Origin of the sequence: Leisingera sp. ANG1 (assembly GCF_000203975.2) — a bacterium.
GTDB lineage: Bacteria > Pseudomonadota > Alphaproteobacteria > Rhodobacterales > Rhodobacteraceae > Leisingera.
Genome location: NZ_AFCF02000005.1, coordinates 1 through 54,380 on the forward strand (window position 1 = coordinate 1; position 54,380 = coordinate 54,380).

58 protein-coding genes (1 of these 58 running past the window's edge) are annotated in these 54,380 nt (G+C 65.0%); 27 read left to right on the forward strand and 31 right to left on the reverse strand.

Annotated features, from left to right (window positions below; all coding sequences use genetic code 11):
• Positions 1 to 1,560: hypothetical protein (locus GC1_RS22610; RefSeq protein WP_052265109.1), on the forward strand; the 1,560-nt coding region annotated here is incomplete at its 5' end.
• 136 nt (positions 1,561 to 1,696) lie between these two features.
• On the opposite strand, the gene GC1_RS08445 is transcribed toward GC1_RS22610, so the two are convergent.
• From GC1_RS08445 to nthA, 5 genes are all read right to left on the reverse strand, one after another.
• Positions 1,697 to 1,945: a DUF2842 domain-containing protein gene (locus GC1_RS08445; RefSeq protein WP_019296880.1), complete on the reverse strand. Its 249-nt coding sequence runs from the start codon at positions 1,943 to 1,945 to the stop codon at positions 1,697 to 1,699.
• Positions 1,945 to 3,258, reverse strand: coding sequence for an adenylosuccinate synthase (locus GC1_RS08450; protein ID WP_019296879.1), 1,314 nt, complete (start codon positions 3,256 to 3,258; stop codon positions 1,945 to 1,947). The genes GC1_RS08445 and GC1_RS08450 overlap by 1 nt, the downstream gene beginning before the upstream one ends.
• Positions 3,259 to 3,923: 665 nt before the next feature.
• Positions 3,924 to 4,256 carry a nitrile hydratase accessory protein gene (locus GC1_RS08455; RefSeq protein WP_019296144.1) on the reverse strand — a complete coding sequence of 111 codons (333 nt, stop codon included), beginning with the start codon at positions 4,254 to 4,256 and terminating at the stop codon, positions 3,924 to 3,926.
• Positions 4,253 to 4,930: a nitrile hydratase subunit beta gene (gene nthB, locus GC1_RS08460; protein WP_019296143.1), complete on the reverse strand. Its 678-nt coding sequence runs from the start codon at positions 4,928 to 4,930 to the stop codon at positions 4,253 to 4,255. The genes GC1_RS08455 and nthB overlap by 4 nt, the downstream gene beginning before the upstream one ends.
• Complete coding sequence (nthA, locus tag GC1_RS08465) at positions 4,927 to 5,553, reverse strand: nitrile hydratase subunit alpha (RefSeq protein ID WP_019296142.1); 627 nt, start codon at positions 5,551 to 5,553, stop codon at positions 4,927 to 4,929. The genes nthB and nthA overlap by 4 nt, the downstream gene beginning before the upstream one ends.
• 375 nt (positions 5,554 to 5,928) lie before the next feature.
• Here nthA and secG point away from each other — a divergent pair, with 375 nt between their 5' ends.
• Positions 5,929 to 6,294: a preprotein translocase subunit SecG gene (gene secG / locus GC1_RS08470; RefSeq protein WP_019296141.1), complete on the forward strand. Its 366-nt coding sequence runs from the start codon at positions 5,929 to 5,931 to the stop codon at positions 6,292 to 6,294.
• Between the two features lie 172 nt (positions 6,295 to 6,466).
• A complete protein-coding gene (locus GC1_RS08475) occupies positions 6,467 to 8,110 on the forward strand; it encodes a CTP synthase (protein ID WP_019296140.1) in 1,644 nt (547 codons plus the stop codon).
• A gap of 156 nt (positions 8,111 to 8,266) precedes the next feature.
• Here the strand turns inward: GC1_RS08475 and GC1_RS08480 are convergent, their stop codons facing one another.
• A complete protein-coding gene (locus tag GC1_RS08480) occupies positions 8,267 to 8,647 on the reverse strand; it encodes a DUF983 domain-containing protein (protein WP_019296139.1) in 381 nt (126 codons plus the stop codon).
• A 145-nt stretch (positions 8,648 to 8,792) separates the two neighbouring features.
• On the opposite strand from GC1_RS08480, the gene GC1_RS08485 reads away from it, so the two are divergent.
• The 3 genes from GC1_RS08485 to GC1_RS08495 all read left to right on the forward strand — a co-directional run bounded on the left by GC1_RS08485 (position 8,793) and on the right by GC1_RS08495 (position 11,520).
• The gene (locus GC1_RS08485) at positions 8,793 to 10,163 is read left to right on the forward strand and encodes an aminotransferase-like domain-containing protein (RefSeq protein WP_019296138.1); all 1,371 of its coding nucleotides are present in this window, start codon (positions 8,793 to 8,795) and stop codon (positions 10,161 to 10,163) included.
• Between the two features lie 41 nt (positions 10,164 to 10,204).
• Positions 10,205 to 10,537: a J-domain-containing protein gene (locus GC1_RS08490; protein WP_019296137.1), complete on the forward strand. Its 333-nt coding sequence runs from the start codon at positions 10,205 to 10,207 to the stop codon at positions 10,535 to 10,537.
• A gap of 80 nt (positions 10,538 to 10,617) precedes the next feature.
• A complete protein-coding gene (locus GC1_RS08495) occupies positions 10,618 to 11,520 on the forward strand; it encodes a fructose bisphosphate aldolase (RefSeq protein ID WP_019296136.1) in 903 nt (300 codons plus the stop codon).
• A gap of 82 nt (positions 11,521 to 11,602) precedes the next feature.
• Here the strand turns inward: GC1_RS08495 and GC1_RS08500 are convergent, their stop codons facing one another.
• From GC1_RS08500 to GC1_RS08515, 4 genes are all read right to left on the reverse strand, one after another.
• Complete coding sequence (locus tag GC1_RS08500) at positions 11,603 to 11,821, reverse strand: hypothetical protein (RefSeq protein WP_019296135.1); 219 nt, start codon at positions 11,819 to 11,821, stop codon at positions 11,603 to 11,605.
• 56 nt (positions 11,822 to 11,877) lie between these two features.
• Entirely contained in the window at positions 11,878 to 12,075 is a 198-nt protein-coding gene (locus GC1_RS08505) for a hypothetical protein (RefSeq protein ID WP_019296134.1), read from the reverse strand.
• A gap of 424 nt (positions 12,076 to 12,499) precedes the next feature.
• Positions 12,500 to 13,285 (reverse strand): crotonase/enoyl-CoA hydratase family protein, encoded by a 786-nt coding sequence (locus tag GC1_RS08510; RefSeq protein ID WP_019296133.1) that lies wholly within the window; start codon positions 13,283 to 13,285, stop codon positions 12,500 to 12,502.
• 73 nt (positions 13,286 to 13,358) lie between these two features.
• The gene (locus GC1_RS08515; protein ID WP_019296132.1) at positions 13,359 to 14,423 is read right to left on the reverse strand and encodes an SMP-30/gluconolactonase/LRE family protein; all 1,065 of its coding nucleotides are present in this window, start codon (positions 14,421 to 14,423) and stop codon (positions 13,359 to 13,361) included.
• A gap of 94 nt (positions 14,424 to 14,517) precedes the next feature.
• On the opposite strand from GC1_RS08515, the gene GC1_RS08520 reads away from it, so the two are divergent.
• Both GC1_RS08520 and GC1_RS08525 read left to right on the forward strand, forming a co-directional pair.
• Positions 14,518 to 15,627, forward strand: a complete 1,110-nt coding sequence (locus GC1_RS08520) for a pyridoxal phosphate-dependent aminotransferase (RefSeq protein WP_019296131.1) — start codon at positions 14,518 to 14,520, stop codon at positions 15,625 to 15,627.
• Between the two features lie 90 nt (positions 15,628 to 15,717).
• Positions 15,718 to 15,912: a hypothetical protein gene (locus GC1_RS08525; protein WP_019296130.1), complete on the forward strand. Its 195-nt coding sequence runs from the start codon at positions 15,718 to 15,720 to the stop codon at positions 15,910 to 15,912.
• 32 nt (positions 15,913 to 15,944) lie between these two features.
• Here the strand turns inward: GC1_RS08525 and GC1_RS08530 are convergent, their stop codons facing one another.
• Entirely contained in the window at positions 15,945 to 17,153 is a 1,209-nt protein-coding gene (locus GC1_RS08530; protein ID WP_019296129.1) for a pyridoxal-phosphate-dependent aminotransferase family protein, read from the reverse strand.
• Positions 17,154 to 17,359: 206 nt separating this feature from the next.
• Here GC1_RS08530 and GC1_RS08535 point away from each other — a divergent pair, with 206 nt between their 5' ends.
• The gene (locus GC1_RS08535; protein WP_019296128.1) at positions 17,360 to 19,222 is read left to right on the forward strand and encodes an ABC transporter ATP-binding protein; all 1,863 of its coding nucleotides are present in this window, start codon (positions 17,360 to 17,362) and stop codon (positions 19,220 to 19,222) included.
• 69 nt (positions 19,223 to 19,291) lie between these two features.
• On the opposite strand, the gene GC1_RS08540 is transcribed toward GC1_RS08535, so the two are convergent.
• Entirely contained in the window at positions 19,292 to 19,972 is a 681-nt protein-coding gene (locus GC1_RS08540) for a TIGR04283 family arsenosugar biosynthesis glycosyltransferase (RefSeq protein ID WP_019296127.1), read from the reverse strand.
• Positions 19,973 to 20,071: 99 nt separating this feature from the next.
• On the opposite strand from GC1_RS08540, the gene ygfZ reads away from it, so the two are divergent.
• The 3 genes from ygfZ to GC1_RS08555 are packed head-to-tail and all read left to right on the forward strand — an operon-like array spanning position 20,072 to position 22,212.
• A complete protein-coding gene (gene ygfZ, locus GC1_RS08545; RefSeq protein ID WP_019296126.1) occupies positions 20,072 to 20,806 on the forward strand; it encodes a CAF17-like 4Fe-4S cluster assembly/insertion protein YgfZ in 735 nt (244 codons plus the stop codon).
• Positions 20,803 to 21,606, forward strand: a complete 804-nt coding sequence (locus GC1_RS08550; protein WP_019296125.1) for a fructosamine kinase family protein — start codon at positions 20,803 to 20,805, stop codon at positions 21,604 to 21,606. The genes ygfZ and GC1_RS08550 overlap by 4 nt, the downstream gene beginning before the upstream one ends.
• 60 nt (positions 21,607 to 21,666) lie before the next feature.
• Positions 21,667 to 22,212 carry a hypothetical protein gene (locus GC1_RS08555; protein WP_019296124.1) on the forward strand — a complete coding sequence of 182 codons (546 nt, stop codon included), beginning with the start codon at positions 21,667 to 21,669 and terminating at the stop codon, positions 22,210 to 22,212.
• A 137-nt stretch (positions 22,213 to 22,349) separates the two neighbouring features.
• Here GC1_RS08555 and efp read toward each other — a convergent pair whose 3' ends face one another.
• Positions 22,350 to 22,913 carry an elongation factor P gene (gene efp / locus GC1_RS08560; RefSeq protein WP_019296123.1) on the reverse strand — a complete coding sequence of 188 codons (564 nt, stop codon included), beginning with the start codon at positions 22,911 to 22,913 and terminating at the stop codon, positions 22,350 to 22,352.
• A 219-nt stretch (positions 22,914 to 23,132) separates the two neighbouring features.
• Here efp and GC1_RS08565 point away from each other — a divergent pair, with 219 nt between their 5' ends.
• On the forward strand, positions 23,133 to 23,450 hold the full coding sequence (locus GC1_RS08565) for a DUF6280 family protein (RefSeq protein ID WP_008556013.1): 318 nt from the start codon (positions 23,133 to 23,135) through the stop codon (positions 23,448 to 23,450).
• Between the two features lie 192 nt (positions 23,451 to 23,642).
• A complete protein-coding gene (locus tag GC1_RS08570; protein ID WP_019296122.1) occupies positions 23,643 to 25,097 on the forward strand; it encodes a cobyric acid synthase in 1,455 nt (484 codons plus the stop codon).
• Between the two features lie 254 nt (positions 25,098 to 25,351).
• Here GC1_RS08570 and GC1_RS21900 read toward each other — a convergent pair whose 3' ends face one another.
• The 5 genes from GC1_RS21900 to GC1_RS08600 all read right to left on the reverse strand — a co-directional run bounded on the left by GC1_RS21900 (position 25,352) and on the right by GC1_RS08600 (position 29,862).
• A complete protein-coding gene (locus GC1_RS21900; RefSeq protein ID WP_019296121.1) occupies positions 25,352 to 26,515 on the reverse strand; it encodes a hypothetical protein in 1,164 nt (387 codons plus the stop codon).
• 76 nt (positions 26,516 to 26,591) lie between these two features.
• A complete protein-coding gene (locus GC1_RS08585) occupies positions 26,592 to 28,016 on the reverse strand; it encodes a TolC family outer membrane protein (protein WP_019296120.1) in 1,425 nt (474 codons plus the stop codon).
• A 129-nt stretch (positions 28,017 to 28,145) separates the two neighbouring features.
• A complete protein-coding gene (locus tag GC1_RS08590; protein WP_019296119.1) occupies positions 28,146 to 28,799 on the reverse strand; it encodes a protein-L-isoaspartate O-methyltransferase family protein in 654 nt (217 codons plus the stop codon).
• Between the two features lie 268 nt (positions 28,800 to 29,067).
• The gene (locus tag GC1_RS08595) at positions 29,068 to 29,382 is read right to left on the reverse strand and encodes a TraR/DksA family transcriptional regulator (RefSeq protein WP_019296118.1); all 315 of its coding nucleotides are present in this window, start codon (positions 29,380 to 29,382) and stop codon (positions 29,068 to 29,070) included.
• Between the two features lie 153 nt (positions 29,383 to 29,535).
• Positions 29,536 to 29,862, reverse strand: a complete 327-nt coding sequence (locus GC1_RS08600; RefSeq protein ID WP_019296117.1) for a TraR/DksA family transcriptional regulator — start codon at positions 29,860 to 29,862, stop codon at positions 29,536 to 29,538.
• 155 nt (positions 29,863 to 30,017) lie between these two features.
• Here GC1_RS08600 and GC1_RS22170 point away from each other — a divergent pair, with 155 nt between their 5' ends.
• On the forward strand, positions 30,018 to 30,155 hold the full coding sequence (locus tag GC1_RS22170; RefSeq protein WP_019296116.1) for an entericidin A/B family lipoprotein: 138 nt from the start codon (positions 30,018 to 30,020) through the stop codon (positions 30,153 to 30,155).
• Between the two features lie 75 nt (positions 30,156 to 30,230).
• Here GC1_RS22170 and GC1_RS08605 read toward each other — a convergent pair whose 3' ends face one another.
• Positions 30,231 to 30,470, reverse strand: a complete 240-nt coding sequence (locus tag GC1_RS08605; RefSeq protein WP_019296115.1) for a hypothetical protein — start codon at positions 30,468 to 30,470, stop codon at positions 30,231 to 30,233.
• A gap of 625 nt (positions 30,471 to 31,095) precedes the next feature.
• Between GC1_RS08605 and GC1_RS22175 the strand changes: the two genes are divergently transcribed.
• Positions 31,096 to 31,626 (forward strand): DUF4145 domain-containing protein, encoded by a 531-nt coding sequence (locus GC1_RS22175; RefSeq protein WP_162183411.1) that lies wholly within the window; start codon positions 31,096 to 31,098, stop codon positions 31,624 to 31,626.
• Positions 31,627 to 31,989: 363 nt separating this feature from the next.
• On the opposite strand, the gene lepA is transcribed toward GC1_RS22175, so the two are convergent.
• Entirely contained in the window at positions 31,990 to 33,804 is a 1,815-nt protein-coding gene (gene lepA, locus GC1_RS08615; RefSeq protein ID WP_019296113.1) for a translation elongation factor 4, read from the reverse strand.
• Positions 33,805 to 33,870: 66 nt separating this feature from the next.
• Between lepA and GC1_RS08620 the strand changes: the two genes are divergently transcribed.
• The 4 genes from GC1_RS08620 to GC1_RS08635 all read left to right on the forward strand — a co-directional run bounded on the left by GC1_RS08620 (position 33,871) and on the right by GC1_RS08635 (position 37,212).
• On the forward strand, positions 33,871 to 35,208 hold the full coding sequence (locus GC1_RS08620; RefSeq protein ID WP_152612470.1) for a hypothetical protein: 1,338 nt from the start codon (positions 33,871 to 33,873) through the stop codon (positions 35,206 to 35,208).
• A 228-nt stretch (positions 35,209 to 35,436) separates the two neighbouring features.
• A complete protein-coding gene (locus tag GC1_RS08625; RefSeq protein WP_019296111.1) occupies positions 35,437 to 35,619 on the forward strand; it encodes a hypothetical protein in 183 nt (60 codons plus the stop codon).
• 149 nt (positions 35,620 to 35,768) lie between these two features.
• Positions 35,769 to 36,080, forward strand: a complete 312-nt coding sequence (locus GC1_RS08630; protein ID WP_019296110.1) for a hypothetical protein — start codon at positions 35,769 to 35,771, stop codon at positions 36,078 to 36,080.
• Positions 36,081 to 36,246: 166 nt separating this feature from the next.
• The gene (locus GC1_RS08635; RefSeq protein ID WP_019296109.1) at positions 36,247 to 37,212 is read left to right on the forward strand and encodes a LysR family transcriptional regulator; all 966 of its coding nucleotides are present in this window, start codon (positions 36,247 to 36,249) and stop codon (positions 37,210 to 37,212) included.
• Between the two features lies 1 nt (position 37,213).
• Here GC1_RS08635 and GC1_RS08640 read toward each other — a convergent pair whose 3' ends face one another.
• Complete coding sequence (locus GC1_RS08640) at positions 37,214 to 37,651, reverse strand: low molecular weight protein-tyrosine-phosphatase (protein WP_019296108.1); 438 nt, start codon at positions 37,649 to 37,651, stop codon at positions 37,214 to 37,216.
• A gap of 49 nt (positions 37,652 to 37,700) precedes the next feature.
• Between GC1_RS08640 and GC1_RS08645 the strand changes: the two genes are divergently transcribed.
• On the forward strand, positions 37,701 to 38,399 hold the full coding sequence (locus tag GC1_RS08645) for an NAD-dependent deacylase (RefSeq protein WP_019296107.1): 699 nt from the start codon (positions 37,701 to 37,703) through the stop codon (positions 38,397 to 38,399).
• A gap of 95 nt (positions 38,400 to 38,494) precedes the next feature.
• Here the strand turns inward: GC1_RS08645 and GC1_RS08650 are convergent, their stop codons facing one another.
• The 5 genes from GC1_RS08650 to meaB form a co-directional block, all read right to left on the reverse strand.
• Positions 38,495 to 38,983 (reverse strand): copper chaperone PCu(A)C, encoded by a 489-nt coding sequence (locus GC1_RS08650; RefSeq protein ID WP_019296106.1) that lies wholly within the window; start codon positions 38,981 to 38,983, stop codon positions 38,495 to 38,497.
• 54 nt (positions 38,984 to 39,037) lie between these two features.
• Entirely contained in the window at positions 39,038 to 39,373 is a 336-nt protein-coding gene (locus GC1_RS08655) for a DUF2946 family protein (RefSeq protein WP_237754577.1), read from the reverse strand.
• A gap of 151 nt (positions 39,374 to 39,524) precedes the next feature.
• Positions 39,525 to 39,815: a 50S ribosomal protein L28 gene (gene rpmB, locus GC1_RS08660; RefSeq protein WP_019296104.1), complete on the reverse strand. Its 291-nt coding sequence runs from the start codon at positions 39,813 to 39,815 to the stop codon at positions 39,525 to 39,527.
• Between the two features lie 149 nt (positions 39,816 to 39,964).
• Positions 39,965 to 40,768 carry a hypothetical protein gene (locus GC1_RS08665; RefSeq protein WP_019296103.1) on the reverse strand — a complete coding sequence of 268 codons (804 nt, stop codon included), beginning with the start codon at positions 40,766 to 40,768 and terminating at the stop codon, positions 39,965 to 39,967.
• Between the two features lie 9 nt (positions 40,769 to 40,777).
• Positions 40,778 to 41,755, reverse strand: a complete 978-nt coding sequence (gene meaB / locus GC1_RS08670; RefSeq protein WP_019296102.1) for a methylmalonyl Co-A mutase-associated GTPase MeaB — start codon at positions 41,753 to 41,755, stop codon at positions 40,778 to 40,780.
• A gap of 196 nt (positions 41,756 to 41,951) precedes the next feature.
• On the opposite strand from meaB, the gene hrpB reads away from it, so the two are divergent.
• From hrpB to GC1_RS08685, 3 genes are all read left to right on the forward strand, one after another.
• Positions 41,952 to 44,399, forward strand: a complete 2,448-nt coding sequence (hrpB, locus tag GC1_RS08675) for an ATP-dependent helicase HrpB (protein WP_019296101.1) — start codon at positions 41,952 to 41,954, stop codon at positions 44,397 to 44,399.
• Positions 44,400 to 44,613: 214 nt separating this feature from the next.
• On the forward strand, positions 44,614 to 45,072 hold the full coding sequence (locus GC1_RS08680; RefSeq protein ID WP_019296100.1) for an NUDIX hydrolase: 459 nt from the start codon (positions 44,614 to 44,616) through the stop codon (positions 45,070 to 45,072).
• A gap of 90 nt (positions 45,073 to 45,162) precedes the next feature.
• Complete coding sequence (locus tag GC1_RS08685) at positions 45,163 to 46,644, forward strand: inorganic phosphate transporter (protein ID WP_019296099.1); 1,482 nt, start codon at positions 45,163 to 45,165, stop codon at positions 46,642 to 46,644.
• Between the two features lie 73 nt (positions 46,645 to 46,717).
• Here GC1_RS08685 and GC1_RS08690 read toward each other — a convergent pair whose 3' ends face one another.
• The 4 genes from GC1_RS08690 to GC1_RS08705 all read right to left on the reverse strand — a co-directional run bounded on the left by GC1_RS08690 (position 46,718) and on the right by GC1_RS08705 (position 50,449).
• Positions 46,718 to 47,437: an SDR family NAD(P)-dependent oxidoreductase gene (locus tag GC1_RS08690; protein ID WP_019296098.1), complete on the reverse strand. Its 720-nt coding sequence runs from the start codon at positions 47,435 to 47,437 to the stop codon at positions 46,718 to 46,720.
• A gap of 91 nt (positions 47,438 to 47,528) precedes the next feature.
• Positions 47,529 to 48,104, reverse strand: coding sequence for an isochorismatase family protein (locus GC1_RS08695; protein WP_019296097.1), 576 nt, complete (start codon positions 48,102 to 48,104; stop codon positions 47,529 to 47,531).
• 163 nt (positions 48,105 to 48,267) lie between these two features.
• The gene (gene argF / locus GC1_RS08700) at positions 48,268 to 49,194 is read right to left on the reverse strand and encodes an ornithine carbamoyltransferase (protein WP_019296096.1); all 927 of its coding nucleotides are present in this window, start codon (positions 49,192 to 49,194) and stop codon (positions 48,268 to 48,270) included.
• A gap of 79 nt (positions 49,195 to 49,273) precedes the next feature.
• Entirely contained in the window at positions 49,274 to 50,449 is a 1,176-nt protein-coding gene (locus GC1_RS08705; RefSeq protein WP_029204808.1) for an aspartate aminotransferase family protein, read from the reverse strand.
• A 430-nt stretch (positions 50,450 to 50,879) separates the two neighbouring features.
• Here GC1_RS08705 and GC1_RS08710 point away from each other — a divergent pair, with 430 nt between their 5' ends.
• Positions 50,880 to 51,791 (forward strand): DMT family transporter, encoded by a 912-nt coding sequence (locus tag GC1_RS08710; RefSeq protein ID WP_019296094.1) that lies wholly within the window; start codon positions 50,880 to 50,882, stop codon positions 51,789 to 51,791.
• A 128-nt stretch (positions 51,792 to 51,919) separates the two neighbouring features.
• Complete coding sequence (locus tag GC1_RS08715; RefSeq protein ID WP_019296093.1) at positions 51,920 to 53,158, forward strand: MFS transporter; 1,239 nt, start codon at positions 51,920 to 51,922, stop codon at positions 53,156 to 53,158.
• 5 nt (positions 53,159 to 53,163) lie between these two features.
• Here the strand turns inward: GC1_RS08715 and GC1_RS08720 are convergent, their stop codons facing one another.
• Entirely contained in the window at positions 53,164 to 53,976 is an 813-nt protein-coding gene (locus GC1_RS08720) for an ABC transporter permease (RefSeq protein WP_019296092.1), read from the reverse strand.
• Between the two features lie 160 nt (positions 53,977 to 54,136).
• Here GC1_RS08720 and GC1_RS08725 point away from each other — a divergent pair, with 160 nt between their 5' ends.
• Positions 54,137 to 54,380 carry the 5' portion of a GcrA family cell cycle regulator gene (locus GC1_RS08725; protein WP_019296091.1) on the forward strand. Its footprint extends 353 nt past the window's final position, so the window shows 244 of its 597 coding nt (coding positions 1-244); its start codon is at positions 54,137 to 54,139; its stop codon lies beyond the right edge, outside the window.

Below are 54,380 nucleotides of genomic sequence, written 5' to 3' on the forward strand. Positions count from 1 at the left end.
GAAGCCGAAGCCGAAGCCGAAGAAGCAATCGCCGCTGTGCTCGGCACCGCAAGCGAAGAAGAGCCTGCCCCCGCCGTCGAACTGCTGGAAGTGACCGAAGCCGAGGCAGATTTCACCGAAGCGGCAGCAGAGGCGGAAGAGCCGCAGGCAGAGGCCGAAGAGGTCGAGACTGCGGCCCCTGCAGCCGCCTCCGCCGCCGACAGCATCGCCGCCAAGCTGCAGCGCATCCGCGCCGTGGTCGCGCAGACCCCCGAAGAGGATTTCAGCGAAGACGAGCACGCCGATGACGTGCTGGATGGCGCCGCTGAGGACATCTCCGCGGCCCTGCTGGAAGATGACGGCGCACCGGATTTCGATGACGAGGCCGACGACGAGATCGCCCGCGCCCTGGACCGCCTGGACCTGAACAGCGCCGCTGCCGAAGCAGCCCAAGCAGAAGACGCGGACACCGAGGAAGCCTCCGCAGGCGATGACAGCGGCGAAGACGAAGCCGAAGCCGAAGACGGTCTCTTCGCAGGCCTTGATGAGGACAGCGCAGAGGACAGCTCCAGCCAGCCGGCCGGGGAAGAAGAAGCCCCGGCACCGAAGCCGGCCCGCGTCCGCATCACCAAGATCAAGCGCGCGGTCCTCGACCAGGCCGTTGCCTCCGGCCAACTGCAAGAGACAGAGGACACCCCGGCTCCGGCAGACGCAGAGCCCGAACAGCCCATCCTCTCCGACGAGGACGAGGCCGACCTGATGCGGGAACTGGCCGAGGTGGAGGCTGAGATCCTGGCCGCGTCCGAACAGCCTGCTGCCGAAGACTCCGCTGAAGCTTCCCTTGAGGATGATGCCGATGCGGCAGAGGCGGCGGATCCGGTGGCTGCGCCCGGCCTGGCCGACAGCGACGTCTCCCGGCTGATGGCCGCCGCCGACGAAAAGCTGGAAGACCCGGAAACCGCCTCCTCGCTTGAGGCCTACAGCCAGCTGCGCGGCGCCGTCGCCGCCACCAAGGCTGACGGCCCGGACGCCGGCAGCGCCAGCGACGAGGCCAAGCCTTACCGCGACGACCTCGCCAGCGTGGTGCGCCCGCGCCGCCCCGAAGCCCGGCCCGAAGCCCGCCAGGGCGTCTCGGCGCGTCCGGCCAGCCCGGCCGCGCGCCCGGCGCCGCTGAAACTGGTGGCCGAGCAGCGCATCGACGAAGGTGCAGCCGCGGCCCCTGCCGCTGCGGCCCCCCAGCCGGTGCGCCCGCGCCGGGTGTCAGCCGCGGTTCTGGGCAATGACGCAGAGGCAGGCGGCAGCGGTTTTGCCGCCTATGCCGAAGAACGCGGCGCGGCTGAGCTGCATGAACTGCTGGAGGCCGCCGCCGCCTACATGAGCTTTGTCGAAGGCCGCGACCACTTCTCGCGCCCGCAACTGATGAACAAGGTGCGCAGCGCCGGCAGCAGCGACTTCAACCGCGAGGACGGGCTGCGCTCCTTCGGCCAGCTCCTGCGCGACGGCAAGATCGAACGCTCCGGCAACGGCCAGTTCACCGCCTCCGGCGACATCGGCTTCAAGCCCAAGCGTGCCGCGGGCTGATCCCCGGACAGCAGAAACAGAAAAGGCGGCCCCGCGGGCCGCCTTTTTCAGTTTCAGACCAAGGGCCTGTTTCTTCTTTGCAGAAATACTCCGGGGTGAATTGACCTTCAGGTCAAGAGGGGCAGCGCCCCTCCCCTTATTTCTCCGGGTCAGTCTTCCCGGCGTCCGGGTCTTCCTTGCCGACGCCGCGGAACACGAACTTGAACGGCAGCACCCAGACAATGCCCAGCGCCACATAGACGATCAGCTCCAGCCACAGGGGCGGCCGGTCGAGCCAGTTCATCACCGTGACCGCAGCCACGATGTAAACCGGCATCCCCACCAGCAGGATGACCAGGGCCCAGCGCCGCCGGGCCTTGTAGCTCAGGCCTTGCTTGTCAGCCATCAGTCGGCAAACGGGTCGGTAACCAGGATGGTGTCGTCCCGCTCCGGGCTGGTGGACAAGAGTGCGACCGGGCAGTCGATCAGCTCTTCCACGCGCTTCACGTATTTGATCGCATTGGCGGGCAGGTCGTTCCAGCTGCGCGCGCCCTCGGTGGACTCGCTCCAGCCCGGCATTTCCTCATAGATGGGTGTGCAGCGGGCCTGCTGATCAGCCGCGGTCGGCAGGTAATCCAGACGCTCGCCGTCCAGATCATAGCCCACGCAGATCTTCAGCGTCTCGAACCCGTCCAGCACGTCCAGCTTGGTCAGCGAAATGCCGTTGATGCCGGAGGTGGCGCAGGTCTGACGCACCAGGCAGGCGTCGAACCAGCCGCAGCGGCGCTGGCGGCCGGTGGTGGTGCCGAACTCATGGCCGCGGGTGCCCAGGCGCTCGCCATCAGCATCCGGCTTGCCTTCCGCGTTCAGCAGCTCGGTCGGGAACGGGCCTTCGCCGACGCGGGTGGTATAGGCCTTCACAATGCCCAGCACGTAATCGATCGAGCCCGGGCCGATGCCCACGCCGGTCGCCGCCTGGCCTGCAATCACGTTCGAGGAGGTCACAAACGGGTAAGTGCCGAAATCAATGTCCAGCAGTGCGCCCTGCGCGCCTTCGAACAGGATCCGCTTGCCGGATTTGCGCTTCTCGTTCAGCACCTTCCAGACCGGGGCCGCAAAGGGCAGGATCTGCGGCGCGATTTCCTTCAGTTGGGCAATCAGCGCGTCGCGGTCGACCGGGTCTACACCCAGGCCCTTGCGCAGCGGATCATGGTGCTGCAGCGCCCGGTCAACGCGGGCGATCAGGGTCGCCTCGTCGGCCAGGTCGGCAACGCGGATCGCACGGCGGCCCACCTTGTCCTCATAGGCCGGGCCGATGCCGCGGCCGGTGGTGCCGATCTTGGTGCCCTTGGAGGCCGCTTCCTCGCGCGCCCGGTCCAGCTCGCCGTGCAGCGGCAGGATCAGCGGCGTATTCTCGGCGATCATCAGGGTTTCCGGGGTGATTTCCACGCCCTGCTCCTGAACCGTCGCGATTTCCTTCATCAGGTGCCAGGGGTCCAGCACCACGCCATTGCCGATAACCGACAGCTTGCCGCCGCGCACCACGCCCGAAGGCAGCGCGTGCAGCTTGTAGACCTTGCCGTCAATGACCAGCGTGTGGCCGGCGTTATGGCCGCCCTGGAAGCGGGCGATCACGTCAGCGCGCTCGCTCAGCCAGTCCACGATCTTGCCTTTCCCTTCGTCGCCCCACTGGGCGCCGACTACGACGACATTGGCCATATCCGGTCCTTTACAGTCTGGTTCAAACCCACGCTCATATAGCGATGCTGCGCAGGCAGTGGAACCGCAAATTCGCCGCAGTTGGCGCTAATTCATGGGGCACAGCACCTTCCCCGCACGGAATCAAGCCGCAGGCGCCGGGCCAGCGCCTGCCCGCCCGCACGGGCTGGCGCTTTCGCAGGTGCAGTACTCCATTGCAAACTCGTACGGGCGCAGCAGGAATAAACTGCCATACACAGCCGTTGCAGCGCCACCCCGCAGGCAGGCGCCCGCCCTCAGCGTCACGAAAAAATCGCGGCAAACAGCGGGGTGTTGCATACCCAGCGTACGGTGCCTTCACGCGATCCTCATTTCCCTATGCCACACTGCAATCAGATCGCGATCCCCCAGCCATGGTTCCCGCGCGCGGGGCCATGATACGAGGCCCAGGCATCTGTGCGGCTGAATGGGCAACACCCGGAGACCGGCCCTGATAAAAAGGGGGTCGTCCAGGATATCCTGTCCGAGCAGGCCCCCGGCGGGGTCTGTCCACCTCCACCCCGGCGGCGCCGCCCCCTTAATCGGGACACAGCGCAACACCCGAGCGGAACGAACGAAACAACAGTACCGGCAAGAAGAAACCGCCCCGGCCCGCAAGCGGCCCCGGCGGCCAAAGCTGCGCGCCTTCAGCCCTGCAGCCGTACCGGCGCGCCATGCGGCGTGCTCAGATACGCCTCCTCCCAGCGGCTGCGCATCACCTCCGCCTCTGCGCGCGACGCCGCGCCGTCCTCGGCCAGAAACACCTCCAGCGTTTCCAGCCAGGCGCGGAAGTAATCCTCGCCGCCATCCAATTCACGGCTCAACCCATGGCGCTTGAGCGTCGCGGAAAACCGCTCCACCCAGTCGGCCCAGCTGAACCGCCCGGCCTCATTCAGATGCACCGTCAGCGCAAAGACCTGCGCATGCCAGGGTTCGGCAAAGACAGGCTCCGGTGCTGCAACCTCAGGACAGGTACTCATAGCGGCTCCAGATAGCTCTGCCACAGATCCAGCACCACTTCGTCCTCGGGGTGTTCTGCATGCGCCCACAAGGAACTGGCATGAAAGCGCACCGCATAGAGCGGCTCCGGCGCCTCGCCCAGCCCATGGGCGCTGCTGTCGGGCAAGACATGGGTGCCATGCAGCCGCAGGATATAGCCCTGCGCCCCGGCAGCGTATTGCGGCAGCCGGGTGTGGCCGCCATCGACCAGCGCGTTATCCGCAGGGATTCGCGCCCGTACCGCCTGGCCGGGGGTGAACAGCGGCGCCGGCCCGCCCTCCCGGTCCGCAGGCCCGCCCTTGGCCAGCGCTGCGGCGACGTTCTCCGCCTTAAGCGCCCGCTCCGCCAGCGCGTGCAGCCCGGCAGCCCCCTTGCCCTGCAGGTCGTCCCGCGTCAGCACACCCTTCTCGACCAGGAGGTCCGCCAACGCCGAAATCCATTTCTCGTAATAGGAAAAGCGCGTGTAGTCCTTGGGCGACAGCCGCTCCCGCGCGTGGCGCGAGGTGTCGATGTTCCACTGCCCCAGCGCCCCGCAAGCCAGCGTCACCGCCAGCGCACGGGCATGCCAGTCCTCGGCAAAGACCGGTGCGCCTTCGGCCTCAGACTTAACCGGCCCGTCACCGAATCGCCCGCCCATGTCATGCACCCGGGTCATGACGGCAACTCCCCCGGCATTTTTGCCAATCCAGTGCCGATCATGCTGTCACGGGTGACCAGCGCAGCCAATTCGTCCTCGCTCAGCCCCTCAGTGCCGCCGGGCCGCATCGGCAGCACCAGATAGCGGACCTCCGCCGTCGAATCCCAGACCCTTACCGCAGCCCCGTCAGGCAGCGTCACCCCGAACTCCGCCAGCACCTTGCGCGGCTCGCGCACTGCGCGGGCGCGGTAGGCATCGGATTTATACCAGCCCGGCGGAATGCCCAGCAAAGGCCACGGGTAGCAGCTGCATAAGGTACACACGACCATATTGTGCTGCTGGGGCGTGTTCTCCACCACCACCATATGCTCACCCTGGCGGCCGTAGTATCCGAGGTCTGCCAGCACCGGATCGGCATCCGCCAGCAGCGCCGCCTTGAACTCCGGCTCACTCCAGGCGCGGGCCACCACCCTGGCACCGTTCTGCGGGCCGATCCTGTTCTGATAGGTGTCGATGATCTCCTCCAGCGCGGCGGGGTCGATCAGGCCCTTTTCGGTGAGAATCGTCTCCAGCGCCTTCACCCGCAGGGCAGGATCAGGCGGCAAAAGGGCGTGCGGGTGGTCGGAATGGTCATGAGGCATACCCCATGCTGCGCCCGCGCGGGGGCTGCTGTCCAGTCACGTTTCCTGATGCAAACAATCACGTTGCGTGACGTCGCATTCCATCCGGGACAACAGGTTCGCGCCCGGCACCGGGGGTGGGCGCAGTGCTGCATGGCGGAACGTCCGGACACCCAGCAAGCCTCGCATCTCTCTGAAACGGTACAGTATTTCGCGCCCGTCCTGGGGGGCGGGGCCGGCCGCGAACCGGATCGCAAGGCGATCCGGAGTTTCAAAGCTCCATGCAAGCAACGGCTCCGGCCGCAAACTCTCCGAAACCGGCAAACTCCGCCCTTGCCCCCCCGGGCAATCTTGCCTATTTACCGCCCGGTACTTAGCCAACCGCCGCAGGGACCCATGGAAAACGTTGTTCTGATCATCCATCTTCTTCTGGCTCTCGGCCTGATCGCCGTGGTTCTGCTGCAGCGCTCCGAAGGCGGCGGCCTTGGCATGGGCGGCGGCGGCGGCGGCGCGATCTCCGGCCGCGCGGCGGCAACCGCGCTCAGCAAGCTGACCTGGCTGCTGGCAATTGCCTTCATCTGCACCTCGATCACCCTGACCATCATGGCCGCGCAAAAGTCCGCGGGCTCCTCTGTTGCGGACCGCATCGGTGTGCCGCAAACCGAAGAAGGCGGCGAGGCGCCTGCAGTTCCGGCGCTCGGCAGCGATCTCCTGCCGCCTTCCGAAGGCGACAACGCTCCGCTGGTTCCCAGCGCAGACTGATCCACTACACCTTGAGAGGGTTTTAGGAACCGCAACAGCATCTTGCGGTTCCCTTGCGCATTTCGTGCGAATCCTTTATATATGAAGTCCCGTGATGCAGCGGTTTTTGGACTGATTCCAATCACCGCCGGGCAGCTGAAATCTGACTTCTCACGGGGGCAGCCGAACACATATGGCGCGTTTTATCTTCATCACCGGCGGTGTTGTTTCATCCCTGGGCAAAGGCCTGGCTTCGGCGGCGCTCGGCGCCCTTCTGCAGGCGCGGGGCTACTCGGTCCGCCTGCGCAAGCTGGATCCCTATCTGAACGTCGATCCGGGCACCATGAGCCCGTTTGAGCACGGCGAGGTGTTCGTGACCGATGACGGCGCCGAGACCGACCTGGACCTCGGCCATTACGAACGCTTCACCGGGGTTCCGGCGCGCAAGACCGACTCGATCTCGTCGGGCCGCATCTACACCAACGTGCTGGAGAAGGAGCGCCGCGGCGACTACCTCGGCAAAACCATCCAGGTCATTCCGCACGTCACCAACGAAATCAAGGACTTCATCTCCATCGGCGAGGATGAGGTCGACTTCATGCTCTGCGAGATCGGCGGCACCGTCGGCGACATCGAGGGCCTGCCCTTCTTCGAGGCGATCCGCCAGTTCGCCCAGGACAAGCCGCGCGGCGAATGCATCTTCATGCACCTGACCCTGCTGCCCTATATCAAGGCCTCCGGCGAGCTGAAGACCAAGCCGACCCAGCACTCGGTGAAGGAGCTGCGCTCCATCGGCCTGGCGCCCGACATCCTGGTCTGCCGCTCCGAAGGCCCGATTCCCGTGAAGGAACGCGAGAAGCTGGCGCTGTTCTGCAACGTGCGCGCTGACTCTGTGATTGCCGCACAGGACCTGAAATCCATCTACGAGGCACCGCTGGCCTATCACCGCGAGGGGCTGGACCAGGCGGTGCTGGATGCCTTCGGCATCGCCCCTGCCCCGAAACCGAACCTGGAGCGCTGGGAAGATGTGGCCGACCGCATCTACAACCCCGAGGGCGAAGTGAAGGTAGCCATTGTCGGCAAATACACCCAGCTGGAAGACGCCTATAAATCCATCGCCGAGGCGCTGACCCATGGCGGCATGTCGAACCGGGTCAAGGTCTCGATCGAATGGGTCGATGCGGAACTCTTTGACAAGGAAGACGCGGCTCCGTTCCTGCAGGGCTACCACGCGATCCTTGTGCCCGGCGGCTTTGGCGAACGCGGCACCGAGGGCAAGATCAAGGCGGCGCAATACGCGCGCGAGAACAAGGTGCCCTACCTCGGCATCTGCCTCGGCATGCAGATGGCGGTGATCGAAGCCGCGCGCAACGTGGCGGGCATTTCCGAGGCGGGCTCAGAAGAGTTCGACCACGAGGCCGGCAAGAAACGCTTTGAACCGGTTGTCTACCACCTGAAGGAATGGGTGCAGGGCAACATGACTGTCGAGCGTAAAGTGGGCGACGACAAGGGCGGCACCATGCGCCTTGGCGCCTATGACGCGGCGCTGGAGGAAGGCTCCAAAGTGGCGGAAGTTTATGGCAGCACCCATATCGAGGAGCGCCACCGCCACCGCTATGAGGTCGACACCAAGTATCAGGAACAGCTGGAAAAATGCGGCCTCAGCTTCTCCGGCATGTCGCCGGACGGCCGCCTGCCAGAGATCGTGGAGTGGAAAGACCACCCGTGGTTTATCGGCGTGCAGTTCCACCCGGAGCTGAAATCCAAACCCTTTGCGCCGCACCCGCTGTTCGACGATTTCGTCCGCGCGGCCAAGGAAGCCTCGCGGCTGGTGTAATGCCCGGCAGGCGGGGTTCTCCCGCCCGCTGCTTTGCTCATGACACATGAGCAGCACCCGTTGGGCCCGGCGCCGCCAAGGCGGCGCAGGGAAAATACAGAAAAAGGCGGGCCGCTGGCCCGCCTTTTTCATTTTAGTTGAATGGTTTTGCCCGGCTCAGAAGCCGTGCATCCGCTTGGCCCACTGATAGGCCACCACCAGCCCCTTCATCCGCGGCAGCAGGTACAGCGAGGCCCCCACCGTGATCACCGACATGATGATCGCCAGCGTCCAGGGGTCCGGGCGCAGCTGGGTGTAGACGATGTGCAGCGCAAAGCCGAGGATGTGGCCCACCACCAGGATGGTCAGATAGGCCGGCCCGTCATCAGCGCGCTGGTGATGCAGCTCCTGGCCGCACTCGGTGCAGCTGTCGTTCACCTTGAGATAGCTGTGCAGCAGCTTGCCGCCGCCGCAGTTCGGGCAGCGCAGCCGCAGCCCCTTCAGCAAAGCTGGTTTCAGCTCCCGCTGGTTCTCTTCCAGAACGTCCGCTTGGGTCATCGCGCGTCTCCTTGGGTTCCGCCGCCTGATAGCGTGATTCCCGAAATGAATGCAATCAATATGCAAACATTGATATTGCATTTATTGCCGCACTCCTGCATTGAACCAATCAATCACGAAACAAAGCCTTCGCGGAGACCCGGCGATGAAACAATGGACCCCTGCCCGTCTGGACGGCGCCCGGCCCCGCTATATCGAGCTGGCGGAGGCGATCGGCGCCGACATCGACGCCGGCGTGCTGGCGCCCGGCGACCGGCTGCCGCCGCAGCGGCGGGTGGCGCAGGAGCTGGGGGTGGATTTCTCCACCGTGTCGCGGGGCTACGCCGAAGCGGTGCGGCGTGGCTATATCGAGAGCTTTGTCGGCCGCGGCACCTTTGTGCGCAGCCGGGAGGCGCTGCCGGAACGCCCCGACCCGCGCCGGGCGCTGGAAGAAGACCCGATGATGAACATGCCGCCGGAACCGGATGACCCAGGCTTGCTGGCACGGATGCAAAAGGGGCTGGAGCATGTCTCGGCCAACCTGCAGCCGCTGTTGCGCTACCAGTCGGTGACCGGCAGCCCGCAGGACCGGGCGCTGGCGGCAGAGTGGATGCAGGCCAACGGCTTGCCCTGCGCGCCGGACCGGCTGGTGATCACGCCGGGGGCGCACGCCAGCCTCTATGCGATCCTGACGGTGCTGTGCGAGCCGGGGTCCACCATCCTGTGCGAGGAGGTGACGTATCCCGGGCTGCGCTCCATCGCGGCGCGGCTGGGGATCCGGCTGATCGGGCTGCCGGGGGACAAGGACGGCATTCAGCCGGACGCGCTGGAAAAGGCCATCACCAGCGACTGGCCCGCGGCGCTGTATCTGAACCCGACGCTGCAGAACCCCTCCACACGCACCATCACCGCTAAACGGCGGCGGGAGATTGCCGCAGTGCTGCAAAAGCATGACCTGCCGCTGATCGAAGATGATGCCTATTGCTTTGTCGACAATGGTGCGCCGGCTCCCATCAGCAGCCTGATCCCCGATCTGGGCTGGCATATTGCGGGGCTTTCCAAATGCTTCGGCGCCGGGCTGCGGCTGTCCTATACTTTGGTGCCGAAACGCGCCGTTCTGGGGCAGTTCAGCCAAGCGCTCCGGTCGATGCATGTGATGGTGTCGCCCCTCAATCTGGCGCTGCTGGGGCGCTGGATCGAGGACGGAACCGCGGCGGAGATCCAGCGTTTCATCCGCAAGGCTGCGGCAGAGCGGCAGGCGCTGGCAACGGAGGTGCTGCAGGCCTGTTTCATCGAAAGCGATCCGCTGGCCTTTAACCTGTGGCTGACCTTGCCGCGGGGCACCAGCCGGGCCGAGATGATGGGCCGCATGGCGGGTCGCCAGATCGGCATCATGCCCAGCGATGCCTTCACCGTCTCCGGCCTGCCGCAGGAAGCGGTGCGGGTCTGCCTGGGCGGGCCGATCACACTGGAGGACCTGCGCGAGGACCTGCTGGCGCTGAACGATGCCGTCACCCGCAAGGACTGGCTGGGCTGAGCGGCGGCTGATATGGTTTCCCCGCAACCACAGGAGCCCGCATGATCCGTGCCTTCCGCAACCTGATTGAACGGCAGCTGACCAAGGCGCAGGCCGAGGGCCAGCTGCGGGGGCTGGAGGGCGAAGGAAAGCCCCTGCCCGACCGCAGCAGCGAGGCGCACGTGGACGCTGGCCTGGCGGCGGGCATGCGGATCATGGCGCAGGCGGGCGTGGTGCCGGAGGAGTTCGGGCTGAAGGAACAGCTGGCTGAGGCGCGCCGGGAATATGCCGGATTGACGGATCCGGAAGAGCGCAAGGCGGCGATGGCGCGGATCTCCGATCTGGAGATGCGCTACAACATGGCGCGGGATGCGCGGAAATCCTTCTTCCGTTAGCGCAACACCCCGTTGTTTCCCGGCAGATTCGCGCTATAGACAGCGCCAAGACCGACCATTCCAAAGAAGAGTGACGCATTATGGCCAATGACGCTTCCACACGGCAGGAACAACTCGACCGTATCGCAACCGGCAAGGGCTTTATTGCCGCGCTGGACCAGTCCGGCGGCTCGACCCCGAAGGCGCTGGCGCTTTACGGCGTGAACGAGGACGCCTATTCGAACGACGACGAGATGTTCGCCGAGATCCACAAGATGCGCACCCGCATCATCACCTCGCCGAGCTTCGGCAAGGAGCGCATCTTGGGCGCGATCCTGTTCGAGAAGACCATGGACGGCGAGATTGACGGCAAGCCGACCGCGGACTTCCTGTGGGGCAACTGCGGCGTGGTGCCGTTCCTGAAAGTGGACAAGGGCCTGGCCGATGAGGCCAACGGCGTGCAGATGATGAAGCCGATGCCGGAGCTGGACGCGCTGCTGGCGCGGGCGGGCGCCAAGGGCATCTTTGGCACCAAAATGCGCTCTGTCGTCAAGGAAGCAAATGCGACAGGCATCAAGGCGGTTGTTGCGCAGCAGTTCGAAGTGGGCCAGCTGATTGTTGCGGCCGGCCTGGTGCCGATCATCGAGCCGGAAGTGGACATCAACTCTGCCACCAAGGCTGAGGCCGAAGAGCTGCTGAAGGCGGAGATCAAGGCGCAGCTGGATGCCCTGCCCGCGGACAGCAAAGTGGCGCTGAAGCTGACCATCCCGTCCAAGGCGGGCCTCTATGATGATCTGGCCGATCACGCCAATGTGGTGCGGGTTGTGGCGCTGTCGGGCGGCTACACCACCGACGACGCCTGCGCGCGCCTGTCGCAGAACACCAAGATGATCGCCTCCTTCAGCCGCGCGCTGACCGAGGGGCTGAACGTTTCGATGTCCGACGCGGAATACGATGCGGCGCTGGGTGCCAACATTGGCAAGATCTACGACGCCTCGCTGTAAGAGCTGTCAGAGCTGACATTGAGAAGGCCGCGCCTGCACCCGGGCGCGGCCTTTTCTGTTGGGCTTATTGTGCTGGGCCGTGTCAGTAGCCGTTGTTGCGCCCGGCGCAGCAGACCGCCAGCACCAGCCCCGCACCGCTGAGAAAAGGCAGCCAGAAGAAGCGCAGCGCGGTGAGGGTGAACCATCCCGGCTGGTCCTCCGGCGCCTGGCCCGCACCGCCGAGCCAGGCCCAGAAGATCAGCGCCGAGGCCGAGATCAGCACGCCGGACAGCGCCAGCAGCCAGCGCGCCGACCTAGGCATCCTCCCCTCGCTTGCGGCAAGCCGTTCCGCCGTGCGGCTGGCGGCAAGCCACCCGCTCACGCCGCTTGGGTCAGCGAGGGGCGCAGCCCCGTATAGCTGACCTTGTTCTCGTTCACTGCCAGGTAGCGCTGCGCCTCCTCGCGGTCTCCGAAGCTCAGCGCTTCGTCGTAGAAATAGGTAATCCGGTCCCCGGTCCGGGACAGCAGGCCGCCGCTTTCAAACAGAATAAACCATTTCTTCTGAACCAGTTGCATCAGCCTCACTCCTTTCTGAAGTCCGGCTGCGGGCCCTGACCGCCGCCGGTTCTATTGCAGTTTCCCAGGGTGCAAGCGGCCACCCGGCACCCCCGCCGGGCTGCCGGTCAGCAGATCTCCAGATGCTGGATTGGCCGTCTTCGCGCCCTGCTGAAGGCAGAATTCGCCCCCAGGTGTTGCCAAAACGTTAACGGGAATTGGCGCTGGTTTTACGCGGCATTTTCCCGCCGGCGGGCGGCGGTTTCCCGCCTGTCCGGACGCGGTTCCGTACAATTTGGCGAAATTCCGCTGTTGCAGAATCCAAAGAGGTTACCGGAGCGTAAACACCTTTTCCCGCGGCAAGCCCGCCCCCCGGCGGCGGCACCGCTTGGCGGGGGCCGGGGTATGGGTATTTGTGACCAGAAAGAAGCCGGGCTGGAGCGGTTCAGCTGAACTCCGGCGGGCGTTTTTGCAGCTGGGCGGCGACCGCCTCGATCTGGTTGGGCTTGCCGATAAGATCCAGCTGTTCGGCACTTTCGCGCAGCAGCACTTCGGCCTGGGAGGCGCCGGATTCAGCATAGGCAATAAGGCGTTTGGCGGCGCGCACGGCGGAGGGGCTTTTGCCGGCGATTTCCTTGGCCAGTTCATTGGCGCGGCTGAGCGGGTTGCCGGCCAGTTCGGTGACCAGCCCCCAGTCCAGCGCCTGCGGGCCCTCCACCTTTTCCGCCGTCCAGGTGAGGCGGCGCAGCACGTCGGAGCGCAGCAGCCGCGGCAAGAGCGCCATACCGCCCATGTCGGGAATCAGGCCCCATTTCATCTCCATCACCGACAGCTGCGCCTCCGGGTGGGCGATGCGGATGTCGGCGCCCAGCGCGATCTGCAGGCCGCCGCCGAAACAGGCGCCGTGGATCGCGGCGATCACTGGCACCGGCACCCGGCGCCAGACCATCGCCACCTCCTGAAAGGCGTTGGCGTCCTCATGGGTGCGCTCCATGATCAGGCTGCTGAGGTCGCGCTGCGCAAAGCTGGCCAGCGCCGCCATGTCGAGGCCTGCGCAGAAGCTCTTGCCCGCACCCGAAAGCACCACCGCGCGGGCGTCCGATTGTGCCACCTCCTGGCCTGCGGCGATGATCAAGTCGATCATCTCCTCATCCAGCGCGTTGTGCTTGTCCGCGCGGGCAAGCGTGACATAGGCGATGTGGTCCTTGTAGCCGGTGGTGACTTTTTTCATGGCTGCTCCCCCTGGTATCCGGTTTGCCTGCAGCCTGCCCCGGAACCGGCGGACATGCCAGCCCTACCTGAGGTCAGGGCTGCAGCGGCATCCGGGCGAACCAGGGGGAATCGAGGGTCATCACATAAAGCTGTCCGTCCATCACCTTGCCGCCGGTGGTGACGCCGAGGCGGCCGTCCGGGTCCTGCAGGCTGCGCAGCACGTTGCCCTGGCCGTCCAGCTGCACCAGCATGCCGCGGTGGATGGGGGCCGGGCGCACCATCGGGCCGAGGCGCCAGATCACTTTGCGCAGGAAGGGGTACGGCATCAGTTTCTCCGACGGCACCCGCGGGCTGGCGAAGGCGAGCCAGTAGGTACCGTCGCCCTGCGCCTCCAGATTGTCGGGGTAGCCGGGGAGGTTGCCGAGGAACTCCTCCTGCTGGCCTGCGCGGTCGCCCTTGAGCCAGAGACGGTGGACGCGGGCGCGGCCGGTTTCGTTGATCAGGAGGAAGTCCTCCTCCGGTGAAAGGGCGATGCCATTGGTGTAGACGAAGCCGGTGGCGAGTTTCTCCGTAGTGCCATCGGGGCGGATGCGGGCGACGTAACCGGTGTTTGACTGTTCCCAGATGGTCAGGATCGAGGTCGGCTTGGTGCCGCCCATGGTTTCGGGGTCGAAGCGGTCCGACGAGTTGGAAAAGTAGACAGTGCCGTCGCGGGCCACGTCGATCTGGTTGGCATAGATGATGGGGGCGCCATCGACGCTGTCCGCCACAACCTCCAGCGTGCCGGGGCCGGACCAGCGCAGGATGCCGCGGAAGCTGTCGGCGATGTAGAGCGCGCCGTCCGGTCCGGCCTTGAGGCCCAGCGGGCGGCCGCCGAGTTTGTCCGCCAGCACCGGTTCCGCGCCGTCGATGCGGTAGAGGTTGCCCGCGAGGCTGGTTGTGTAGATAGCGCCGTCGGGGGTTTGGGCGATGTCCTCCGGCCCCAATTCGCCATCTGGCAGCTGGATCAGCGCGGCTGCGTCCAGCGCATTGTTTCCGGCGTAATCGCCGGTGAAGCCCGGCGCCGCGGGCGGGTCGTAGGCGATGGGATCGACCGGCACCGGCCAGAACAGGAGGTAGCCGAGGGCGGCGGCCAGCAGGGCCAGGGCAATGCGCATGAAAGAATCCCTTTGAAATCCGCGGGCAGGTTGCGCCGGGCGGGGCGGTGACGCAAGCCTTGCCCGGGGACCATGCTTGCGCTTATCTGCGCCCATGACTGGTCCCCGATACACCCCGCTTGCGCTCTCCCTGCCCGCCACCGTGCCGTTTGTCGGCCCCGAGACACAGGAGCGCGCACGCGGCCATGGCTTTGCCGCGCGGCTGGGGGCGAATGAGAATATCTTTGGCCCCTCGCCCCGGGCAGTGGAGGCGATGGCGCAGGCCGCGGCGGAGATCTGGAAATACGGCGATGCGGAGAACTATGATCTGCGCCAGGCGCTGGCGGCGCATCACGGGGTGAGCCCGGCGCATATTATCGTCGGCGAAGGCATTGACGGGCTGCTTGGTTATCTGGTGCGGCTGCTGGTGGGCGCAGGCGATGCGGTGGTGACCTCGCTGGGGGCCTATCCGACCTTCAACTACCATGTGGCGGGCTTTGGCGGGGTGATCCACACGGTGCCCTACAGGGACGACCGCGAGGATTTTGAGGCACTGTTTGCCAAAGCTGCGGAGGTGGATGCCAAGATCGTCTATCTCGCCAACCCGGACAACCCGATGGGCAGCTGGCACAAGGGCGCTGATATTGCGGCGGCGCTGGACCATCTGCCCGCAGGCTGCCTGCTGCTGCTGGACGAGGCCTATGTGGAATGCGCCCCGGAGGGCACCGCGGCGCCGGTCAGTGCGGATGATACCCGGGTGATCCGGATGCGGACATTTTCCAAGGCCTATGCGATGGCAGGCGCGCGGGTGGGTTATGCGATTGGCCATCCGGATCTGATCGCCGCCTTCAACAAGGTGCGCAATCATTTCGGCATGAACCGGGCGGCGCAGGCGGGGGCGCTGGCAGCGCTGCAGGATCAGGACTGGCTGGCTGAGGTGCTGGCGCAGGTTGAGGCGGCGCGGGTGCGGATTGCAGAGATTGCGGCAGAGAACGGGCTGGCCGCCCTGCCCTCCGCCACCAATTTCGTGGCCATCGACTGCGGCCAGGACGGGGCGTTTGCAAAGGCGGTGCTGGACGGGCTGGTGGATCAGGGGATTTTTGTGCGGATGCCCTTTGCCGAACCGCAGAACCGCTGCATAAGGGTGAGCTGCGGGCCGGAGGCGGAGCTGGAGGCCTTTGCCGCGGCGCTGCCTAGTGCGCTGGCCGCCGCGCGGAATGGCTGAAACTCGCCTATGGCCTGCTGCTCGCGGCAGTTTTACCGGACATTCACCACTCCCGGCCTACCATCAAAGGGTATCACCGGGAGAGTTGTCATGCGTGACCCTGAACTGCCGGACGCCATGCCGGATTTCTTTACCGCCGCAATCATGTTTGCCGGCATCAACCTGATGTGGATCTTCTTTGTGGTCTGGGTGATGTACGGTCTAGTGCCGGTGCTGGTGCTGGCCGTGCTGATCAACCATTTCATCACCAGGCTGGACATCAGGCTGAATTCACAACGGGCCTAGACCCCGCCCCGCCAGCTGCGGATGCCGGGCCGTCAGCGGCCCGCCAGTACCCGTGAAGCTGCCTCCAGCGCGCCTGTTCCGTGCGGGATTTCCAGCGCGGTGAGGCCGGTTTGAATGCCGCCCAGAAGACCCATCACCATCTGCCCGTTCACATGCCCCATGTGGCCAAGCCGGAAAAACCCGTGCCATTCCGGGCTTTTGGGCGCGGCCATGCCGAGGCCGATGCCCAGGGTCAGCCCCAGGTTCTGCTCCACCCAGTCGCGCAGGCGGGTGCCGTCCGGCGCGCCGATGTGCAGCGCGGTGACCGCATGGGAGCGCAAGGCGCGGTCCGCCACATTCATCCGCAGCGGGCCTACTGCGCCCCAGGCCTCACAGGCGGCCCAGATGGTTTGGGCCAGATGAGCATGGCGTTTCCACACATTATCAAGCCCTTCGCCGTGGATCATGTCCAGCCCAGCGCGCAGGCCGTAGAGGTGATGGGTGGGCGCGGTGCCGCCGAAATACTGGTAGAACTCCTCCGGGTTGGCCCGCGGCGCCCAGTCCCAGTAGCGGCTGATCCGCGGCAGCGCCGCCCGCGCCGCGGCAGCTTTGTCGTTGAAGAACACGAAGCTGATACCCGGCGGCATCATCAGCCCCTTCTGGCTGGCGGTGACCATCACATCAACGCCCCAGGCGTCCATCTCGAACTGCTCGCACCCCAGAGAGGCGATGCAATCGGCCATCAGGAGCGCCGGATGGCCTGCCTCATCCAGCAGTTGACGCAGGCCCGGGATGTCGTTGCGGATGGAGCTCGAGGTGTCCACATGCACGCCCAGCACCGCCTTGATCCGGTGGTCCGTGTCAGCAGCCAGCACCTCACCAATGCGGGCCATGTCCCAGGGGGCACGGGTGCCGAAATCGAGCACCTGGGTTTCGATCCCCAAACTGTCCGCCATTTCCGACCAGCCGACGGCAAAGCGGCCCGAGGAGGGCACCAGCACCAGATCGCCCGGCTGCAGGGTGTTCTGCAGGGCCGCCTCCCAGGCGCCGTGGCCGTTGGCGATATAGATGGCGGCGTGATGCTGGGTGCGCGCGACCCGGCGCAGGTCCGGGATCAGGCCAGCGGTCATCTCCACCAGTTCGCCCGCGTAGATGTTGGGCGAGGCGCGGTGCATCGCCTGCAGCACCTGGTCCGGCACCACCGAAGGCCCCGGAATGGCCCGGTACTGCCGCCCTGCCGATACGTTCACTGGTCCGCTCATCCCTGATGTTCCCTGACAGCGCGCGCCCCGGGGGCCGCCGCGGTTGATCCATGCCGGCACAGTAGCCGGACCGCTGCCGGCGTCAATTGCCGCGGACGCAGGGTCACGGCGAAGTGCTTGCGCCCTGCTTCCCACCTGCTTAAATGGCGCAGGAACGACAGGGAAAGGCCCGCAATGACACGAATTTCCCGCCGGGAAGCGCTGACATGAGCCGGAAACCGCATAAATCCTCCAAGGAGCTGTTCGGCTGGCTGTGGCGCGGATACCTGCGCCATTACATCGGTCTTCTGGGCATCGCGGTGATTTTCATGCTGATCGAGGGCGCCACCATGGGCGCGCTTGGCTACATGATGCAGCCGATGTTCGACCTGGTGTTCGTGGCTGGCAACTCCACCGCGCTGGTCTGGGTCAGCCTGGCGTTTCTGGCGATCTTCACCCTGCGCGGGATCTCCAGCGTCACCCAGAAGGTGCTGCTGAGCAAGGTGTCGCAGACCTCTGCCGCGCATCTGCGCAAGGACATGCTGGCGCGGCTGATCCGCCAGGACCCGGCGTTTCACCAGCAGCACCCGCCGGGGCTGCTGCTGCAGCGGGTGCAAAGTGACGTGGGCGCGATCAATTCGGTCTGGCAGGCGGTGATCACCGGCGCGGGCCGCGATCTGGTGGCGCTGGTGGCGGTGCTGGGCGTGGCCTTCAGCATCGACTGGCGCTGGACGCTGATCCTGCTCATCGGGGTGCCCGTGCTGTTGCTGCCGATTTCCACCATCCAGCGCTATGTGCGCAAGAAGGCGTCGCGCGCCCGCGACCTGGGCGCCGATCTGGCCACCCGGCTGGACGAGATTTTCCACGGCATCGTGCCGGTCAAGCTGAACCGGCTGGAGGAGTATCAGACCCGCCGCTTTGGCGAGCGGCAGGATGAATTTGTCCGCTCGGAGGTGAAGGCGGCCTTTGGCACCTCCTCGATTTCGGGGATGACCGACATCATGGCCGGTGTCGGCTTCATGGCGGTGCTGCTTTATGGCGGCAATGAGATTATCGCCGGCGAAAAGACCGTCGGCCAGTTCATGAGCTTCTTCACCTCGATCGGGCTGTCGTTTGAACCGATGCGGCGGCTGGCCAATATCTCCGGCGTCTGGCAGAGCGCGGCCGCAGCCCTGGAGCGGATCAAGGAGCTGCTGGATGCGCCGATCCTGCTGAGCGAGCCTGCAAGCCCGAAGCCTGCGCCGGAAGGGCTGCCCGGGATCAAGCTGGAGGCGGTGGACCTGAGCTATGGCGAAGCGAATATCCTGCACGGGCTGAACCTGGAGGCCGAGGCCGGCAGGACCACGGCACTGGTGGGTGCCTCGGGTGCCGGCAAATCGACGATCTTCAACTTGCTGACCCGGATGGTGGACCCGCAGGCGGGCTCTGTCGCCGTGGGCGGGGTTGAGGTCACCGATCTGAACACTGCCGATCTGCGCGGGCTGTTTTCGGTCGTCACCCAGGATGCGATGCTGTTTGACGAGACCCTGCGCGAGAACATCGTGCTGGGCCGCACGGACGTCAGCGATGAGGAATTGCAGGCGGCGCTGGAGGCCTCGCATGTGGCGGATTTCCTGCCCAAGCTGGAACACGGGCTGGAGACCCGGGTCGGCCCGCGCGGCTCAGCCCTGTCGGGCGGCCAGCGGCAGCGGGTGGTGATTGCGCGCGCCCTGCTGCGCAACACGCCGGTGCTCTTGCTGGACGAGGCGACCTCGGCGCTGGATGCGCAGTCTGAGAAGGTTGTGCAGAAGGCGCTGGACAAGCTGTCGGGCGGGCGCACCACGCTGGTGATCGCGCACCGTCTGTCGACCATCCGCAATGCCGACAAGATCGTGGTGATGGACCGCGGCCGGGTGGTGGACCAGGGCAGCCATGACGAGCTGCTGGCCCGCGGCGGCATCTATGCCGACCTCTACCGCCTTCAGTTTCAGGACGGCAAGACGGTGGTGGACACCGCAGGCATTGCCGCCCAGGCAGAGCAGGTTCCCGGCGGCGCCCGGCGCGGCCGGGAACGCTGGTTCCGGCGCTTTGCAAAGAAGGTGTTCGGCTGAGGCAAGCGCGCGCCTTCCCGGATGATGGTCAGGCGCGCCCCGGCCTGATGGCCGGGCGGATCGTGCAGCCTATTTGCTGTAGTACCGTGCCAGCCGTTCCGGTGCCACACCCAGAAAATACCGCATCAGCGTCCACAGGTTGCGCGCCCCGCGCCGCAGCCAGCCTGCGCGCTGGTAGCGTGCGGCGCAGGTGAGCGCGGCGCTTGGCAGGAGCGTCACCCCATTCAGGCGCCGCGCCAGCGCCACGTCCTCCATCAGCGGCTGGTCGGGGTAGCCGCCTGCGGTCTCATATATGTCGCGGCGGATCAGCAGGCCCTGGTCGCCATAAGGCAGCGCGAACAACCTCGTGCGCAGGTTGGCCCAGCCAGAGACCCAGGCGGGCATTGGCCCGCGCGCCCTAAAGCGCAGGTGGAAACAGGCAGGCCTCCCCTCCCCGCTTTCCAGATGCTGCGCCACTGCTGCGGCCCAGCCCGGCTCCAGATGGGTGTCGGAGTGCAGCACCAGCAGCCACTCCCCCTGCGCCGCCGCGCAGCCGCGCTGCAGCTGGCCGCCGCGAGACGGAGTGCCGCTGATCCATTCGGCGCCGGACGCTTCGGCAATAGCGCGGGTGGCGTCGGTGGAGCCGCCATCGCTGATCACCAGCCCCCGGATCAGCCCGGCCGCCAGCCCCTCCATCAGATGCTCCAGCGTGGCGGGCAGCTCTCCTTCAGCGTTCAAAGTGGGAATGACGATGCTGACCGGCGCGGGCATGGGTACTCCTTGAAGCGGATTTGCTGTTTTCTTCCGCCCTGCTTCCTATATCACTGGGCCAAGCAGTGAAACGCCGTTGGCAGCAACCCGGAGACACAAATGAGCGACCGCCGCATCCTGCGCCTGACTGGCGCTGACGCCAAGAGCTTCCTGCAGGGGCTGGTGACCAATAATGTGGACCATCTGGACAGCGGGCTGGTCTATGCCGCGCTGCTGACGCCGCAGGGAAAATATCTGGCGGATTTCTTTCTGGCCGCTGACGGCGATGCGGTGCTGTTGGATGTGGAGGCGTCGCTGGCCGAGGGGCTGATGAAGCGGCTGAACATGTACCGGCTGCGCGCCGATGTGCAGGTGGAGATGACGGAGCTGCAGGTAAAGCGCGGCACTGGCGCAGCCCCCGAGGGCGCGCTGATGGACCCGCGCCACGGGGATTTGGGCTGGCGGCTGTATGGCGCAGAGGGCGGCGACGATGGCAGCGACTGGGACGCGATCCGGGTGGCGCATTGCATTCCCGAAAGCGGCGTGGAGCTGGGGCCGGAGAGCTATATCCTGGAGGCGGGTTTTGAGGCGCTGAAGGGCGTTGATTTCCGCAAGGGCTGTTATGTCGGCCAGGAGGTGACGGCGCGGATGAAGCACAAGACCGAGCTGCGCAAGGGGTTGCGCAGGGTCGAAGTCGCGGGCGCGGCCCCAGTAGGGACCGAGATCACCGCGGACGGCAAAGTGATAGGCACGCTGTTCACCCAGTCGGGCGGCAGGGGCATCGCCTATCTGCGGTTCGACCGCGCCAAGGGGGAGATGCAGGCCGGGGATGCTCGCGTCACCTGGCACGCGTGAGCAGGCTGAACGATACGGTTCTATCCCTGCTGGGCGCGGAGGTTTTGCGCGCCCGCCCGCTGCATGGCGGCGATTTGTCGGACGTGCAGCTTCTTTCCTTAAGCGATGGCCGCTGTGTGGTGGCCAAGACCGGGCCTTTGGCAGCGGCGGAGGCGGCGATGCTGCGCGCGATCCGGGACGCGGGCGCGCCTGCGCCGGAGGTGCTGGGCACCGCCGGTCAAGTGCTGCTGATGGAAGCACTGGAGGAAACCGGGGCCACTTCAAATGGCTGGCAGGCGTTGGGGCAATCCCTGCGGCAGCTGCATTCTGCAACCGGGCCGCACTACGGCTGGGCGGAAGACTATGCCTTTGGTCCGGTGGCGATTCCGAACGCGCCGCTGGCGGACTGGGTGGAGTTCTGGACCAGCCGCCGCTTGCTGGCTGCCCCGGACGCCCTGCCCCGTGACCTGCGAGCGCGGATAGAAGCGCTGTGTGCCCGGCTGCCGGAGCTGCTGCCCGACACGCCGCCTGCCGCGCTGCTGCATGGCGATCTGTGGAGCGGCAATGTACTGTTCAGCGCCCCCCAGGCCTTTCTGATCGACCCGGCGTGTTATTACGGCGATGCGGAGGTGGATCTGGCGATGCTAAATCTGTTCGGCGCGCCGCCTGCAGTTTTTCACGACGCTTATGGCGCACTGGAACCGGGATTTGAGGCCCGCCGTGCCATCTATCAGCTGTGGCCCGCGCTGGTGCATCTGCGGCTGTTTGGCGCCAGCTACCGAAACATGGTCGAGGCTCGGCTGGACGCATTGGGTTTCTGACAAGCCTCTGTTCACCTGATTGCGTTAGGGTCGCCGCAGGATTTGCTGAAAGGGTAATTGATGCGTCTGATGTTTGCAGTGTGTGCTGCCGTGCTGGCTGCCTGCCCCGCTTGGGCAGACTACTGGAGTTACAAGGACTGGCATGTCGCCACCGAACCGCATGAGACCGAGCAGGACAGCTATCTGACCTGCCGCGCCTGGACCGGCGGCGATGGCGACCCGCTGCTGGCGCTGGAGGTGTTTTCCGGCGATGCCGGCCCGCCGGATGTCTATCCGATGGCCAAGGTGCAGGAATACGCGCCGCGCCACTACCCGACGCTGATGCAGCAGGGCGGCACGGTGGATTTCCTCTTTGACTTCGACCGCAGTTTCTCACTCTCTGCCGGGATCAATTCCTGGATCAATGAGGAAGGCCTGGCCGAAGCCGAAAGCGCGCTGCGGTTTCAGGACCACCTAGTGATGCTGCAGGCGATGAAACAGGGGCGCTGGGTGGAGATCTGGGCGGGCAATGACATGTTCTACGAGGCCTCGCTCAGCGGGTTCACCGCGGCCTATGGCAAGATGATGGATGAATGCGGCTTCAGCTTGGCGCTGCCTGCGGGGTGATCCGCCCGGCGGCTGGTGCAAAAGTTTTTGAAAACTTTTGCCAAGACTTTTCAGAAAAGTCTTGGGCGCTGCGCAGACACAGAAAAAGCCGCCCCCGAGGGAGGGCGGCTTTTCCGTTTTTCCGAAGGCGTCCCGGTTCAGGCGCGCTCGGAATATTCCATGGTCTCTGTGTTCACCACGATCATCTCATCCTGGCCGACAAACGGCGGCACCATGACTTTGACGCCATTGTCCAGGATCGCGGGCTTGAAGGAGTTTGCCGCGGTCTGGCCTTTGACGACCGGCTCGGTCTCGACGATCTTGCAGGTGACTTTCTGCGGCACGGTCGCGTTCAGCGCCTCGGCTTCGTAGAATTCCACCACAATGGTCATGCCATCCTGCAGGAATGGGCGGCGGTCGCCCAGCAGCTCCGCGGGCAGTTCGATCTGCTCATAGGTTTCGGCGTCCATGAACACCAGCATGCCGTCGCTCTCATAGAGGAACTGCTGGTCTTTCTGCTCCAGGCGGACACGCTCCACCTTGTCCGCGGAGCGGAAGCGTTCGTTCAGCTTGGACCCGTTGCGCAGGTTGCGCATCTCGACCTGAGCGAATGCGCCGCCTTTGCCGGGTTTGACGTGGTCGACCTTCACCGCTGCCCAAAGGCCGCCATTATGTTCCAGCACATTGCCGGGACGGATTTCGTTGCCGTTGATCTTGGGCATGGGAAAATGCCTTTCAGATGGTTGATGATAATTTGCAAGACCCTATATCTGGCGGGCTGATCGCTGGCAAGACAAGGATATGGTATGGAAGATCTGTGAATAAGATATGCGCAAATTGCATGAAAGCTATGCATCTGCGCTCTATCCGAATCGTCACACTTCCGTCATAAGCAGCGCTACGCCGAAAATTGCAATAGCAAGAACAACAAGGGATACGAGATGCGAGATTTCGTAGACGGCACCGCTTATAATAACGAGCAAGGCAACCGCGCCCGCAAACTGTTTGCAGCCGTTGTCCTGGCCGCACTGGATGATGCCATCGCCGACGACAAGAAATACGGCAATGGCCCGGAACAGATCGCCCGCTGGGCGCGCTCGCGCGATGGCCGCGAAGTGCTGTCCTGCGCCGGCATCGACCCGAACGAACGGGTTGTGGAAGGCCTGATGGACTTCGTGGGCCGCGGTGTGCGGACCTCGGTTGCTTTGTCGCGTGAAGAAAGCGAACGCCGCAACGCTGCGCAGGCTGAAGCCGCTTAAGGCTTCCCCTGCGCATTGCTGAAAAGCGCGCCCTTAGGGGCGCGTTTTTCTTTTTGCATGCCGGGGTTTCCGCAGGGGAACCCTGTCGCGCGGCGGCTGCCGCGGGACGCTTGCGGCACAGCCCCCATGGACGGGGGCGTCTAACCTGCTATGCAGGCCCCTGAACGACGGGGCGCAGGCAGGGAGCAGCTGATGGCACGCGCAATCATGATCCAGGGCACCGGCAGCAATGTCGGCAAGTCACTGCTGGTGGCGGGGCTGGCGCGCGCCTATGTGCGGCGCGGGCTGAAGGTGGCACCGTTCAAGCCGCAGAACATGTCCAACAACGCTGCCGTCACGCCCGAGGGCGGCGAGATCGGCCGCGCGCAGGCATTGCAGGCGCGCGCCGCCAAACGGGCGCCCCATACCGATATGAACCCGGTGTTGCTGAAGCCGGAGACCGACACCGGCGCTCAGGTGATCGTGCAGGGCAAGCGCCGCGGCACCCAAGGGGCCGGGTCCTTCATGCGCGACAAATCGGGACTGCTGGAAGCGGCACTGGAGAGCTTTCACCGGCTGGCGGCGGATGCCGATCTGGTGCTGATCGAGGGTGCGGGCTCCCCTGCCGAGACCAACCTGCGCAAGAACGACATTGCCAACATGGGCTTTGCCTGCGCCGCCGGCGTGCCGGTGGTGATCGCCGGCGACATCCACCGCGGCGGGGTGATTGCGCAGATCGTCGGCACCCATGCAGTGCTTGAGCGCCATGATCTGGAACGGGTCGTCGGCTTTATGGTGAACCGCTTCCGCGGCGACCTGAGCCTGTTTGACGGCGGCCGCGATGATATTGCTGCGCGCACCGGCTGGCCGTCCTTGGGTGTGGTGCCGTGGTTCTGGGATGCCTGGAAGCTCCCGGCCGAGGACATGATGGATATTGCCTCGCGCCAAGGCGGCACCTGCAAGGTTGTGGTGCCGCAGCTGGAGCGGATGGCGAATTTCGACGACCTGGACCCGCTGGCAGCGGAACCCGCGGTGACGGTGGAGATCGTGCCGCCCGGACGCGCCCTGCCCTGCGATGCGGATCTGGTGATCCTGCCCGGCAGCAAGTCGACCATCGGCGACCTCAACTACCTGCGCGCGCAGGGGTGGGACATCGACATCCTGGCGCATCACCGGCGCGGCGGCCATGTGCTGGGCCTTTGCGGCGGCTACCAGATGCTGGGCAAGACCATCGACGACCCCGAGGGCGTCGACGGGCGGCCCGGCAAGGTGGACGGGCTGGGCCTGCTGGATGTGCACACGGTGATGGCGGGGGAAAAACGGGTGACGCTGACCGAAGCTGTCACCCGCGATGGCAACCTGCCGGTCAGCGGCTATGAAATCCACATGGGCCGCACCACCGGCACCGATTGCAAACGCGCCTGGCTGAGCATTGATGGGCGTCCCGAAGGCGCGGCCTCAGCGGACGGGCGCGTCAAGGGCTCCTACCTGCACGGGCTGTTTTCCGGGGACGCCTTCCGCGCCAGCGTGCTGGCTTCGCTGGGGCATGAAAGCCAGGCGGGATATGAGGACGGTGTGGAGGAAGTGCTGGACGCGCTGGCGGATCATCTGGAGCGCTACATGGATCTGGATCAGCTGCTGGAGCTGGCGCAGGAGGTACGGGCCTGACCGCAGCCGCCGGGCTGGCTGCCGCCCCCTTTCTCCGTCGCCTTTGCTGATGCCGGGAAATGGCGGTCAGGGTTCTGCGTCAAGGACTTGCCAGCTTGCTGGCGCGCAGCGTCCTTGATGCAGGTTCCGGTGCGCCATAGGCATCTGTCTTCGAAGGGGATGGGGAAAGGGGACGGCTTCCCCGTTTTCTCTCGAGCCGGAAGCGGGCCCTTTCACCCCTCCCCCGAAACAAACCTATCCAGAAACGGACCGGATCAGAGCAGGTCGTGGGCGGCCAATGCGCGGTGGATTTCGCGGCGGACCAGTTTACGCACGTTGCGGGTTATGCGCTCACCCAGCGGGCCCTGCAGTTCCTCGCGGACGATGGAGGCCACCAGGTCGCGCAGGGCGTCTTCGTCGAGGTAGCTGTCGCCGCCCTCCTCCGCCAGCGTGTCCATTGCCGCGCCGGTGACTGCGTCTTCCACCGCCGTCTCCAGCGAGTCCGCAGCCGTTTCTGGGTCCAGCGCAGCTTCGGCGCTGGCCGGGTCAGCAGCAGTGTCCGGTGCGATATCCTCTGCAGCGGCATCCGGGATGCCGTTGTCCGCGCGGCGGGTGCGGCGGAGCGGCAGCGGCTCATCCCGCCATTCGATGGTGTCGGGACCGGCGCCGGCAAAAGGTGCTTCAGTCTGGCTGTCCGGCTCCCAGTGCTGCCGGGCGCGGTTCTGTGCGGCTGTGCCGCGCGCCTCCAGCTCCGCAATCTTGCGGACCACGGATGCGGCGCGGGCGCCGGCGGTGGTGCTGGCGAGGCTTTCCTCCGTCAGCAGGACTGGCGCGGCCTTTTCGGCGTCCGCCTCCCCTTCAGCGTGTGTACCTTCGTCCCCGGCTTCATCGTCAGCGTGCTGGCCAGCTCCGGCAGCGGCGGCAAACAGGGTGGTTTCGGGGTTGCCCCAGGGCGCATCTGTTTCGGCAGGATCCGCAGCGGCGGCAGACGGGGCCTGATCTTCGGCCGTCTCCTGCGGTGCATCCGCGTCCGTTCGGCCAATGTCCCGGTCCCTGTGGTGGCGGAAGGCCAGCGGCGGTTCCGGTGCCAGGCTGGCGGCGAGGTCTTCCGCAGCTGCGGTATCCGCGATGGCGGCGGTGTCACCGCCCTGTTCTTGTGCTTCGAAACCAGTCTGCGGCAGGTCTTCCGCTGCCTGCTCGGCCGGTTCCGCCGGTTTCGCGACAGCCTCAGCAGCCTCTGTGTCCTGCTCTGCATCTGGTTCTGCAGCGGGCAGGCCGCTGACGGGGGCGTCGGACTCCTGCACCCGCAGGGCGGGTGTCAGCACCAGCCGCGCCGCCGGTTCCGGCGCCGCGGGCTGTTGCCGTGTGTCTTCGCTCACCAACCGGCGGATCGAGGACAATACATCTTCAATCTCAGCGTGGGTAACTGGGTCGGACATTATCTAAAACCACTCTTGCCTCTTGAGTCAGAGTGTAGCGGCCTTCCCCTTCCCGCACAACTGATAGGATGAATTGTCAGTTACGTCCCAAGGCCTTGAGCACCCGGTCCAAATCCTTGCCGCGCTTGCTGTGATGGGCCGGAGCGTCCTTGACCAGGTTGTAATAGAGGGTGGGATCGTAGATCTCGACCGCCAGGCCGATATGCTCTGCGGTCAGCAGCCCCTGGGACTGCAGCAGCTGATAGGCCGCCAGGGCCTGGTTCGCACGGGCATTGACCTGTTCGGTCTGCGCATCGAGGTATTCCTGCTCAGCCTGCAGCACATCCAGCGTGGTGCGGGCACCCAGGGTGGCTTCCTCGCGAATGCCGTCAAAGGCCACTTTGGAGGCGCGCACCCGTTCGCCGGAGGAGACCAGGGTTGCGCGGGCGGTTTCGACGTTGAAATAGGCGGCGCTGACCGATTGCAGGATCGTGCGCTGAACGTTGATCAGAGTGCCGCGTTCGGCATCGGCGGTGGCAATGGCCCGGCGCCGGGTCGCGGCGTTGAGACCGCCAGTGTAGAGCTGCTGGTTGAGCGACAGCGAGGCGGTGAAATCCGAGGAGGTGCCGGTTCCGTCATTGATGTTTTCGCCAAGGCCTGCACGGGCGGTGAAGTTCACGCTCGGCCCCAGCGCCTTGGTGGTGGCCTGCACCAGCAGGTCGGACGCCTTGACCGAGAACTGCTGCGCCAGAAGGTCGGGCTGGTTGCGCAGGGCAATCGACTGCGCCTGATCAAGCGAGGCGCTGCGCGACGGCAGCCGCGGCTGGCCTGCGATGCTGCCCGGCTGATGGCCGACCACCTGCAGATAAGTGGCGCGGGCAGTCCGCAGCGTGCCTTCGGAATCGGTCAGGTTGGCGCGGGCGGCCGCCACCCGGCTTTCGGCAAGCGCCACGTCGGTGCGGGTGACCTCGCCGACCTCGAACCGGTCCTGGGCCGCTTTCAGCTCCTCCTGCAGCAGACGCAGGTTGTTGCGGCGCAGCGACACGTTTTCCTGCCCCTGCAGCACGCCGACATAGGCCTGAACCGCCGAGAACAGCACCTGCTGCTCAATGCTGATCAGCCGTTGGCGGGTGGCCAGCACCAGTTCCTGCGCGGCCTGTTTGCGCAGCCGCGTTTCACCGCCGTCAAAAACAAGCTGGGTCAGCTGCAGCTGGGTGCGGATTTCATTGTCGGTGAATTCATTGAAGTTGCCGAACTGGCTGGTGCCGCGGGTGTAGGTATGGGTGGCAGAGGTGGTCCATTCGATCACCGGGCGCAGGCGGGCAACGCCTGCGGCGACATCTTCGTCCGCGGCGCGCAGCAGCGCCCGGTTCTGTTCCAAAAGGCCGCTGGTCTTATATGCGCCGATCATCGCGTCGGACAGGTTGTCCGCCGCCGCCTTCAGCGGCATCAGCGCCGTCGCCGCCACGCCGCCGGCAAATACAAAAGCCTTGAACACACTCGCCGGAAATTTCATTCGCATCGGTTGCCTTATCTTTTGCCGCGCCGCCAGCCGCGGTTTGTTGGTTCCTGCTCCGGGCACCCAATGATCGGCGCCCGGCCCCTCCTCATATCTTGCAGCGGGTCCCGCCGCAGCGCCAGCCCCTCAGGCTCAGAGCGCGAATTCCTTTGCCGCGGCAAAGCCCGGCAGCACCGGCGCGCTGGCGTTGAATTCAAACCGCCAGGAGATCCGGCCGCCGGTCTTGTAGCCGATCTTCACCTCGCCCAGGTTACCGGTCATCATCAGCGCGGCGACGCGGCCGCCGTCCTTGAGCTGGTCCAGCAGTGCTGCGGGCAGCTCCTCGGCGCCGCCCTGCACCAGGATCACGTCATAGGCGCCGTGTTCGGCCGCGCCTTCGGCCAGCGGGCCAACGTGCACGATGGCGTTGTCGGCGCCGGTCTCGCTCAGCAGCTCCTGCGCGTCCGCGGCCATGGCCTCGTCTTCCTCGACACCAATCACCATCTGCGCGATGCGCGCAGCCACCGCAGTGGAGTAGCCAAAGCCGCAGGCCACATCGAGCACCAGTTCGTCGTTCTGCAGATCCACTGCATCCAGCATCTTGGCCAGGGTGCGCGGCTCCATCAGCACCCGGCCGCCGCCCAGGCGCACGTTCTGGTCGGCATAAGCCGCCTCGCGCTGCGCGTCCGGCACGAATTTCTCCCGCGGGACCGCCAGCATGGCCTCGATGATCGGGTATTTGGTGACATCCGAGGGACGGATCTGGGTATCCACCATCATGCGGCGGCGCTCAGTGAATTCTGGCATCTGCTAAACTCATTTGTTCAGTCGGTCAGGCCGGTTGTGGCACATCCCGGCAAGCACGGCAACGGGGCCTTTGCGCGCGAAGGGCTAAAGTAGTGCGGCGCTGCCACCGGGCAACGGCCCCGGTGCGCCCGTGGCAAAAAACCTGCGCGCCCGCAGCAAAAAAACTGTGCGCCCGCGGCAAAATACCTGCAGGCATAAAAAGCCAGCGGCCCGAAAGGCCGCTGGCACTGGAGGAAATCCTTGATAAGCCGCAGCGCGGGCGGCGCGGCTACAAAGCGCAGGATTTGCAAAAGGGCGAGGCCGGGCGCTGGTCCAGAAAGTCGTCGCCGATGTCGTCGCCACAGATCCGGCAATAGCCGTAGGAGCCGTCGCGCAGACGGGCCAGCGCGGCCTCGATCCGGCGCAGCTCCTCGTGGCTGGCGTAGGGCAGCACCTCGATCGCGCAACCCGCGCCGCGTTCAGAGCGTGGCTGGCGGTGAGAGCCCATCCGGGGTGCTGCAGGGGCCTGCCCGGTACGGCACAGCAGCCCGGCCAGGCGCTGCCGCCGCGCCTCAAGCAATTCTCTTCTGGCGGAAAAGTCCATCGTCCATGCCCTCCAGTTCAGGTTTCGCGCAACGTGCCCCCGGGTCAGTTCTATCTCCTTGATCCAGGTCAAGATACTCGCGATTTACGGGGATTGCACTATCTTATAAGTTGCAAATTTCTGGTAAATCCCCATTGAACCGGAGGCCGCGCCCTACCCCGCTGCCGCTCCGGCGCAGGTTTTGCACAGCGGCGCAGCGGGCAAGAGATCCAGCCGCGCGTCGGAAATCAGGCCGCCGCAGCCGGCGCAGATGCCGTAGGTGCCGGCCCGGATCCGGCCCAGCGCGGCGTCGATCCGGCGCAGTTCGTCCAGCTCTGCGTTGCCGAGGCTTTCCAGAACCTCGTCGCCCTGCCGCTCGGAGGCGCGGTCCTCCCAGTCCTGCGGCATTGGTGCGTCCAGCGTGTGCTCCACCTTGCTCAGATGGCCGGTCAGCTCGGCGCGGCGCGCCTCCAGCGCCTGTTTGCGGGTGGATAGGTCCATGGCTCTGCCTCCTCGTGACTGTTCGCTCAAAGCCTAGCCCGGCGTGGCCCCCGCGGCCTTGACCTCGCTCAACCGCATCAAAGGCTCTGGCTTGCGCTCCAATGGCTTGCTAGACATTTTGCCAACAGAGAGAGCAGATTTGAGGAGTAACCGGAATGATGCGGATTTTTGCCTGCGCGCTGATGCTGCTGGGGCTGGCGGCCTGCGAGACCGCCAAGGGCGCGGGGCGCGATATTTCCAAGGCCGGCAACGCAATCAGCGGCGCCGCGCAGGACGTGCAAGACGCGCTGTAAGCGCAGCAGCCTTCGCTAGGATATGCAAAACGCCCGGTGGTCCGCCGGGCGTTTTTCTGTTTCTGCTGTGGGGCCTCAGATCCCCAGCATTGCCTTGGCTTCTGCCAGGGTCGCAACCGAGTTGGCGTGATCGCCGCTGTCATGCAGTGCCTGCCCCTCGTCGCGCAGTTCCTGGACGGTTGCCAGGTCTTCCTCCGACAGTTCGGTACCTGCGGCCAGCGCCGCGTCGATGGCGGCAATGTCGGCGGGGCATTGCCCGGCCAGAAGCGGCGACGCCAAGAGGGTGATCGCGGCGGCCAAAGTCAGGTGTTTCATGGTGTTATCCTCCCCAGATGAACGGGGTGGAGGATACCACGGAATGGTTGTGGTTTCAGCGGGTTGGTGCGCAGAGGCCGAGGATGGGCGGAGAGTGGCGCACGAATGTTTAGAGAGGAGCGGCGGTTGGCCGACATCGCAGGGCGAGCCTGCCCGCTTAAGGGACTTTGCCTGACATCAGATCAGAACGCGGAGGGCAGCGCCCGGCCCGGCGGGGTGGGGGGGCGAAGCGCCCGCGTCGTGCTGGAAGCACGCCTCCGGCATGACGGGGGGGCGGGACGGACGCTGCCCGGTCTGGCGACCGGTTAAGTGCAAAACACACACAGTACCGGCAAAACCGAACGAGCAGACCTGATTTCGGCAGTCAAACTCTCCTTGTACGGGAGCGCACAATTCGATTAGCTACCTAAGAAAGCAGAGTGTCGGCGGAACTACCCGACAACCTATGACCAAAATAAGGGCACCTTACAGAATGGCGTTTAGAATAAACTGCAGCTATTGTTCCACAACATCGATTTTCAAAGTAAAGTGCTATCACACAAAGACTTTCGACAGGCTCAACTGGCGCCCGTACTGCTTTGTCGTATGTGACAACTGCGAAAACGGATCTCTGGTTAGTTTCAATGTGAATAGCGGATATCAACATTACTACACTGATTTTGAAAAAGACTCTGTAGTTTATGATTTCTCCGAGCTTCGCGAAGCACGTTTGGTCCCCGAAAACAAGCTCACCGCTCCAGAACACCTGCCTAGCATTCTGAACGACACCTACCTAGACGCTGAATTTAACTTTTCATCCTCGCGCTGGAAAGCTGCTGCACAACTGTACCTCCAGTCTATCGAGTTTGCCTGCATTGCAGCAAAAGCACCTCACGACGAAATTGAATCTCAAAGTTTGAGCGCTCAAAGAATGGATCTCACGAAACGAATTAACATACTGTTTGATGAGGGGTTAATTACAGAAAGAATGAAGAATTGGGCACACAAGATTCGCGTACTGGGGCAATATCACAAGCACCGATACGTTGAAGCCAACGAAGATGACACAAAGGATATCCGCGAATTTTGTGAACTTTTCCTCAAGTACTTATTCACAATGCCCGGCCTGATCCAATCCAGAGAAGAACGCCTCGAAGCTCGAAAGGTTCAAAGTTGACTTTTTGCGCTCCCATTAACGACAGCGAGTCCCGGACCATTCTTACGCTTGGAACCTCCCGGTCCAGCAAACACGACGATAGCTACGAACAACCAGCAAGTACTTTCGTACTCAACTGACACGCACGGCCGTTACTTCATGTCAAACCACTAGGGCAACGCCCGCCCGTGGGGGCGGATCGGGCGCTGCCCGGCCTTTCGACCGGGCGGGAGCTTGGCAATCGCCAGAAGCAAAAAACGGGGCCGAAGCCCCGTCTTGCAACCGTTTGAATAGGTCTCGTTTCCGCCGCAGAACAGGACCGGACGGGCACGCAATTGGCTGCGCCAACCGCTTTCGCCCGCGCGCCCTCGAAAATGGTCAGCTTTAGCTGTCCATTTTGAGGGCGGAAATAAACGCCTCTTGCGGGATATCCACCTTGCCGAACTGGCGCATCTTCTTCTTACCGGCTTTCTGCTTGTCCAGCAGCTTGCGCTTCCGGGTAGCGTCGCCGCCGTAGCATTTGGCGGTCACGTCCTTGCGGAGCGCCGAGAGGGTCTCGCGGGCGATCACCTTGCCGCCGATGGCGGCCTGGATCGGGATCTTGAACATGTGGCGCGGGATCAGCTCCTTGAGCTTCTCGCACATGGCGCGGCCGCGCATCTCGGCGCGGTCGCGGTGGACCATGGTGGAGAGCGCATCGACCGGCTCGTCATTCACCAGCACCGACATCTTGACCAGGTTGTCCTGGCGGTAGCCGGTCATCTGGTAGTCGAAAGAGGCATAGCCCTTGGTCACCGATTTCAGGCGGTCGTAGAAGTCGAAGACCACCTCGTTCAGCGGCAGGTCATAGACCACCATGGCGCGGGAGCCGGCGTAGGAGAGGTCCATCTGGATGCCGCGGCGGTCCTGGCAGAGCTTCAGCACGTCGCCCAGGTATTCGTCTGGCACCAGGATGGTCGCCTTGATGCGCGGCTCCTGGATGTGGTCGACCTTGGAGGGGTCGGGCATGTCGGCGGGGTTGTGCAGCTCGATCATCTCGCCGGGCTCGTTATCCTTGCCCTTCATGTAGACGTGGTAGATCACGCTTGGTGCGGTGGTGATCAGCTCGATGTTGTATTCGCGTTCGATCCGGTCGCGGATCACCTCCAGGTGCAGCAGGCCCAGGAAGCCGCAGCGGAAGCCGAAGCCGAGGGCGGCGGAGGTTTCCATTTCGAAAGAGAAGGACGCGTCGTTCAGGGCCAGCTTGTCGATGGCGTCGCGCAGGTCCTCGAATTCAGCTGAATCCACCGGGAATAGACCGCAGAACACCACCGGCTGGGCCGGTTTGAAGCCCGGCAGGGCCTTCTCGGTGCCGTTGCGGTCGTTGGTGATGGTGTCGCCGACGCGGGTGTCGCGCACCTGCTTGATCGAGGCAGTGAGGAAGCCGATCTCGCCCGGGCCCAGTTCATCCACCACCTGCATGGCGGGGCGGAACACGCCGATGCGGTCGACATGGTGCAGGGTGTTGTTCGACATGAACTTGACCCGCATGCCCTTTTTCAGGACGCCGTCCATGATGCGGACCAGAACGATCACTCCGAGGTAGCTGTCGTACCAGCTGTCCACCAGCATCGCCTTCAGCGGCGCGTCGCGGGTGCCCTGCGGTGCCGGCAGGTGCTGGACAATGCTTTCCAGCGTTTCGCGGATGCCCTGGCCGGTCTTGGCAGAGACCTGGATGGCGCCGGTGGCGTCGATGCCGATCACATCCTCGATCTGCTCCGCCACCCGGTCGCAGTCGGAGGCCGGCAGGTCGATCTTGTTCAGGACGGGGACGATCTCATGATCCGCGTCGATGGCCTGATAGACGTTGGCCAGCGTCTGCGCCTCCACCCCTTGCGTCGAGTCCACCACCAGCAGCGAGCCTTCGACCGCGCGCATGGAGCGGGAGACCTCATAGGCAAAGTCGACGTGGCCGGGGGTGTCGATCAGGTTCAAGACATAGGTCTCGCCGTTTTGCGCGGTGTAGTCGATGCGCACGGTGTTGGCCTTGATGGTGATCCCGCGTTCGCGCTCGATGTCCATTGCGTCGAGCAGCTGCTCTTTCATATCGCGGTCCTTCACCGTTCCGGTCTCCTGGATGAGCCGGTCAGCGAGGGTGGATTTGCCATGGTCGATATGGGCGACGATGGAGAAATTGCGGATGTGAGCGAGGTCAGTCATGCTGAGGCATATGATTTGGATTCGGGGTTTGGTCAAGGTGGATTGACAAACACTAGAGGTAGCAGCTTGGACGACACCACAAAGTTCTTTAAGCGGGATGCTTGCCCTCCCGCGCAAGCGGAGGTCCTGTTCCGGCATACACTGCGCGCAGTCCCCCACTTCAACGAAGACATGCTCACAAAAGATAGTGCAAACCGCGTTTTGCGAGCACTACTCACTATTGGATCCCTCCTGCACGCCGCAGAAAAAGAAGATCTGTTACTCCGGCTCAGAGCGGCGGAAGCTCAAATTGATATTCACGATCTCACCATCGAAGATCCTGCGACTGGTGAACAGGGGACGGTGCTTGCTGACGGCAATCTAACCAGGGTTCAGCACAGTTTTATTCATTGGTTGTCATGCTTTGACGGCCGCGCCCACACGCACACGCAACAAGCACTCGAAAACTACTTGGGCGCGATAAGAAGTTCTTTCCCTAATGCACTTCTCAAATTCACTGTAGATAAGCTGATCGCCTCTGAAAGAGAACTGGATGAGGCTGATAATGGCAAAGGGCTGGCCACCCAACTACTATCACAACCATTGTATCGTGTTGGGAACGAAGAAAAAAATTCACCTTACCTGCACCGTCAGGCCTTGGCAGTTCTGAACATCTCAGGCGTATCATTCTGGCTTGATTGGTACCAAGGGTTCCTAGACGGCAAGCCTCTTGATTGGAAACTCCAACAGCAAGTTGCGATGATCGACAATGACATCTGGCAAGCGGGTTCGAAGGAAATTGATGCCGAAATTGAACGGATTAGAGCAGACTTTGCGAAGCCGCAAAACGTAAAGGACAGGTTCCCCAAACACGAACCCAAGTCCGTAAGCCACTTGTTCGAAAACCGGGTTATCGCCTCTGCAAGCCTGCAAGGCCTCGCCGCGCAAATCACTCACAGCATTGAACGCTTCCACGCGGAGACTGGCGCCAATGCGCTCCCTGAAGCGTTGGAGGCTCTGGCGGCTTTGCCTGCTTTGCTGCTGGCGGTGAATGCAACAATTCAGGCGGCCCCGCTCGACGGGGCCGTTGCGAGTGAAACGGAAGATCAGTTGCGGGCAGAGATTGGCCGCCTCAATGCGAAAGTCGCTCAGCTTGAAAACGAACTTCAGAAAGCGTGTAGCGCCAAACCCTCGGTCTTCTCCGATGCCTTCAAGAAGCAACTGGGCACAAGCCTTGGCGACTGGAAACTGTACGCGGCTCTTTGCACCGGCCTGTGGTTCGTAAGCGGAGACGCAGAAGGCACACAGCGGCGGCTGGAGAACATCTCCCTCTATCACGACATGATTTTTGGTGAGGTTTCTTCACCTTCCAAATCCGCCCCCAAACATCCAACGGCGACGACAGAAAGCACACTAGAAATCTAGCCTCCTGCCCGGCGACACCGCCGGGCAGCGCCCGAACCGCCCCCACGGGCGGGCGCTGCCCTCCGCTTTGCGGCGCGGACTTTACCCCCTTCCCTCCGCATTCCCCCGCCGAAACCCCGCAAATTCGCGCCGTTCCCTGCATAGTTCCTCAAAATGCGCTATACTGCTCCCGTACCGCGAGACGCGCGCCCCTGAGATGCGAGAGACAAGCAAAGGAGGACGATCCGCATGGATGCAATCAAAGCCGCTGAATATGCCCGCGCGCTCTACAGCGCGCATGGCGACAAGGCCGAGGCTGAGGCCGCGCAGAAGATGCGCGAGTGCGAAGAGGCCGGCAAGGACAGCGAAGCGGCAGACTGGAAAGCCGTGCGCCAGGCCGTCCGCGCCCTGCGCGGGCCGAACCAGACCTGAGCGAAACCAGCGCTGGAGGGCCGTCGACCGTGGCGCTCCAGCCGCCTTCATTCCCCGTTTACCACGATTGAAACGCAGCCCCGCATTTGCCATACTGCGGCCAGAACTGCGGGCATCAGACCCGCTTGCCAAACACGGGGCATGAGCAGATGAAAACTTTCCTGACAACCGCGCTCTGCGCCGGCTTTCTGGCCGCGCTGGCGCCTGCGGGCGCTGAGGCCGGCGCCATTGAACGCGCCTGCCGCCAGTCGGACCGCACCGCGGCCTCGCCCAGCCTTTGCAACTGCATCCAGAAGGTCGCCAACCGCAGCCTGACGGCGTCGGAGCGCAAGAAAGTCTCCAAGTGGTTTGCCGATCCGCACCAGGCCCAGGTGGTGCGCCAGTCCTCCAACCGCAGCGACGAGCGGCTGTGGCTGCGCTACAAGGCCTTTGGCGACCACGCGGCACGCAGCTGCGGCTGAGGCGGCGGCACATTCACGATTGCTGGGGGCGCCCTTCGGGGCGCCTTTTCTATTGATGCATCCGCGCTGCGGCATTTTCGCAAGGGGGAAAGACTGCGGCATTGCCACCCTTGACCCGCGCAGCCTCAAACCGCAAAGAACGGCCTAAGGTATTGGAGCAGTTGATATGTTGATCAAGGGCGTTTCCTTGCGTGGGCTGGAAGTGTTTGAGGCTTTGGCCAAGACCGGATCCGTGGCGCAAGCCGCCGAGATGACCGGGCTGAGCCAGCCAGCGGTCAGCCAGCAGATGCGCAACCTGGAAAAGGCGCTGGACAGCGAACTGATCGACCATGGCCGCCGCCCGATGGTGCTGACTGCCGCAGGGCGCAGTTTTCTGGCCCGGACAGAGGCGGTGCTGGGCGAGCTGCGGCTGGCCCAGAGCGAGCTGACGGTGATGGACCTCACCCACCTGCAGGCGCTGTCGATCGGGCTGATCGACGACTTCGACAATGACCTGACGCCTCGGCTGGCCACCATCCTGGCCGACAGCCTCACCCAGTGCCGGTTCAAGATGATCACCGCCTCCAGCCACGACGTGGTGCGGGCGATGGAAGCGCGGGAACTGCATATCGCCATTGCCGCCACTGCCGGCGGCCTGCACGAGGGGCTGGTGGAATACCCGCTGGTGCGCGATCCCTTCATCCTGGTGGCGCCGCGCGGCGCGGTCTCGGATGCGGCGCAGGCGGCAGAGCAGCTGAGCGGCCTGCCCTTCCTGCGCTATGCCCGCGAACAGCTGATTTCACAGCAGATCGAGGGGCTCCTAGGGCGCCAGAAGCTGGAGTTCGAGAACCGGTTTGAGGTCGGCTCGCATCTGGCGCTGATGGCAATGGTGGCACGACGGATCGGCTGGGCCATCACCACGCCGCTAGGGTATATGCGCGCGGGCCGGTTCCACGACCAGATCGACGCCTTCCCGCTGCCGTTCGGGGAAATGTCGCGGACAATCTCACTGTTCACCGCCGCCGACTGGGCCGACCGGGTGCCGCGCGATGTGGCCGAGACCGTGCGCCGACTGGTGCAGACCCAGATGATCGATCCGGCGGTGCAGCAGCTGCCGTTCCTGGCAGGCGGTTTCCGGGTGATTGCGGAGTAATTTACAGCGCCGCCCTAAGGCCCTTGGCGGCCTGTTCGATCAGGTCGAGGCAGCCGTCGAAGTCGCGGGTGTAATAGGGATCCGGCACGTGGCCGGCACCGGTCTCCGGCGCATAGTCCGTGAACAGGCGCACCGGGGTTTCGCTGCCAGCCGGGCGCAGGGCTTCGATGTTTTTCAGGTTACTGTCATCCATGGCGATGATCAGGTCGAAGCTCTCGAAATCGCCGCGCCGGAACTGCCGGGCGCGCAGGTCGGAGATATCCAGCCCCCGCGCCCGCGCCGCCGCCTGCATCGGGCCGTAGGGCGGCTCGCCTGCGTGGTAGGACGCAGTGCCGGCGCTGTCGGTCTCAGCCTCCGGGCAAAGCGCGCGGAACACGCCCTCCGCCGCCGGGGAGCGGCAGATGTTTCCTAGGCAGACAAACAGAATACGGGTAGGCATGGGCAAATGGCTCCTTTGAACGGGAGTAGTGATAGGAGGTTCTGCAGCGATGGAAAAGAGCGCGAAGATCGTGATCCTAACCGGCGCCGGGATTTCCGCCGAGAGCGGGCTGGGCACCTTCCGCGATGAGGGCGGTCTCTGGGCGCAGCACCGGATCGAGGATGTGGCAACGCCCGAAGGCTTTGCGCGCAATCCGGACCTGGTTCATGGCTTCTACAATGCGCGGCGCAGGCAGGCGGCGGAAGCAGCGCCCAACCCGGGCCATCAGGCGCTGGCGCGGCTGCAGCGGGAGCATCCGGGAGAAGTGGTGATTGTGACCCAGAACGTCGACGGGCTGCATGAGGCCGGCGGCGCAGACGGGGTGCTGCATATGCATGGCACGCTGGCAGGCGCGCTGTGTGCGGCCTGCAGCCACCGTTGGCCTGCACCAATGGAGATGCAGACCGGCCAGCCCTGCCCTGCCTGCGCGGCGCCTGCCGGGCGACCCGATGTGGTCTGGTTCGGTGAAATGCCGTATTTCATGGAGGAGATCTATGCCCATCTGGCCGGGGCGGATCTGTTTGCCGCCATCGGCACATCGGGCGAGGTTTACCCAGCCGCGGCCTTTGTCGATGAGGCGTATCTGGCAGGCGCCCATACGGTGGAACTGAACCTGGAGCCGTCGGCCACCGCTTCCCGCTTTGCAGAGCGCCGCTTTGGCCCGGCCAGCGGGATTGTTCCGGACTGGGTGGCTGAGCTGCTGGGCTGAGCCCAGGCGGCAAAAAGCCCGCCAAAGAGCGGGCTTTGGGCGCGAAGGAGGGCCGAAGCGCGGCCTGACGCCGCGCCGGCCCTGCCCTGCGGCGCTTAGTTCGAGTGGCCGGAGTGATCCGAATGGCCGTGGCCCTCGGCCTTGCGCTCCAGATCCACCGGCACCTCGATCTCGACCTCGCCGGCCTTTTCGAACACCAGCGTGACCTTCACCACATCGCCGTGGTTCAGCGCCTGCTTCAGGCCCATGAACATGATGTGGTCGCCGCCGCGCATCAGCATATGGGTTTCACCGGCCGGCACGGCAAAGCCTTCCTCCACATGCATCATCTTCATGACGCCGTCATCGCCTTCCTTGTGGGTGTGCAGCTGCACCTTGGCGGCCACGTCGGAACGCACGTCGATCAGCTGATCGTCGGCCTCACCCTTGTTCATGATCTCCATGAAGGCGGCACCGGCCTTGGCTGCCGGGGAAGATACCCGCGCGTATTGGTCGTGCACCATGATCATGGCATCGCCTGCAAAGGCGGAGGTGGCAAAGGCAGCAGCAGCCGCGGCTGCAAAAACAACAGACTTCAGGGACATGTTCTGTCTCCTCATAGTTGGATTTTCAAATTTCAGATAGGCTGTGTGTGAACGTCAGGCGGCTGGCGGCGCGCGGGCGCTGGCATTCAGAATATGCTGCACCGAGGCCAGTGCGGCCTGCCGGCCCGCCGAGGCTTCACTGCAGACCACAACCGGCAGTACCAGCCCCGCAGGCTGCATCACCGCGTCCAGCACATGCATCACGCAGTCGGGGCAATTGTGCGGCGGTTTGGCCGGCTGGCCGTCGCTGTCGACGTAGATTGTGACCGGGCCGGTGCCGGTGCAGATCACCATCTGGCCCGCGGCGTTACGCTCCCCCTGCCGGGCGGCGGCGCTGTGCGCCGTCAGGGCAACGGTCAGGGCCAGGAACAGCCCAAGGAATATGCGCAAGGCAGGTATCATCTGCAGGCAGATATGCCCCCAAGGCAAACCGTCTGCAAGGCGCAATCCTGCGGCAGATTGCGCAAACGCAAACACCGCGCAGGGGCAGCCCTGCGCGGTGTCTCTTAATCCGATCCGGTGAAGGGATCAGGCCAGGGAATTAAGCCTGTGCGGCTTGTGCCTTGGCGATCTCTTTCTTCACTTTCAGCGCGTTTGCCGACAGCTCTTCGTCCTTGGCTTTGGCCAGGAACGCGTCCAGGCCGCCGCGGTGGTCGACAGAGCGCAGGGCAGCTGCGGAGATGCGCAGCTTAACGCCACGGCCCAGAACTTCGGACTGCAGGGTCACGTCGTTCAGGTTGGGCAGAAAGCGGCGCTTGGTTTTGTTGTTGGCGTGGCTGACATTGTTGCCAGTCATCGGGCCTTTTCCGGTCAGTTCGCAACGGCGCGACATATCTTCATCCTTCGTTTTTTGGAGGCTCCGGCAGTCCGGCGCCAAATCACAAGGGGCGCGGCCATTGGCTGCGCCCGAAAACTGGTCCGCTGCTCTTACGCTCAACCGGCAACAGCGTCAAGTGATTCAACTCAGCTTTCTTGCCGCGCTTACTGCACCTTTTCCTGCGCCGCTTCAAGCCTCTCCAGACCGGCTTCTGCCGCCGCCCCGAGCCCCGGCCGGCCGCGCTGCCGGGCCACCCGTGCCAGCTTCTGCCAATAGGTCCGCGACAGCCTGCGCCGGCTGCGGTGCAGCTCCAATACCCGCGCCGCGTTCAGCGGGCCGTCGCGCAGCAGCGATTGCAGGTCCCAGAAGCTGCCGCCCTCGCGGATCACCTGGCTGGCCGGATGGCCGCCGCAGGACAGCCGGCACAGCTGCAGGTCCGGGAACACCGCCTGGATGAACAGCGCGTGGCTCAGGTCCATCTTGCGGAACGGATCAAACAGCACCACGCCCTGCAGCTCATGGCGGCCATAGCGCACCAGGTCGCCCAGCGCCGCATCAAAGGCCTCTGCCTCCTTGCGGCGCCGGTCATGCGGCACCACGCCCGGCGCAATTGTGTATTGCGGCGAGACGGCAATTAGGCGGTTCAGGCGCAGCGCCCCGGAGAACCGCAGCGCCCCGTAGCCGCCCATGGAAAACCCCATGGCAGAGACGTCGCCATAGCCCTTGGACAGTTCCTTCAGGCTGCGCGACAGCGCCTTGGTCTCGCTGTTGATGTACCAATCGTTGTGGCGAGGCTGGATGTGCAGATGGGCATAGCCGTGCCTGGTCATGTTCCTGACCGGGCCGCGGTCCTCGAACTCCCCGGCCACGGCAACCCGCTGGCGGAAGGTCACGAACAGCCGTTCTGCGCCTGCGTTGAACAGCGAGGCGCGCAGGCATTCGCCGTCGAAGACCCGGGTTTCCTGCATCTGCGCGGCTCAGCCCTTCAGGTGGTCCTGCAGCATCTGCTGCGCCGCCGCCGCCGGGGTCAGCGCGCCCTCGGCCACCTGCCCCGACAGCTTTGCCATCGCCGCCTGGGCGCTGGCGGTGTGCAGCCGCGCCAAGAGCGCCTGGCGCACCTCCTGGTCGAACCAGTAGCAGGACTGATCGGCGCGGCGGCGGCCCCAGTGGCCGTTTTCGCGGCGCCAGGCGGTGAGCGTTTGCATCTCTTCCCAGGCCTTGTCCAGCCCGTGCTCCTCTACCGCGGAGACCATCAGCGCCTTGGGGAAACCTTCGGGGTCCTGCGGCCGCTTGCGCAACAGGCGCAGGGCGCCGGCGTAATCGGCGCAGGTGCGGGTCGCCACTGGCTTCAAGGGTCCGTCGGCCTTGTTCACCAGGATGAGGTCGGCCATTTCCATGATGCCGCGCTTCACCCCCTGCAGCTCATCGCCGCCCGCGGGAGCCAGCAGCAGCAGGAACAGGTCGGACATTTCTGCCACCACGGTTTCCGACTGGCCGACGCCGACGGTTTCGATCAGCACCACGTCGAACCCTGCTGCCTCGCACAGGGCGACAGCTTCGCGGGAGCGGCGGGCGACGCCGCCCAGGTGGCTTTGGCTGGGGGACGGGCGGATGAAAGCGTTCTTCTCGCGGCTGAGCCGTTCCATCCGGGTCTTGTCGCCCAGGATCGACCCGCCGGACCGGGCGGAGCTGGGATCAACCGCCAGCACCGCCACCCGCAGGTCGAGCCCGGTCAGCATCATGCCGAAGCTTTCGATGAAGGTGGATTTGCCGACACCGGGCGTGCCCGACAGGCCGATGCGCAGCGACTGGCGTTTGTGCTTGGCCAGTTCCGACAGCAGCTCTTGCGCCTTGGCGCGGTGATCCTCGCGGCCGCTTTCCACCAGGGTGATGGCACGGGCCAGCGCCCGGCGGTCGCCATCGAGGATCTTCTGTGTCAGCTGTTCGGTGTCCATGCGCGTCTTCCTGATGTGTTGGGCGGACCTTGGCGCAAGCCGAGCCGCAAAGTCCAGCCCCTGCCGTCTGGCGGGCAGACTACATCAGCGCACGCCGCAGGAAAGGCGGCAAATCCGCCGCGGTTGGTTCGGTTTGCGTATTGCCGGCCGCTGCAAGGCCGCTAGACCTCCCCCTCTGCTTTGGCGATAAGGCGGCATGACCAGATTGCCGATCGAAGACGCCCTCCCCGAACTGTTGGACGCCCTGCGTGCCCGCGGCCGTGCCGTGCTGCAGGCGCCGCCCGGTGCCGGTAAGACCACACGGGTGCCGCTGGCGATGCTGGAGGCCGGGCTGACGAAGGGCCGCATCGTAATGCTGGAACCCCGCCGCCTTGCCGCCCGTGCCGCAGCGGAGCGGATGGCGGAAACGCTGGGAGAGAAGCCTGGCCAGACCGTCGGCTACAGGGTGCGCGGCGACGCCAAGGTCTCGAAATCCACCCGCATCGAGGTGGTGACCGAGGGCATCCTGACCCGGATGCTGCAATCGGACCCGGACCTGCCCGGCATCGGCGCGGTGATCTTTGACGAATTCCACGAACGCTCGCTGAACGCCGATCTGGGTCTTGGCTTATGCCTGGAGGTGGCGGGCGCGTTGCGCGATGACCTGATGCTGCTGGCGATGTCGGCAACGCTGGACGCCGGGCCAGTGGCGGCGCTGATGGATGCGCCGATGGTGACGTCCGAGGGGCGCAGCTACCCGGTGGAAACCCGCTGGCTGGAGCGTCCCTTGCCCGCGCAGGCCCGCCGCGTGGATGCGCTGGCCGATCTGGTGGTGCAGGCTGAAAGGGATACAAAGGCCACTGGCGGCGGCATTCTGGTGTTCCTGCCCGGCGAGGGTGAAATCCGCCGCGCTGCTGGCGCGCTGGAGAAGCGCCTGCCCGGCCACTGCCATATCCGGCCCTTGTTCGGTGCCCTGCCCTTTGCCGAGCAGCGCGCAGCGATCCAGCCGGAGGCGCAGGGCCGCAAGGTGGTGCTGGCGACCTCGATTGCCGAGACCTCGCTGACCATTCAGGACATAAGGGTGGTGGTGGATATGGGCCAGGCGCGGCGCGCGCGGTTCGATCCCGGCTCCGGCATGTCGCGGCTGGTGACAGAGAAAGTGACCCGCGCCGAGGCGACCCAGCGGCAGGGCCGCGCGGGCCGGGTGGCGGAGGGCCTCTGCTACCGGCTGTGGACCAAGGGCGAAGAAGGCGCGCTGATGGCGTTTCCGCCCGCCGAGATCGAAAGCGCCGACCTTACAGCACTGGCGCTGGAGCTGGCGCTGTGGGGCGCGGCGCCGGAGGATCTGATGTTCCTGACCCAGCCGCCTGCGGGCGCGCTGGCAGAGGCGCAGGCGCTGCTTGCGATGCTGGGCGCCCTGGATGCCCAGGGGCGGATCACCGAGCACGGCAAGGCGCTGGCCGCCCTGCCCTTGCATCCGCGGCTTGGGCATATGCTGCTGCAGGCAGGCCCCGAAGCCGCACCGCTGGCGGCCCTTCTGGGTGAGCGCGATCCGCTACGCGGCGCCCCTGCGGACCTGTCGCTGCGGCTGAAGGCGCTGCGGGACCCCAAGGGGTTTGCGCGCAATCACCCCTACCAGCTGAACCGCCCGGTGGTGGAGCGGATCAGGAGCGAGGCGCGGCGGCTGGAGAAACAGGCAGGCCACCGGGATGCGGGCCTGTCTGCCGCGATGATGGCCGCCCTCGCCTATCCGGACCGCGTCGGCCAGCGCCGCAAGGGCGACAATCCACGGTTCGTGCTGTCCGGAGGCAAGGGCGCCATATTGGATGGCGGCGATACGCTGGCGGGGGCACCGTTCATCGTGGCGCTGGATACCGACGGTAACCCGCGCGAGGCGAAGATCCGCATGGCGGCGCAAATCTCGCTGGCCGAGATCCGCGAGCTGTTTGCGGATCAGATCACTTGGGAGGACACATGCGAGTGGTCCAAGCGCGACCGGCGGGTGGTGGCGCGCCAGCAGGAGCGGTTCGGCGCCATGGTTCTCGATGACCGGATCTGGAAGGACGTGCCGCCGGACGCGGTGGCGCGGGCGATGCTGGACGGGGTGCGCGACCTCGGCCTGCGGCTCACCGGGGCTGCCGCGCGGCTGGCGGCGCGGGTGGAACTGGTCAGGGCGGAAGGCCATGAACTGCCGGATTTCTCACTGCACGGTCTGACGGAGAACCTGGAAGACTGGCTGCTGCCGATGCTGGACGGGGTGAAATCGGCCGAGGACTGGAAACGCTTTGACCTGCTGCCCGCGCTCAAGGCCGCCCTAAGCTGGGAACAGACGCAGGTGCTGGACCGCGAGGCGCCGGGCAGTTTCACAACCCCGCTTGGGCGCAAGATTCCGATCAGCTATGACGGCGAGATCCCGGAAATCTCGGTCCGCCTGCAGGAGATGTTCGGCGTCACCCGGCACCCTTCGGTGGGCGGCGTACCGTTGAAGGTCTCGCTGCTGTCGCCCGCCCAGCGCCCGATCCAGATCACCCGCGACCTGCCGGGCTTCTGGGCCGGCTCCTATGCAGATGTGAGAAAAGACATGCGCGCCCAGTACCCCAAGCACCCCTGGCCCGAAGACCCGACCCAGGAGGACCCGACGCTCAGGGCGAAACGGCGCAAGTAGCGAAACGCAGCGCGGCTGAGCCGCGCTGCCCGGCCCAACGGCTGGCGGTGCATCTGTGATGCGCGGATCAGCGGGCGGGAGCCCCGCCTGAGGCCTGCGGTCTGCTGCACGGCAAACCCGCGCATCATCTTGCAACCCCGGTCAATCAGGCGTAGATTCCTGCAGTTACACACACGACACGGGATATTCCCCAACAACAAAAGGCTGAGCACAAATGACAAGCCCCCTGACCCGCGCCTGGAACGAGATCATCAAACCGATGCTGCAGCGCCCTGCCCGCGTGCAGGTCGCCGCCCTGTGCTACCGCATGGATGCGGACGGCAAGGAAGTGCTGATGATCACCAGCCGCGGCACCGGGCGCTGGATCCTGCCCAAGGGCTGGCCGGTTGAGGGCAAGGATGGCCCGGAGTCGGCGCTGCAGGAAGCCTGGGAGGAAGCCGGGGTGAAACCCGCCAGCATCACACCGCAGCCGATCGGCGAATATCATTTCACCAAGCGCCACGACAACGGCACCGAAGAGCCGGTGACCACGCTGATTTTCGAGGTTGAGGTGGAGCAGCTGGAGGACGACTACCCGGAGTCCAGCGAGCGCACCCGCCAGTGGATGAAGCCTGCAGAAGCAGCCGGGCTGGTCGATGAGCCGGAACTGCGGGACATTCTGCACCGTTTGTAAAAGTTATGTGACATTTTCATGTCAGAAGCTTGATCCGTTCCATGAGCGGGGGTAGGCGCGTGCCCAGACCCCGGAATCAGGAACGCGACGATGAGCCACGAAGATCAGCGCCCGCAATGGAACACGCTGGATAAGGATCTGAACAGGATCTCCCAGCTGGAGCTCGCGACCAGCTATGCCTCCCGCCCGCTGGTGGCGCCGGGCATTGCGCTGGCCTTTATCGTGCTGGCGGGCCTTGCCGCCGGCGTGTTCTTCGGCGGTTCCGCCATGAGCATGGTGGTGATCGCCGCCGCGGCCTTTGGCGCCTATATGGCGATCAACATCGGCGCCAATGACGTCGCCAACAACATGGGGCCGGCGGTCGGTGCCAATGCGCTGACCATGGGCGGCGCCATCGTGATTGCCGCCATCTGTGAAAGCGCAGGCGCCCTGCTGGCAGGCGGCGATGTGGTGTCGACCATTTCCAAGGGCATTGTCGACCCCACCGCAGTAAGCAGCAGCAGCGTGTTCATCTGGGCGATGATGGCGGCGCTGATTTCCTCGGCGCTGTGGGTGAACCTGGCCACCTGGGTCGGCGCGCCTGTGTCCACCACCCATTCGGTCGTAGGCGGCGTGCTGGGCGCTGGTGTGGCTGCCGCGGGCACCGCCGCAGTGAACTGGCCCACCATGGGCAAGATCGCTGCCAGCTGGGTCATCTCTCCGGTGCTGGGCGGCATCATCGCCGCGCTGTTCCTGGCCTTCATCAAAGCCAGGATCATCTACCAGGACGACAAAATCGCCGCTGCCCGCCGCTGGGTGCCGGTTCTGGTCGCCGTCATGGCCGCCGCCTTTGGTGCCTATCTGGCTCTGAAGGGCCTCAAGAAGATCGTCAAGATCGACCTGCAGACCGCGCTGCTGATCGGTGCCGGTATCGGGGCGGTCTCCTATGTCATCACCGCGCCGCTGATCAAGCGCCAGTCCGAGGGCATGGAGAACCGCAACAAGTCGCTGAAGGCGCTGTTCGGCCTGCCGCTGGTGATTTCCGCGGGCCTGTTGTCCTTTGCCCACGGCGCCAATGACGTCGCCAACGCGGTCGGCCCGCTGGCCGCCATCGTGCACGCCACCGAATTCGGCGACTTTGCCGCCAAGGTCGCAATCCCGACCTGGGTGATGGTAATCGGCGCCTTCGGCATCTCCTTTGGCCTGTTCCTGTTCGGCCCCAAGCTGATCCGCATGGTCGGCAGCCAGATCACCAAGCTGAACCCAATGCGCGCCTACTGCGTGTCGCTGTCCGCCGCCATCACCGTGATCGTGGCCAGCTGGCTGGGCCTGCCGGTGTCCTCCACCCATATCGCGGTGGGCGCGGTGTTCGGCGTCGGTTTCTTCCGCGAGTGGCACATGGAGCGCCGCCTGAAGAAATCCGCCGCAGGCCGCCCGGCAGAGAAACGCATCGCGCCGGAGGAACGCCGCCGCCGCAAGCTGGTGCGCCGCAGCCACTTCATGACAATTGTGGCCGCTTGGGTGATCACCGTCCCTGCCGCAGCACTTCTGTCCGCGGTGATCTACCTGCTGCTCAATACCTTCGTCAGCTGAGCTGCACCACATTCACATTAGGAACCCCCGCACCATCCGGCTGCGGGGGTTTTCTTTGCCTTGGTTTCAGCCCCTAGAACCGCTCCACCCAAGGCCGCAGCACCAGCTCGTCGCTCCAGGCGGAACGGTGCTGAGTGATCAGATGCATGTATTCCCGGGCGATAGCCTCCGGGTCCAGCATGCTGTCCGGGTTATCCGCCGCCTCCACCCGCTCAGGCCGGGACGCATTGCGGATGCCGCCGTCGATATTGACCCAGGCGACATGGATGCCCTTTGGGTGCAGCTCCCGCGCCATCGATTGCGCCAGGCCGCGCTGCGCAAACTTGCCCATCGCAAAGGGCGCGGACTGGGCAAAGCCCTTCACCCCGGCGGAGGCGCCGGTGAACAGGATGGTGCCGCGCCGCCCGTCCAAGGCCTGCTGCATCAGCATCCTCTTGGCCGCCGCCTGCCCCAGCACAAAGGCGCCATAGGCAGTGATCTCCACTGCCTTGCGCACCGCTTCCGGCTCCAGTTCTGCAACAGGACCGCGCAGCCGGGCCGAGGGGTTGTAGCAGGCCACCCGCAGTTCCCCGGGCAAACCGTCGATCAGTGCCGAGGTCCCGTTGGTGTCGGTGCCATCGAGCACGTGCAGCACGGCCCCGGTCTCTGCTGCCAGCGTCTCCAGCTTGTCCGTATTGCGGGCAGCCAGATGCACCGCATAGCCCGCAGCAGAGAGCTGCCGGGCGAAAGCCGCCGACAGACCGGTCCCGGCCCCGACGATCAGCGCCTGCGGTTTGGATGATGTGCCTGCCATTGCCAGCCCTCCCCTGTCCTTGAGTGAAATGCTGACGGCAATCCACTCATGACACAAGGTTTATCGGGCAGCGCCTTGGCCGAAGGCTGAATCAGGCCTCTGCCGCGGCAGGCAGCTGCGCAAGAACATCTGCCGCGGTCACCACCTTTCCAAAACCTGCGTGCAGGGCGGACAGCGTGACCTCCAGAACGGTCCCGGCATCCAGCATCCCGCCGTTGCGCGCGGGCATGTCAAAGGCGATCAGCGCATCTTCTACCACCTCGATTTCAAACCCGAGGTTGGCGGCAGAGCGGGTGGTTGAGTTGACGCAGAAGGCTGCCACCCCACCCGCAATCACCAGCCGGGTGATCCCGGCGTCCCGCAGATGCTGCTCCAGCCCGGTGCCGTAGAACCCGGATGACCCGGTTTTCCAGAACACCGCCTCGCCCTCCTGCGGCACCGCGCAGGGCAACGGCTGGCCGCTGGGCAGATCGCGGCGGAACTTGCTCTCGGGCCGCGGATCGTCATGCATTACATGCACCACCGGCAGATCCGCGGTGCGGAAGGCTGCGGCCAGCTCTGCCACCGTCTCCTCCGCATCCGGATTAGCCTGCGGGCGGCCAGAGGCGGCCACGTTGGCCATCTCCTGCTGCATGTCGACGATCAACAGGGCTGTGCTGCGGTCCATGGGAAATCCTCGCGGTGAAATTCTTGGCAGGAGGTTTGCCGAAACCGCGCCCAGCGGCCAGTGCAAACTCCCATGCCCCTGCGTCATGGGCGCATAGCGCACGAAAAAGGCGCGCAGCAGCCCCGGCTGCGCGCGCCCTTCCAAATCAAATGTCGCCTGCGGTTCAGCCGCCCAGGCACCAGCGCATGATTGCCTTCTGTGCGTGCAGGCGGTTTTCGGCTTCGTCAAAGATCACCGACTGCGGGCCGTCCATGACGGCGGAGGTCACCTCTTCCTCGCGGTGGGCCGGCAGGCAGTGCATGAACAGCGCATCGGGCTTGGCATGCGCCATCAGCGCGTCGTTCACCTGATAGGGGCGCAGCATGTTGTGGCGGCGCTCCTTGGAAGACTGGCTGTCATGCATCGACACCCAGGTGTCTGCGACCACCAGATCGGCACCCTCCACCGCCTTCACGGCGTCGCGCTCGACCACGATCTTCGATCCAGCCTTGCGCGCCAGTCCCATGAACTCCTCTTCCGGGTCCAGCTGCGAGGGGCCGGTGAAGGTCAGGTCGAAGCCGAACTGCCCGGCCGCATGGATGAAGGAGGCGCAGACGTTGTTGCCATCGCCGCACCACACCACCTTCTTGCCCTTGATGGAGCCGCGGTGCTCCTCGTAGGTCTGCACATCGGCCATGATCTGGCAGGGGTGAGTGCGGTCGGTCAGGCCGTTGATCACCGGCACATCGGAGTACTCCGCCATCTCGGTCAGCACGGTCTCATCGAAGGTGCGGATCATGATCATGTCGACATAGCGGCTGAGCACGCGGGCGGTGTCGGCGATGGTCTCGCCATGGCCCAGCTGCATGTCCTTGCCCGACAGAACCATAGTCTGGCCGCCCATCTGGCGCACGCCGACATCAAAGGACACCCGGGTCCGGGTTGAGGGTTTCTCAAATATCAGTGCCACCATCCGGTCCTTCAGCGGCAGCTCATCATCCAGCGCCGCCTTGGGGCGGCCGAGGCGCGCCTGCTTGGTGGCTTTAGCCTGGTCGATGATGGCGCGCAGGTCGGCAGGGTCGGTTTTGTGGATGTCGAGGAAATGGTTCATAGTCGTATCGCTTTGTTCTGGCGAAGGCCGGGGGCTGCCTGCCCCCGGACCCCCGGGAGTATTTCTGCAAAGGTGAAGATCAGGAGGCTTCGACCTGGGCGGCTGTTTTATCAAGGCGGCTGACGGCCTCGGCGATGTCCTCATCACTCAGGGTCAGCGGCGGCAGCAGGCGGATCACGTTGTCGGCAGCCGGGACGGTGATCAGCTCGTTGGCGTAGCCCGCGTTGACCACATCTATGTTGGCTGCCGTGCACTTGAGGCCCAGCATCAGGCCGGCGCCGCGCACTTCCTCGAAGACTTCTGGATGGTCGGCCACCAGCCCCTCCAGCTTCTGCCGCAAGAGACCCGCCTTGCGGTTCACCTCTGCCAGGAAGTCCGGGTCAGCCACATGATCCATCACCGCGCAGCCCACTGCGCAGCCCAGCGGGTTGCCGCCGTATGTGGAGCCGTGGGTGCCTGCGGTCATGCCGCTGGCGGCATCCTCGGTGGCCAGCACCGCACCCAGCGGGAAGCCGCCACCGATGCCCTTGGCCACCATCATGATGTCCGGGGTGATGCCCGCCCATTCATGGGCAAACAGCTTTCCGGTACGCCCAACGCCGCATTGCACCTCATCCAGGATCAGCAACAGGCCATGCTCGTCACAGATCTGGCGCAGCGCCTTCAGCTCTGCATCCGGGACCGGGCGGATGCCGCCCTCACCCTGCACCGGCTCGATCATGATGGCGGCAGTGCTGTCCGAGATGGCATTGGTGACGCCGTCCAGATCGCCAAAGGTCAGATGCACGAAACCGGGCAGCAGCGGGCCGAAGCCCTTGACCATCTTCTCGGAGCCTGCCGCAGCGATGCCTGCAGAGGACCGGCCATGGAAGGAGCCGTCGAAGGTGATGATCTCCACCCGCTCCGGCTGGCCTTTGTCATAGAAATACTTGCGCGCCATCTTCACCGCCAGCTCGCAGGCCTCGGTGCCGGAGTTGGTGAAGAACACGGTGTCGGCAAAGGTATGCTCCACCAGCTTGTCCGCCAGCGCCTGCTGCTGGGGAATGTGGTAGAGGTTGGACACATGCCACAGGTTCTGTGCCTGGGTGGTCAGCGCCTCCACCAGCGCCGGATGGGCATGGCCCAGCGCATTGACCGCGATGCCGGAGCCCAGATCCAGAAAGCGTCGCCCGTCCGCCGTGGTCAGCCAGGCGCCTTCGCCTTTGACGAACTCAAGCGGGGCACGGTTGTAGGTCGGCAGAACGGACGGGATCATCGGGATCATCCTTTTCAAAGGTGGAAGCCAAAGCTGTGACGTAAGCTTGGCCTTGGGTCAACGGTGGATCATTGGATTTCGAATGGGGGATGTGCTGCACGGCAGGCACAGGGGATCAGGGGCCGGTTACACCAGGCGGCGTCGGCGTCGCGAAATGGGGGTATGTGCGCGTTTGATCATGGATGGGTTCCATAGTGGAGGTTTTGGCGAAAGAAAACCCCTTTTGTGCAGCCCTCCCCGCCAAAGCGCCGCCCGGCCCTTTCACCTTTGGCGAAATACTCCGGGGTGAATTGGCCGCAGGCCAAGAGGGGCAGCGCCCCTCTTCCTTACAAACCTGCGAGGGCAGCGCGCCCGCCCTGGCGGCAAATTACGACAGCTGCCGCAGCCTTTCCCCTTGCATCCCGCGGCGGCTTGCCGCACCGCTGGTGCCATGACGCGCAACACCCCGCAGAACCCCGCCCTGGCCGCTGCCCTGATCCTGGCGGCCACCACCTTCATTGCGGGCACCACTCTGCTGGCCAAGTCATTGGGGACAAATGTGCTGGGTGCACCGCTGCATCCGCTGCAGATCAGCCACGGGCGCTTCCTGTTTGCCTTCATCGGCATTTCAACCGCCGTGCTGATCCTGCGCCCGCACTTCATCCGCCCGCATTGGGGCTATCACATCGGACGCACCTCCTTCGGCTGGGCCGGGGTCACGCTGATGTTTGCCTCGGTTGCCTATATCCCGCTGGCCGATGCCACCGCGATCACCTTCCTGAACCCGGTTTTCGGCATGCTGCTGGCGATCCCGCTCTTGGGGGAACGGGTCGGACCCTGGCGCTGGGGCGCGGCGCTGGTTGCGATGATCGGCGCGATGATTCTGTTGCGCCCCACGCCCGCCAGCTTCCAGCCCGCGGCGCTGCTGGCCCTGGGCGCGGCGGCGGTGATGGGGCTGGAGCTGATTTTCATCAAGAAGCTCGCTGGCCGCGAGGGACCGTTGCAGGTGCTGTGGTTCAACAACCTCTTGGGCATGATGATTGCCAGCTGCGCGGTGCTGCCGGTCTGGCAAATGCCGAGCACCGGGCAATGGGGCGCATTGGCGGCGCTGGGGCTGCTGATGGCCTGCGCGCAGGCCTGTTTCATCAACGGGATGGCGCGGGCCGATGCGTCCTTTGTGGCGCCGTTCAGCTATGCCACGCTGGTGTTTGCTGCGCTTTACGATTTCCTCGGCTTTGGTGTGGTGCCGGATGCCATCTCCTTCCTCGGCGCCTGCATCATCCTGGCGGGCGCCGCTGTTCTGGCCTGGCGCGAAGGCCGGGTGCGGCCGACCGCGGGCCGCGCGGCAACCGCGGGAAGATAGCCCCGGGCCGCCACCCTCACAAAAAGTTATTCCCTTCAATGGCCCCATCGCGACGCCGAGGTCGAAAACCGGCAATTTCCGCCTGCCCGGCACGGCACCCTGCTCTGTAACAGGACAGGAGAATACCCATGCACGAGCGGCGAATCCCAGAATGGCTGCGCCACGCGCCGGTGCCCTCGGTCCGGGATTTCGGCATCCTGGCGGGGCTGGAGGCGGTGGTGCGCGGCACGCTGATCTCAGTCTTTCCGCTGATTATGTACCGGGCGCTGGGGGATGCCGGGCTGGTCTCGGCCTCCTATTTCGCGGTGGGCATCCTGTCGCTGGTTGCCGGGCTGATGGTGCCTGCGCTGGTCCGGCTGGTGCCGCGCCGCTGGGCCTATTCCCTGGGCGCGGCGATGTTTGTGGCCTCGGCCGCGTTGGCGATCGAGGGCAGCCCGGGTTCGGTGCTGGCGGCGCTGGCGCTCAACACCGTGGCGGCGGTCACCACCTTCATCTGCTTCAACGCCTATGTACTCGACTACATTTCCCGGGTCGAACTGGGCAAATGCGAGACCTCACGGATGTTCTATTCAGCCCTGGGCTGGACCGCCGGGCCAATGGCGGGGGTGCTGCTGCTGGATTGGTGGCCGCCTGCCCCGTTCCTGATTTCCGGTGCTGCGGCGCTCCTGATGCTGGCCGCCTTCTGGTGGATGCGGATGGGCAACGGCAAGCAGATCGCCCGCGCCCGCGGCCCGGCCTCCAGCCCGTTGAAATACCTGCCGCGCTTTCTGGAGCAGCCGCGGCTGATCACCGGCTTCCTGTTTGCGGTGATCCGGTCGGCTGGCTGGTGGATCTACGTGGTCTACCTGCCGATCTTTGCCATTGAAAAAGGGCTAGGACAGGAACTGGGCGGCATCCTCTTGTCCGTGACCAACGCCTGCCTGTTCGGCGCGCCGCTGCTGCAGCGCTGGGTGCAGCAGCATTCGATCCGGCTGGCGGTGCGCACCGGTTTTCTGATCGTCGCCCTGTGTTTCGGCGGTGCCGCAGCGTTGCAGGGCTGGCCAGATGTTGCGGTCGGCCTGCTGATGGCGGGGTCCGCCGCGCTGATCCTGCTGGACATCTGCGGCGGGCTGCCGTTCCTGATGGCGGTGAAACCCTCCGAACGGACCGAGATGTCGGCGGTCTACTCCAGCTACCGGGATATCTCCGGCATCCTGACGCCGGGGGCCGCCTGGCTGGTGCTGATGGTGTCGCCGCTGGCTGGGATCTTTGCCGCTGGCGCCGCGGCTGCGGCTTATGCCGCGCTGCTGGCTGGCAAGCTGCATCCGCGGCTGGGACGCAGAAAGGCGGCGCCTCCGCCAGCGGAAGACCCCCTGCCCGCGGAGTAGCGGCGTCAGGGTTTCAGGCGGTAACCAGTGCGCAGCATCACCCAGGCCAGCAGGCAGACCGCAAAGGTGGCACCGCTGCAGACCGCCAGCCCCAGCAAGGGCGGGCTGTCCGAGGTGCCGATCACCCCGAATCGCACTCCGTCGATCAGGTAGAACACCGGGTTCAGATGCGAGATGACTTTCAGCACCGGCGGCAGCGCCTCGACCGAATAAAAAGTGCCGGAGAGGAAAGCCAAGGGTGTGACGATGAAATTGGTGATTGCCGCCATCTGGTCGAACTTGTCGGCAAAAACCCCGGCAACGATCCCGAGGCCGCCCAGAAACGCCGCGCCCAGCACGATGAAGACCAGTGCGGTCAGCGGATGCGCAGGTACGATTTGCAGCACCGCCATCAGCCCCAGCCCGATGCCCAGCGCCACCAGAGTGCCGCGTGCAACGGCGCCCGCCAGATAGCCTAGCAGGATCTCCAGCCCCGACAGGGGCGGCATCAGCGTGTCGACGATATTGCCCTGCACCTTGGCAATAACGATGGAGGATGAGGTGTTTGCAAAGGCATTCTGGATCACCGTCATCATCATGATGCCCGGTGCCAGGAAGGTCAGGAACGGCACCCCCATCACATCGCCGCGCTTCGGCCCGATGGCGATGTTGAAGATCATCAGGAACAGCGCCGCGGTCACCAGCGGCGCCAGCAGAGTCTGGGTCCAGACCGCCAGGAACCGCTTCACCTCGCGCCATGCCAGCGCCTTGAGCCCCAGCCAGTTCACCCGCCCGAACCGGCGCGCGCCCAATTCCACCTGATAGCCCTGCTCTGCCATGCTGCCCCTCGCGTTTCGCTTGCCCGACTGCATAACGGCTGGGCCAATGGGCGCAAGATGCCTTGTAACTCCGCCCGCAGTGATTAGAATAGGGGATCACACGGAATATGATGGCGGCCGCAGAACCCCTGGGGCCGCTATTAGCTTGGAAAGGCAACAGATGTCCTGGACAGACGAGCGCGTCGAACTGCTCAAGAAAATGTGGGGCGAGGGCCAATCGGCCAGCCAGATCGCCAAGGAACTGGGCGGCGTCACCCGCAACGCCGTCATTGGCAAGGTGCACCGCCTCGGCCTGTCCAACCGCAACAGCGGCGGATCCAAGGCGGCGGAGCCGAAGGAAAAGCCGGCAGCCGCCCCTGCAGCCGCCGCGCCGAAACCTGCGGCTGCCGCCAAGCCCAAGCCGC

Bases quoted from the DNA above. Each gene is read 5' to 3' on its own strand.
- GC1_RS08690 (WP_019296098.1), bottom strand. From the start codon at position 47,437: ATGGCAGGCACATCATCCAAACCGCAGGCGCTGATCGTCGGGGCCGGG.
- efp (WP_019296123.1), bottom strand. From the start codon at position 22,913: ATGCCCAAGATCAACGGCAACGAAATCCGTCCCGGCAATGTGCTGGAA.
- GC1_RS08475 (WP_019296140.1), top strand. From the start codon at position 6,467: ATGGCGCGTTTTATCTTCATCACCGGCGGTGTTGTTTCATCCCTGGGC.
- lepA (WP_019296113.1), bottom strand. From the start codon at position 33,804: ATGACTGACCTCGCTCACATCCGCAATTTCTCCATCGTCGCCCATATC.
- GC1_RS08520 (WP_019296131.1), top strand. From the start codon at position 14,518: ATGACTGGTCCCCGATACACCCCGCTTGCGCTCTCCCTGCCCGCCACC.
- GC1_RS08645 (WP_019296107.1), top strand. From the start codon at position 37,701: ATGGAAAAGAGCGCGAAGATCGTGATCCTAACCGGCGCCGGGATTTCC.
- GC1_RS08530 (WP_019296129.1), bottom strand. From the start codon at position 17,153: ATGAGCGGACCAGTGAACGTATCGGCAGGGCGGCAGTACCGGGCCATT.
- GC1_RS08570 (WP_019296122.1), top strand. From the start codon at position 23,643: ATGGCACGCGCAATCATGATCCAGGGCACCGGCAGCAATGTCGGCAAG.
- GC1_RS08565 (WP_008556013.1), top strand. From the start codon at position 23,133: ATGCGAGATTTCGTAGACGGCACCGCTTATAATAACGAGCAAGGCAAC.
- GC1_RS08450 (WP_019296879.1), bottom strand. From the start codon at position 3,258: ATGGCCAATGTCGTCGTAGTCGGCGCCCAGTGGGGCGACGAAGGGAAA.
- GC1_RS08650 (WP_019296106.1), bottom strand. From the start codon at position 38,983: ATGTCCCTGAAGTCTGTTGTTTTTGCAGCCGCGGCTGCTGCTGCCTTT.
- GC1_RS08495 (WP_019296136.1), top strand. From the start codon at position 10,618: ATGGCCAATGACGCTTCCACACGGCAGGAACAACTCGACCGTATCGCA.
- meaB (WP_019296102.1), bottom strand. From the start codon at position 41,755: ATGGACACCGAACAGCTGACACAGAAGATCCTCGATGGCGACCGCCGG.
- GC1_RS08505 (WP_019296134.1), bottom strand. From the start codon at position 12,075: ATGCAACTGGTTCAGAAGAAATGGTTTATTCTGTTTGAAAGCGGCGGC.
- GC1_RS08640 (WP_019296108.1), bottom strand. From the start codon at position 37,651: ATGCCTACCCGTATTCTGTTTGTCTGCCTAGGAAACATCTGCCGCTCC.
- GC1_RS08455 (WP_019296144.1), bottom strand. From the start codon at position 4,256: ATGAGTACCTGTCCTGAGGTTGCAGCACCGGAGCCTGTCTTTGCCGAA.
- GC1_RS08710 (WP_019296094.1), top strand. From the start codon at position 50,880: ATGACGCGCAACACCCCGCAGAACCCCGCCCTGGCCGCTGCCCTGATC.
- GC1_RS22170 (WP_019296116.1), top strand. From the start codon at position 30,018: ATGATGCGGATTTTTGCCTGCGCGCTGATGCTGCTGGGGCTGGCGGCC.
- GC1_RS08685 (WP_019296099.1), top strand. From the start codon at position 45,163: ATGAGCCACGAAGATCAGCGCCCGCAATGGAACACGCTGGATAAGGAT.
- GC1_RS08665 (WP_019296103.1), bottom strand. From the start codon at position 40,768: ATGCAGGAAACCCGGGTCTTCGACGGCGAATGCCTGCGCGCCTCGCTG.
- GC1_RS08705 (WP_029204808.1), bottom strand. From the start codon at position 50,449: ATGATCCCGTCCGTTCTGCCGACCTACAACCGTGCCCCGCTTGAGTTC.
- GC1_RS08605 (WP_019296115.1), bottom strand. From the start codon at position 30,470: ATGAAACACCTGACTTTGGCCGCCGCGATCACCCTCTTGGCGTCGCCG.
- GC1_RS08715 (WP_019296093.1), top strand. From the start codon at position 51,920: ATGCACGAGCGGCGAATCCCAGAATGGCTGCGCCACGCGCCGGTGCCC.
- GC1_RS08535 (WP_019296128.1), top strand. From the start codon at position 17,360: ATGAGCCGGAAACCGCATAAATCCTCCAAGGAGCTGTTCGGCTGGCTG.
- argF (WP_019296096.1), bottom strand. From the start codon at position 49,194: ATGAACCATTTCCTCGACATCCACAAAACCGACCCTGCCGACCTGCGC.
- GC1_RS08585 (WP_019296120.1), bottom strand. From the start codon at position 28,016: ATGCGAATGAAATTTCCGGCGAGTGTGTTCAAGGCTTTTGTATTTGCC.
- GC1_RS08510 (WP_019296133.1), bottom strand. From the start codon at position 13,285: ATGAAAAAAGTCACCACCGGCTACAAGGACCACATCGCCTATGTCACG.
- GC1_RS08630 (WP_019296110.1), top strand. From the start codon at position 35,769: ATGAAAACTTTCCTGACAACCGCGCTCTGCGCCGGCTTTCTGGCCGCG.
- GC1_RS08635 (WP_019296109.1), top strand. From the start codon at position 36,247: ATGTTGATCAAGGGCGTTTCCTTGCGTGGGCTGGAAGTGTTTGAGGCT.
- secG (WP_019296141.1), top strand. From the start codon at position 5,929: ATGGAAAACGTTGTTCTGATCATCCATCTTCTTCTGGCTCTCGGCCTG.
- GC1_RS08720 (WP_019296092.1), bottom strand. From the start codon at position 53,976: ATGGCAGAGCAGGGCTATCAGGTGGAATTGGGCGCGCGCCGGTTCGGG.
- GC1_RS08515 (WP_019296132.1), bottom strand. From the start codon at position 14,423: ATGCGCATTGCCCTGGCCCTGCTGGCCGCCGCCCTCGGCTACCTCCTG.
- GC1_RS08490 (WP_019296137.1), top strand. From the start codon at position 10,205: ATGATCCGTGCCTTCCGCAACCTGATTGAACGGCAGCTGACCAAGGCG.
- GC1_RS08480 (WP_019296139.1), bottom strand. From the start codon at position 8,647: ATGACCCAAGCGGACGTTCTGGAAGAGAACCAGCGGGAGCTGAAACCA.
- GC1_RS08485 (WP_019296138.1), top strand. From the start codon at position 8,793: ATGAAACAATGGACCCCTGCCCGTCTGGACGGCGCCCGGCCCCGCTAT.
- GC1_RS08555 (WP_019296124.1), top strand. From the start codon at position 21,667: ATGCGTCTGATGTTTGCAGTGTGTGCTGCCGTGCTGGCTGCCTGCCCC.
- GC1_RS08695 (WP_019296097.1), bottom strand. From the start codon at position 48,104: ATGGACCGCAGCACAGCCCTGTTGATCGTCGACATGCAGCAGGAGATG.
- hrpB (WP_019296101.1), top strand. From the start codon at position 41,952: ATGACCAGATTGCCGATCGAAGACGCCCTCCCCGAACTGTTGGACGCC.
- GC1_RS08540 (WP_019296127.1), bottom strand. From the start codon at position 19,972: ATGCCCGCGCCGGTCAGCATCGTCATTCCCACTTTGAACGCTGAAGGA.
- GC1_RS08525 (WP_019296130.1), top strand. From the start codon at position 15,718: ATGCGTGACCCTGAACTGCCGGACGCCATGCCGGATTTCTTTACCGCC.
- rpmB (WP_019296104.1), bottom strand. From the start codon at position 39,815: ATGTCGCGCCGTTGCGAACTGACCGGAAAAGGCCCGATGACTGGCAAC.
- GC1_RS08590 (WP_019296119.1), bottom strand. From the start codon at position 28,799: ATGCCAGAATTCACTGAGCGCCGCCGCATGATGGTGGATACCCAGATC.
- GC1_RS08500 (WP_019296135.1), bottom strand. From the start codon at position 11,821: ATGCCTAGGTCGGCGCGCTGGCTGCTGGCGCTGTCCGGCGTGCTGATC.
- ygfZ (WP_019296126.1), top strand. From the start codon at position 20,072: ATGAGCGACCGCCGCATCCTGCGCCTGACTGGCGCTGACGCCAAGAGC.
- GC1_RS08625 (WP_019296111.1), top strand. From the start codon at position 35,437: ATGGATGCAATCAAAGCCGCTGAATATGCCCGCGCGCTCTACAGCGCG.
- GC1_RS08600 (WP_019296117.1), bottom strand. From the start codon at position 29,862: ATGGACCTATCCACCCGCAAACAGGCGCTGGAGGCGCGCCGCGCCGAG.
- GC1_RS08445 (WP_019296880.1), bottom strand. From the start codon at position 1,945: ATGGCTGACAAGCAAGGCCTGAGCTACAAGGCCCGGCGGCGCTGGGCC.
- GC1_RS08595 (WP_019296118.1), bottom strand. From the start codon at position 29,382: ATGGACTTTTCCGCCAGAAGAGAATTGCTTGAGGCGCGGCGGCAGCGC.
- nthA (WP_019296142.1), bottom strand. From the start codon at position 5,553: ATGCCTCATGACCATTCCGACCACCCGCACGCCCTTTTGCCGCCTGAT.
- GC1_RS08680 (WP_019296100.1), top strand. From the start codon at position 44,614: ATGACAAGCCCCCTGACCCGCGCCTGGAACGAGATCATCAAACCGATG.
- nthB (WP_019296143.1), bottom strand. From the start codon at position 4,930: ATGACCCGGGTGCATGACATGGGCGGGCGATTCGGTGACGGGCCGGTT.
- GC1_RS21900 (WP_019296121.1), bottom strand. From the start codon at position 26,515: ATGTCCGACCCAGTTACCCACGCTGAGATTGAAGATGTATTGTCCTCG.